Source organism: Vibrio sp. 10N.222.55.B11, from assembly GCF_041473705.1.
GTDB classification, from domain to species: Bacteria; Pseudomonadota; Gammaproteobacteria; order Enterobacterales; family Vibrionaceae; genus Vibrio; species Vibrio crassostreae_C.
This window is the reverse complement of record NZ_JBFRST010000062.1, coordinates 115,344-173,014: the sequence shown is the minus strand read 5'-3', so window position 1 is coordinate 173,014 and position 57,671 is coordinate 115,344. Positions and strand designations below refer to the sequence as shown.

Genomic DNA, 57,671 nt, shown 5'->3' with positions numbered 1-57,671 from the left:
CGCCGCTACGTTGCTCTCTAGGAACATCGAGGCCTAAGAAAGAGGCAAGCTCTTCAATCGCTTCAACAAAATCGAGACGTTCGAACTCCATAATGAAGTCGATAGCATTACCGTGTACGCCACAACCAAAGCAGTGATAAAACTGTTTTTCTTGGCTTACGCTAAAAGAAGGGGTCTTTTCGTTGTGGAATGGGCAACAAGCACCATAGTTTTTGCCTTTTTTCTTAAGTTTCACGCGTGCGTCCACTATGTCGACAATGTCGAGACGCGCTAGGAGATCATCAATGAAACTACGCGGGATGTGTCCTGCCATAAAACCTTAGAAAAATGCACTAACTGAGAGTGTGGATAATAATAGTTTGAATAGGTTACAGATACAAACAAGCCGTGCGTTCCGAAGGATTGCACGGCTTGTTGCAATTTGATTTGGGATTAAGCGAGTTTAGAACGAACTAAACCACTAACTTTACCCATATCTGCACGCCCTTGAATTTGTGGTTTCAAGATAGCCATTACTTTACCCATGTCTTGCATGCCCGCTGGTTGAGCTTCGGCGATTGCGCTATCAAGTAGTGCAATAACTTCTTCATCACTTAGCGGTTGAGGCATAAAGCCTTCAAGTACCGTAATTTCTGCTTTTTCCACGTCAGCAAGATCTTGACGATTTGCTGATTCATATTGAGCAACAGAATCGCGACGTTGCTTAACCATTTTAACTAATACAGCAAGAATGTCGTCGTCGTTCTGAGTGATCCGTTCGTCAACTTCACGTTGCTTAATTGCTGAAAGAGCTAAGCGGATAGTGCCAAGGCGCGGTTTGTCCTTGGCTTTCATCGCTAATTTTTGCTCTTCTTTGAGTTGTTCAATAAGAGCCATAACTCAGTCCTTATGGATTAAGTTATTAGTACAGGCGAACGCGACGTGCGTTTTCGCGAGCTAGCTTCTTAGCGTGACGCTTTTGAGCTGCTGCTTTAGCGCGTTTGCGAACTGTAGTTGGCTTTTCGTAGTGCTCGCGACGGCGAACTTCAGAAAGGATACCTGCTTTTTCACAAGAGCGCTTGAAACGACGTAGTGCAACGTCGAACGGTTCGTTTTCACGTACTTTAACTATTGGCATATGCCTTTCACCTCAGGGGTTATTCATTATCGCTGGCTACTCAGTACCAAATCAGAGAAGTTACCCATCGAGCTAACTCTCTATTCGCGTTTGGCCATTAACCAGCTTGATCAAAAATGGTGCGGAATTTTAATCCGATCACAGTGGCTTTGTAAAGCACTTTGTCGATTATAGTCTGTACAATATTTGTTTGAAGAGCTTAGGCAGGGTAATATTGCGCTAATTTCCCATTTTAGACGAAAGCGTGCCGAGAAAATTATGCGCATTATTGGTATTGAAACCTCTTGTGATGAAACAGGAATCGCGATTTATGATGATGAGCAAGGGCTGCTTTCTCATCAATTATATAGCCAAGTAAAGCTGCACGCCGATTACGGTGGTGTGGTACCTGAGCTAGCTTCACGTGACCACGTGAAAAAAACAATTCCTCTTATTAAAGCGGCATTAGCTGAAGCGAACCTAACGTCGAAAGACATTGATGGTGTGGCTTACACGGCTGGCCCTGGTTTAGTGGGTGCACTGCTGGTTGGTGCAACGATTGGTCGCAGTATTGCTTATGCGTGGGGAGTGCCTGCAGTGCCTGTTCACCATATGGAAGGTCACCTTCTTGCGCCAATGCTAGAAGATAACCCACCACCATTCCCATTTGTGGCTCTGCTGGTTTCTGGCGGCCATACCATGATGGTAGAAGTGAAAGGTATTGGTGAATACCGAATCCTTGGTGAATCGATTGATGATGCAGCGGGTGAAGCGTTTGATAAAACCGCGAAACTGATGGGCTTAGATTACCCTGGTGGTCCACTGTTATCTCGTTTGGCGGAAAAAGGCACTCCGGGTCGTTTTAAGTTCCCGCGTCCAATGACCGATCGTCCGGGTCTAGATATGAGCTTTTCTGGTTTGAAGACGTTCGCAGCGAATACCATTCGCGATAACGATAATGATGACCAAACTCGCGCTGATATCGCTTATGCATTCCAAGAAGCTGTTTGTGCAACCTTAGTAATCAAGTGTAAGCGAGCCTTGGTTGAAACGGGCATGAAACGTATAGTGATTGCTGGCGGTGTAAGTGCCAACAAACAACTGCGTGTTGAGCTTGAGGCGCTTGCTAAGAAAGTCGGTGGTGAGGTGTACTACCCACGCACTGAGTTCTGTACAGATAATGGTGCGATGATCGCTTATGCGGGCATGCAGCGCCTAAAGAATGGCGAAACGGCTGATTTGTCTGTTCATGCCACACCGCGTTGGCCTATTGACCAGCTAGAGCCAATTGCGTAATTGACTATAGTGTTTCGATAAACGGTCGCCTTGTGCGGCCGTTTTTATATCCTAGCTTACCGACTGTATGTCGATAAATAATTGCTGATAGAGATTAGGGAAGAAAATGAACAAGTTCACAGTAGACAATCAATCGATGGCGTACCTAGATGAAGGTCAAGGCCCTGTTGTTGTACTCGGCCACAGCTACCTTTGGGATAGTGCAATGTGGAAGCCGCAGATCGAAGCGTTAAAAACTCAGTATCGCTGTATTGTTCCAGAGCTTTGGTCTCATGGTGAATCTCAAGCAGCACCCACTTCGATGCGTAACTTGAAAGATTACGCTCAGCACGTTTTGGCTCTGCTTGATCATTTAGAGATCGAAGAATTCTCAGTGGTTGGCTTATCGGTTGGCGGTATGTGGGGAACGGAGCTTGCCGAATTAGCACCTGCGCGAATTCAGTCATTGGTATTAATGGATACCTTTGTGGGTTTAGAGCCAGAAGTTGCGCACGCAAAGTACTTCAGCATGTTAGATACCATCACTCAAACTAAGATGGTTCCTCAACCAATTGTTGAAGCGGTTGTTCCACTGTTCTTTGCTAATGATGCTCAAACCAACACGCCAGCTTTAGTGGAAGGGTTTACTCAGCAGTTGTCTGCTCTTGAGGGTGACAACGCTGAAGAAGTGGCACGAATTGGTCGAATGGTGTTTGGACGTCGCGATATGATTGAATCGGTAGAGAACTTTGCTCTGCCTGTTTTGATTGCTGTAGGACAAGAAGATAAACCACGTCCGGTACTTGAGTCATACTTAATGCACGATTGCATTACGGGCAGTGAATTAGTGGTGATTCCTGGCGCAGGTCATATTAGCTCGTTAGAGCAACCAGAGTTTGTGAACACAATGCTGAAGACGTTTTTAGATAAACATCTGCTATAAGCTTTAAATACTGAATATTATGGTTCGGCTTAGACGTGACAGTTTAAGCCGATTTTTTTTGTCCGAGTTTTGGTTCGCTGCCATCGAGTAGGCGGCGGATATTCTGGTGGTGACGTAACACGATCAAACAGCACAGCATGGCTACTGGCAATGTGTATTGAGGTTTGACTAACCAAGCGTAGAAAGGGGCAAGTAGCACAGTAACCAGTGCCGCTAAAGAAGAGTAACGAAACAAAAACGCGACCACTAACCAAGTCGCCATGATCATTCCGGTTAGATCGAATCCTATTGGGGCGATAGCGCCAAGTGCGGTTGCCACGCCTTTACCACCTTTGAAGTGGAAGAAGATCGGATACATATGGCCAAGACACGCCGCAATTGCCACAACCCCAAGAATGATTGGGTCGATCTTGAGGTAGTAGCCAAGCCAGACAGGGATAGTGCCTTTCAGCATGTCACACAAAAGGACGGCAGCTGCTGCGCCTTTACCGCCAACACGCAGGACATTGGTTGCTCCTGGGTTGTTAGAACCTACTGTTCGAGGATCTGGGAGCCTCAAAACTCGGCATATCAAGACCGCACTAGAGATTGAACCTAGTAAGTAGGCAGCAATGATCATGATAAGTGCCAATGGGGTCATGTCTGTCCTTTAACGGTTATACGCCTAACGATGGGAAAATAATGCTCAATCCAAGAGTAATTGATATCATATCTCGAATTACGCAAATAATACGTTTTTTTCCCCAATTTGGGTATCCGACCTCTAAAAGGACAAGTCATGGCACTGGATAAAGTTTTCATTGAGCAGCTAGAAGTAATTACAACGATCGGTGTTTACGATTGGGAGCAAGAGATCAAACAGAAACTGGTGCTTGATATTGAAATGGCTCATGACAACCGCCCAGCAGGCAAGAGTGATGATGTGGTTGATGCTTTGGATTATTCGAAAGTGAGCACTGCAGTACTTGAGCACATTGCAAATGGCCGTTTTCTACTCGTAGAACGTGTTGCTGAAGAAGTCGCAGAGCTTATTATGACTCAGTTCTCTGTGCCGTGGATTAAAATCCGATTGGCTAAACCTGGCGCAGTGCCACAAGCAAAAGCCGTTGGTGTGATCATCGAACGAGGTCAAGCATGACAGTAGCCTATGTTGGTGTTGGCACGAACATAGACCGCGACAAGCATGCAAGGGTGGCATGGACAGAGCTTCAATCGTTAGGGACTAACCTTAAATGCTCTAAAATCTATCACTGTGAGCCCGTCGGTTTTAATAGCCATCCGTTTTATAACTTTGTGATAGAGCTCGACACGTCACTCTCATTGACTGAATTTTCACAGCAGCTGCGTAAAATTGAGTTTAAATGGGGTCGCTCTCAAGATGCGCACAAACTACAAGATCGAAAACTCGATCTTGATATTGTGCTGTTTGGAGAGGAGGTTTCTGAGTGTGAACCAGAATTACCACGCAGTGATATCTACAAATATCCTTTTGTAACACAGCCGCTTTATGATCTTTGTCCTGCGCGAGTGATCCCGCAAGACGGAAGAACCGTCAGTGAAATATGGCAGAAGATGCAGCAATTAGACTCGCTCTCTGTCGTAGATATAAAACTATAATTTTTAAGGTAAGTAATGAGTTATTTTGAAGCGTTTATATTGGCGTTGGTGCAAGGCTTTACAGAGTTTTTACCTATTTCCAGTTCTGCACACCTAATCCTTCCTTCAGCTGTTTTAGGCTGGGAAGATCAAGGTTTGGCTTTTGATGTCGCTGTCCACGTTGGTACTTTGGCAGCTGTTGTTATCTATTTCCGTAAAGAAGTGGTCTCTCTGTTGAGCGCATTCTTTGGTTCAGTGTTTAAAGGTGATCGTAGTAAAGAAGCGAAGTTAGCGTGGATGATCATTCTCGCGACGATTCCTGCGTGTATCTTTGGCTTGTTGATGAAAGATATTGTTGAGCTTTACTTACGCAGTGCGTGGGTGATCGCGACGACAACGATTATCTTTGGTCTATTGCTATGGTGGGTGGACAAGAACTCAAGCCTGCGCGATGACGAATACCAAGCGGGTTGGAAAAAGGCGCTGTTTATTGGTCTTGCTCAAGCAATGGCGATCATTCCGGGCACGTCTCGTTCTGGCGCAACCATTACCGCGGCGCTTTACCTTGGTTTCACACGTGAAGCGGCGGCTCGATTCTCTTTCTTGATGTCTATCCCAATCATCACTCTGGCTGGTGGTTATTTAGGTCTTAAGTTGGTGACAAGCGGTGATCCAATCCATGTTGGCACTTTGCTAACGGGCGTTGCGGTGTCTTTCATCAGTGCTTACATCTGTATCCACTTCTTCTTGAAGCTTATCTCTCGTATGGGCATGACACCGTTCGTTATCTACCGCCTGATTCTAGGTTGTGGTCTGTTTGCTTTCTTAATGATGCAGTAACAGACACAGGCAACGGTCTCGCTGTAAGAATTGAAACAAAAGGCCCGCTTAACTGCGGGCTTTTTATACGTTTTAGGTAGAGCGGCGACGATTAACTGCTAGCGAGTTCTGATAGGGCGTTTTCAATTGCGATGGCTCTGCGTTTCTCTTGTTCTTCTCGAATATCTTTGCCTTTAAAACCATCGGTAATGATCGCTTTTACTTCGACTTGAAGCGCCGCTTGGTAGGCGACTTCAAAGCGCGCTTTTTGAGGATAAGGCTGATCTTCTAATCCTTTTCGGCCTGCGTGGTCGGCCTGGCAGCAAAGTAGTATATCGTCGAGCCTATCTGGCTTACGCCAAACATCGAACTTGTTGAGAACCTTGAGAAAGGTGGTTGGTTTGAGCTCGCCTGCGCGGTGGATATTAGAATGTTGCTCGCACACTAACAACGCAAGGTCTCTGAATTCATTGGGCACTCTGACTCTTTCACACAGCTTCTTAATGATTTTTAAGCCTGTATGGCAATGCATTTTGTGGCTTGGCCACTCGCTTTCTGGCGTGACGCCTTTACCTAAATCATGTACTTGAGCGGCAAAACGCACGGGTAACGATGAGCTTAATCGCGCAGCTTGCTGAGCAACCATCAGAGTGTGAATGCCCGTGTCGATCTCAGGGTGCCACTTTTCCGGTTGAGGTACACCAAACAGCGCGTCAATTTCAGGCAACACAACAGCCAATGCACCACACTCTTTAAGTATCGAAAGGAATACTTCAGGGTGCGGAGTACTAAGGGATTTATGCCACTCTTGCCAAACTCGTTCGGCAGTGAGATGTGCCAGTTCACCGGATTGAACTATCTCGCTCATCATCACCATGGTTTCTGGTGCAACCGTAAAGTTGAGGTGATGGAGTTTGGCGGCGAAGCGAGCCACACGCAGCACACGAAGAGGATCTTCAACAAAAGCGTCCGAGACGTGCCTTAGAATACGATCCGAGAGATCTTTCTGGCCATGATAAGGATCGTGAAGTTGGCCTTTATCATCTTGAGCTATAGCGTTGATGGTCAGATCTCGACGCATCAGGTCTTCTTCCAAACTTACGTCTGGCGCGAAGTAACATTCGAAGCCTGTGTAACCAGAGCCTGATTTTCTCTCAGTGCGAGCCAGTGCGTGCTCTTCTTTGGTTTTTGGGTGCAAGAATACCGGGAAATCTTTTCCCACAGCAGTAAAGCCAAGGTTTTCCATCTCTTGAGGGGTACTCCCTACCACGACCCAATCTCTATCATAACTATCAATATTGAGCAGCTTATCGCGCACTGCTCCACCGACTAGATAGCGTTGTAGCCCGTTGTCTTTTGGTAGGCTATCGTAAATTTGCAACTTATCACCTCGAAATGTTTTATCACTGCTGGACTTTACTGCAAGCAATGGTACTTTCCATTAATCGTAATTATAGGGCAGCACATGTATAAGGAATATTTTGGCTTCGTTGAGATGCCATTTTCGATTGTACCAAATTCTCGCTACTTGTTTTTGAGTCAGCGCCATCAAGAAGCGATGCAGAACCTACAAGCCGGTTTAGGCGAGGGTGGGGGCTTTGCGATGCTTACTGGTGAGGTTGGTACAGGGAAAACAACGGTCGCTAAGGCGATGTTGTCTTCATTGGATAGTCATACTCAGGCTGGCCTTATACTTAACCCTACGTTTTCAAATACGGATTTACTAGAAGCTATCTGCGATGAGTTTGAGGTCGAGTACCCAGAACAAGCATCGTTGAAACAGCTCAGTCAGGCTATTCATTATTTTCTACTTGATAGCCATGCCGAAGGCATTCAAACCCTATTGGTGATCGATGAAGCCCAACACCTCGCTGCCGATGTGTTGGAGCAGTTACGCCTTCTAACAAACTTGGAAACCGACAATCGTAAGCTGTTAAAAGTACTGTTGGTCGGCCAGCCGGAATTACAACAGCACTTACAAACCACGCAGCTACGTCAGCTAGCACAGCGCATTACAGGTCGCTATCACCTACTGCCTCTTAATACCGAAGAAACGGGCAAGTACATCGCGTTTCGTTTGGAGACGGCGGGTGGCGAGCAGATGTTGTTTTCGAACCGTTCTATCAAGCTGATTGCTCAATATACGCATGGTATTCCAAGGCTCATTAACTTGGTGTGTGATAAAGCACTGCAGTTGGCTTTTCATGACGGTGAGCAGCTACCGAGCAATGAAACGGTTAACCGAGCGTGTCAGCAGGTTATGTCCTTTCAGGCCGATGTGTATCACGTCGAGAAAGCTCTAACTTCTCGTGTCGCGCCTAAGTTATTCCAATACGCAGGGATTGCGACGTTAAGCGTTGGTCTTGCAATAGCGACCTTTAACTTCGCTCCAAGCTATATCAATGCTTGGTTGCCTACGGATGCATCAAATGAAGCAAAGACGGAAGTGTTAGCACGTACTCAGCGTTCTTTGGTATCAGATGTTCCTAAGTTGGTTGCTGAGCCAAAACCTGCCAAGTTTGAATTGCCACAACACATTCAACAACATTTGATGCAGGGGACCAATCGTTCTCTCGCTATCAAAGACTTGTATACGCTGTGGGGATATCAATCTTCACTGCGTGATGGATTGTGCTTAAGTGAGCCACAAAGTGTTTTTGTGTGTGAGCAGCAGCAGGCCAGTTTGGATACCTTGTTAGAACTTGGTGTTCCTGTGGTACTTAATCTCGACATAGACCAAAAACCAGTGTTTGCTGTGCTGTATGGCGTGTCTAAGGATTCTGTCGAGTTGCTGGTTAATGAAAAGCTGTTGGTGATGCCGAAGCAATCCTTAGAGCAAATCTGGCAAGGCGATTACGTCGCTATTTGGAAGCAGCCGCTGCGAGAGACCCTTAAAGAGGGCTATCAAGGTGAAGCGGTTGCTTTGCTTGATCTACTGCTTTCTGAAGTATTAGGAGAGGTTGTTTCCGGTAGTGATGTATTTGATTATGAGTTAAAAATGAAAATCGAAGCATTTCAAACGTGGCAAGGTATGTCTGTTGATGGCATTGCAGGTAAGCGCACCTTAGCAAGATTGCAGAGATTAGCTCAACTCGATTCGCCTAAGCTGATGTCACTAGAAGGGGGCGAAAGCTAATGTCACGTATTATGCACGAACTTAAACAGCCGTCTCACAAGCCATCTTCTATTAATCAGCACTCTCTTAGCAAACCAAGCTTCAAAGGCTACCAGAATCATCATGTTCCTAATTCTGCAAAAGGGATGAGCAACAAGCGAGGTTCATCGTTAGCGATGGGGCTACTCTTAATCTTGGTTCCTTCTTTGTTGGTGGGTGGCGTCTTGGCTTATCAATCGTATATCCAACAACAAGAAGCCGTGAACCAAGCTGCCAATGTCGCTCTGCCAGAATTTAAAACTGAATCAGACATTGAGCCTGAAATTGCGGATGCTGATATAGCAAGCATGGATGCCGTGTCTGAGGAAGAAGATGCCTTGTTCACCGTTCGCCCTGCACCGGCGAGCCAACCGTTGAAAGCATTGCCACGCCAAGAGATGTATGCACAGATTGATTCTGGCGCTAATCGTGCAAACACCGCTGGTGGCTCAGCAGTGATCTTCGCTAATGCTGATAACAACACTCAAATGACAGCCAGTTCTGAATCGTCATCCGTTCAGCCAGGCGCGAGTGATGAAACGACTGCTCTGCAATCAAGCACTGATCAGCAATCAAATAGTGACTTACAATCGGACAGTGATCTGCTGCAAGGGCTAGACCTCAGTGAGTTGCCACCTGATTTGGCATTGAAGCTTGAATCCATTATGGGGGAGCAACAAAGCGCTCCTGAGCCGATGGATTCTAGACCCTCAGGGCAAAGGGGTTCTCAGGTCATTGAGTTGGAAACGCACACCAATAGCTTATCAGGAGTCCTTCCTAAGTTAGACCTACAAACTCATATGTACTCGAGCAGCGAGACCAAACGTTGGGTAAAAGTGAACGGCCAAGAAGTGGCGCAAGGAGATTGGATTGGACAAGACATTCAATTACTAGAGATTAAGCCACAATCAGTGATCATAGAGTTCAATCAGCAGAAGATAGAAATCCCGGCTCTGTACGAGTGGAAAGGTTAGCGATTTCTATACGTATTTAGATAACAGACAAATAAAAAGGAGCACCTCGGTGCTCCTTTTTGATATTCGATACTGAATTTACTGTACCTGATACAAGCGTTAAGTCTACGCCCAACCGTTTGGTGATTTTCTGCGACGAGGCATGATGTGTGGCAGAACAAGGCCTAGAAGTAGACCAATACCCGCAACACCACCACCGTACATGAAGTACTTCAATAGTAGGTCGTCTTTTTGAGTGTCTAGCTTAGCGCGCAGTTCACGGTTCTCTGTTTGAGAACTCGTTAGCTGTTGGCTAATTTCACTGTAGTTCTGTTCTAGTTCAGCAATCTGCTTGTTACGAGAATCTAGAGAGCTTGCTAGGCCAGCTTTTTCGCTGTCAGCACTCTGACGAGCATTCGCTAGCTTGCCTTTAACTTCCGTCAGCTCTTTCTCTAGCTTAGGCATACGCAGTGCCATGCTTTCTTGAGTGCTTACAAACTTGCTTTCAACCCAACCTTTACGGCCACGGTTGTCTTGAATTTGGGTGTAACCCGTACTCTTGTTAGTTTGTAGGAATGTAATCTTTTCACCAGCATCAACACTACCGATGATACGGAATGTGTTGTTTGGGCCAGAATGCATATAAGTAAATAGTTTGTCAGCAATATAACGGTCTTGTGCAAAGGCAGCTGGAGCCGCAAGCATTGCGAACAAAACTAAGCTAATCAGTTTTTTCACAGTAAATCCCTTAACGATTCAAATTGGGTAGGCGTATGAGTCAGCCTCAATCAGCAAATAATATTTAGTTTCTTTATGCGGTGCAACAAAGAAGGGAGGCAAAGCCTCCCTTTCTGTGCGTTTGAGTCAATAATGACATGGCATTTACATATCGTTACTGAAGCTCACACTGTTCTGACGCTAGTATTCACTAACGCAGTCGCGATTACATAGTAAACGCAGCTTGAATTCCGTAGAAGAACACAACAGCAAGTAGAGCACCTGCAGGTAGTGTCACAATCCAAGAAGCCACGATATTACGTACAACGCCTAAGTTTAGTGCTGCGATACCACGAGCAAAACCAACACCTAAAACAGCACCAACGAGTGTTTGTGTAGTAGAGATTGGAAGGCCAGTACCTGAAGCTAGTACAACCGTACATGCAGTTGCAAGTTGTGCAGCAAAGCCACGGCTTGGTGTTAGTTCTGTAATACCAGTACCAACGGTTGCCATTACTTTATGACCCATTGTTGCAAGACCAACAACGATACCGAATCCACCTAGAGGAAGAATCCACCATGCGATAGTACTCTTACCTGTGATTTCACCCATGTGCTCAACGGTTGATACAACAGCAGACAGTGGACCAATCGCGTTCGCAACGTCGTTTGAACCGTGTGCAAATGCCATCGCACAAGCTGTGATAACCATGAGTACAGAGAAGATGCCTTCAACACCTGCAAAGCCGTGGTCTTCTTCGCGGTTAGCGAATTTCTTCTGGATGTATAGGTAACCGCCGATCATTACAAGCGCAGAAACGCCAGCAGCCCAAACCCATGCTTCAGTGTTGCTTAGGTGAAGACCAACGTGCTTAAGGCCTTTCTTGATGGTTACAAGTGCAATTACCATTGTTGTAATGAACATGTATACCGGTACAAAGCGTTTCGCGTTAAATAGCGGGTTCTCTGTATCAAAAATCAGTCGTTGAGCACTTACAAATATGACGTAAGCGAAGAAACCGGAAATAACCGGTGTGATAATCCAACTGCCCACAATACCTTGAACACTGTTCCAGTCTACCGCTTCAGTACCTACAGACACACAAGCGAAGCCGATGATTGCACCGATGATTGAGTGAGTCGTAGAAACCGGCCAGCCCATGTAAGAAGCGAGAAGTAGCCATGTACCCGCAGCAAGAAGTGCTGACATCATGCCGTACACAAGTACATCTGGTTGATGAGCGAATAGAGACGTTTCGATAACACCTTTACGGATCGTGTCTGTTACTTCGCCGCCCGCAAGGTAAGCACCTGCGAATTCAAAGATCATTGCGATAATGATCGCTTGTTTAACGGTTAAAGCTTTAGAGCCTACTGAGGTGCCCATTGCGTTCGCAACGTCATTTGCACCAATACCAATAGCCATCAAGAAACCGAAAGCTGCTGCAACAATAATCAGGACAGTGCCGTAGTTAGCAAGGATATCCATCGTAATACCTAGTTGTTTGATAACAAGCGGAACAAATTTAGACGCAAAAAACCGCTCAGCGAGAGGAATACTCAGCGCATAAGTGGTTTGTTCAAAAAATGCTCTTCGTTATATGGTTAACGTATGATTTAAGATCGAGAAAGCATTACTTCAAGACGAGCGCCTACACGCTGTGCTTGATCTGCAATACCACCAACCCATTCAAGAATTTTGTATAAGAACATGATATCAACTGGATTCAGATCGCCTTCAATTGCCATTAGTTGTTGGCGTAGTTCGATCTGCATCGCATCCGTGTCATCTTCAATTACATCTAATTGATGAATCATTTCGGCAACGAGTGTTACTTCACGGCCTTTAAAGCCAGTCTCAAGTAATTCGTCTAATTCATTGATTACGTTTTGTGCTTGGTTCGCTGCATCTAGACAACGTTTAACGTAAGCGATGAAGTTTTCTTGCATAGGAGCAGGAATGACAAGTTGACGACCATATACACGGCCAGCAATGTCTTTCGCTAGGTTTGCGAGTTTGTCTTGTTGCGTTAATAGCTCCAACATATCGGTGCGATCAACTGGCATAAACAAACCACGAGGAAGTTTAAGGCGAATTTCACGTTTTAGTACGTCAGCTTCTTTCTCAAGGTGAGAAATTTGAGCTCGAATTTCTGATGCTTTTTCCCAGTCACCTTTTGAAGAAACTTCAAAGAAATTAACTAGGTGAGAACAACATTCGTTCACGCATACTACGTGACGCTGCAAAGGTTTAATTGGGGACTTTGCAAATAACCCCATAATTGTATTTACTGGCATGGTCATCCAACCTAATAAATAATAACCTTAAAACAACATACACCATATTCATGGTGAAATGTTAAGCGATGGCTACAAAGTCGCGCATGTTAACCTAATCAATCTCTCATTAAAACTGTTTTAGATCATCATAAGGGCGATATTTCTGACTTGCCGACTTTTCAAATTGGCAATATCCTGTCCCTATCTTCACAGAAAGGTATAACTATGGAAACCGAGATAGAACTGAAGTTTTTTGTTTCTCCTGAATTTTCAGAGACTTTACGCAATAAAATTGCTGAAACTAAAGTACTTCAGCACAGTTGTCGTGAGCTAGGTAACATCTACTTTGACACCGCTGACAACTGGCTACGTAAGCACGATACAGGCTTACGCATTCGACGCTTTGATGACGTATTTGTACAAACCGTAAAGACTGCTGGTCGTGTGGTTGCTGGCCTGCATCAAAGGCCTGAATACAATGCAGAACACGACAGCAACGAACCTAAGTTAGCCCTGCACCCAGAGGATATCTGGCCAGCAGGTAAAGACATCGAAACGTTGCAAGCTGAGCTGACTCCTCTGTTCTCTACCAACTTCACGCGTGAGCAGTGGTTGATTGGTATGCCTGATGGTAGCCAAGTCGAGGTCGCATTCGATCAAGGCTTTGTTGAATCAGGCGACCTGCAAGAACCGATTTGCGAAGTCGAATTGGAACTTAAATCCGGTCAAACGGATGCGCTATTTACATTGTCTCGCCAATTCTGCGAACAAGGTGGCATGCGTTTGGGTAACCTAAGTAAAGCAGCTAAGGGTTACCGTCTTGCTCAAGGTTATCAAGGAGATGAAGTTACTCCTTTGACCTTAGTTGATACTGACAAAAGTGATACCGTTGAATCGTGTTTTATTCAATCTTTAGAGCATGCTCTCGCTCATTGGCACTATCACGAGCAGATTTTCACAGAGCGTCAATCGATTGAAGCTTTGCATGAGATCAGTCACTCGCTGAGTTTTATTCGCCAAACTTTCACTATCTATGGCGGCATTGTTCCAAGACGAGCAAGTGCGATTTTACGTCAAGAGTTAAAGTGGCTTGAGCAAGAGCTTGAGTGGCTAAAAAGCTATGACCACTTCGAAGATTTGCTGGAAGATAAAGGCCATGTGCTGCGTAAACTCGATGCGCGTAAGTTCTTAGTGGCTGAGCTGAAAGAGATGCAAGAGCAACTTCCAGATCGTGAAGAGCTGCTTACCTTGCTGAGTTCGGCTCGTTACACAGGTTTATTGCTAGACCTGAGCCGTTGGATTCTGTCTCGTGGTTGGCAGCCTTTCCTAGATGAAAAAGCACGTGAGCAAATGGCTAGTGGTATCGAATGGTTTTCGGTGAAGCAGCTTGATCGCACATGGGCGGACTTGATGGAAGCTTTCCCACCTGAACGTGTGATGACTAGCCAAGCGTATATTGATCAGCAATACCGTTTGATGCGCAATCTATACTCTGGTGTGGGTTTTGCGAGCTTGTATGACGATGAAGAGCGTAACAGCTTCCGTTTGCCATGGGCTGACATGGTACAAGGTATTGATGATTTGCTGGCACTTAAAACATTAGAGCCGTTAACTGAGAAGTTAGAAGGCGATGAGAAGGTTCAGCTAGAGCGCTGGTTGGCTCGTCAAGAAGTGTCCATTCTGCATGCGATGGAACAGACACGCCAAATCAGTGTTGAGGTTGAGCCATACTGGCAAGACTAAACTCGATACCTGTATCAATAGAAGTATGAATTTGAAAATAGGGCTCCGGCCCTATTTTTTTGTTTGTTGCTCAAGTTTTTCGAGTCGCTCTAAGATTTTCTGTTGCTGCTCGATGATCTTCTCAAGGTGTTTCTCTTTGTTTTCCGCTCGTAGATTCTCATGATGAGTTGGGGAGGTGATCAAAGAAGTAATCAAGCCTGAAATCATACCAAACACACCGACACCACAGATGATCACCATTGAAGCCACTAACTGACCGGAAGTTGTCACTGGGTAATGGTCGCCATAACCCACAGTACTGATGGTCACAAACGCCCACCATAAAGCATCATGACCTGTAGTGATGTTGGCGTTCGGATCTTTGTGTTCCAATAGCAGGATCGTGCCAGCACCGATAGTCAGTAAGATCACCAAAAGCAGAATGATGGAAGCGAAAGTGGTCTCTTTCCTATTACGAAATAACTCTCTGAAAATACGTTTACTTGAACGCAGAACTAAGATGACTCGCAGAATTTGAAAAATACGGGCGAAACGAAGAGGCTCGATCATTGGGATACTTGCTAAGAAATCGATCCAGTGTACTTTTAGAAATTCTTTTTTGTTTTGTGATCTAAATAGATCAATTGTGAGCTGAAAAAGAAAAACACTACAGATTATAAAATCGAGGCCGATAAGGACTTGTTTCGATTCTTTATCGATCGGTACGAACAATAAGCCTGAGATCACAAATAACGCTAAGAAAGAGAGAATCAGTGACAATAAGCTCATCGGCTTGGTGGCGTCTTTGGTATTATTCAACATTCATACGAGGCTCAAAATAAATCGCGAACTTTGGCTGACATAGCCACCTCGCGGATATAGAAGCCATCAATATATAAGAATTAATGGAGAACTGACAATGACTAAACTGTCATTCAAGCCGTGGGAAAGGATAATCTCTGACGTTCGTCTCGTTCCAAAAATGGTCATGCTGATGATATTCAGCACTATCTTGATCATTTCGAAGCAGCTTTGGGACGCAAGTACGTTTTACGATTCATTGCTTGCTGTAACCAACAATGCGCAAGTGGCACAGCAGCATTACGAGACTTACCTAGTTCAAGTGGCTTGGCAAACAGCCTTGATGATCATTGTGTTTGTGGTTCTTCTATTAGCAGCGGCGCGCGTTATGCTGCGTCAGACTCAATACCTTAATGACGCCATTAAAACCATGGCCGACAAGAACTTATCAGTGCCGATTCAAATGGACTGTAAAGATGAATACGGCGATGTGGCACGTGAACTCGAAAAAACTCGCGTTCAACTGAACGATATGATCAAAACTCAGGTGGCCTCTTCTGATGAGCTGTTTGCTCTGACGGAAGTGATGACCATCAGCATGTCTGAAACCAAAGAGTCAGCTCAAGAAGAGTTCAACGAGATCGATCAGTTGGCAACAGCAATGAGTGAGATGACGTCGACGGTGCAAACTGTCGCTGAGCATGCACAAAGCGCTTCGTCATTGACTGAACAGGCATCAGGCCAAGCTCTTACTGGTCAGAAGTTCGTTCAAGGATCAGTGTCTAAGATGAGTGAGCTATCTTCAGATATCGCAGCATCTGCAGCAGCGGTAAACCAAGTAGAAGAACGCGTTGACTCAATTGGCAGTGTGGTTGGTACTATCCAAGGCATTTCAGAACAGACAAACCTACTAGCATTGAACGCTGCAATTGAAGCGGCACGTGCCGGTGAAGCGGGTCGTGGTTTTGCGGTTGTTGCTGATGAGGTTCGTAACCTTGCACAGCGCACTCAGCAAGCGACGGTAGAGATTCAAGACATGATCAGTCATCTACAAAGCAGCGCTAACTCTGCGGTAGAACTGATGGAGAAGAGTGTTGTTGAAGCGGCTGAAGGTGTTGATCTGGTGACTAACGCGGGAAGTGAGCTTGACGGCATTGTAAGCCAAGTCAATCAAATCAATGATATGAACTTCCAGATCGCGACCGCTGCAGGCCAACAGAGCAGTGTTGCTGAAGAGATGAGCGTCAACCTGACCAATGTACGCGAGCTTGTTGAAGCTTCAGTTGTGGTGGTTGGTGAACTGCTCGAGACCTCTCAGCTTATGGAAAGTAACGCGCAAGAACTCGACGGTAAGATTAAGCAATTTAAGGTTTAGTCCTCAGCACCCAATCTTCATCCGTCAAAGGCTAATTCCCAGAGACTGTTTCTCGGTTGTAAGCTCAACCAGATAAGTTAATCGATAAAACGCCCACATTGCTAATGTGGGCGTTTTTTATTGGCGTAACTTTGGTATAACTTATCTTTAGTTATGAAAACTCGTTATTGAAGAACTGAATCGATAAACCGATTGTTCGGCGCGCAGCTTATACAAGGAAGAAACATGCCATTGCCTTCTCAACTCATCACTCACTCCCAGTCTGCTTTTGAGCAATTATTAGAGCATCAAAGTGAAGCCATCAATACTTGGTCTGAGCCACTGACTGAAGATCTTAAACGTGTACTCGGTTTAAGCTGTTTTATTGGTGATTGCCTGCAGCGTGATACGGTTTTATGTGGTGACTTACCTAATATGTTGGCATGCGAAGAACGCGCTGAAGGATACCGAGAACGCTTGGCTGAATTACTTTCTAGTTGCACCGATGAAATGAGCGGTCAGCGCGTGCTGCGTCAATTCCGAAATCGAGAAATGACCTACATTGCTTGGCGTGATTTTATGGGTTCGTGGGAGCTAGAGCAGAGCCTAAATCATCTATCGATGTTGGCTGAGGCGATGATCTTCGAAACCTACCAATGGCAGTACGATATTTGTTGTAAAGAGTGGGGCACACCTTGTAATGAACAAGGCGAAGCACAGCCGATGTTGATCATTGGTATGGGCAAGCTAGGGGGCGGTGAGCTTAACTTCTCTTCCGATATCGATCTGATCTTCACCTACCCAGAGAATGGTGAAACCCAAGGTGCAAGACGCAGCATTGCCAATGCGCAGTTCTTTACACGTCTCGGGCAACGTATTATTAAGGCGCTTGATCAGCAAACCTTCGATGGATTCTGTTATCGAGTAGACATGCGCCTGCGTCCATTCGGTGAGAGTGGTCCACTGGTCATGAGTTACGCTGCGCTAGAAGATTACTATCAAGAACAAGGTCGCGATTGGGAACGCTACGCTATGGTCAAAGCGCGTGTGATGGGCAGTGAGATGTACCCTGAGTATCAAGAGCTTCGCCAAATGCTACGCCCGTTTGTGTTCCGCCGTTATATTGATTTTAGTGCGATTCAATCTCTGCGCCGAATGAAGTCTATGATCAGCAGCGAAGTGCGTCGTCGTGGTCTCTCGAACAACATCAAGCTTGGCTCTGGTGGTATTCGTGAAGTTGAGTTTATCGCACAAGTCTTCCAATTGATTCGTGGTGGACGCGAGCCTAGCTTACGTGGTCGAGGGTTACTCGAAACCTTAAGTGCGATTGAATCCCTTCATCTGCTAGAGTCTGAAGAGGTGGGGCACCTACGTGAAGCTTATCTGTTTTTGCGTCGCCTTGAGAACCTGTTACAAGCCATGGCTGATAAGCAAACTCAAACCTTACCTGACGGTGAATTCGAACAACTGCAGCTTGCGGTTGCCATGCAATTTTCCGATTGGGATAGCTTGATTGTGGCAACTCGCGCCCATATGGCGAATGTACATACCGTGTTCGAAGACCTAATTGGCGTTGATGAAGATGACGCTAATCCGATCGCGAGCCACTTTAGCGAGTTGTGGGATATGGCCCATAAACCCGATGTAATTGAGCACGTGTTGGAACACGACATTGCGGTCGCGAGCCCGCCTGATGCGGCGAAAACGATCATTCAGTTTAAAGCTGATTTGGCTAAAAAGACTCTTGGCCCTCGTGGGCGGGAAGTCCTCAATCGACTGATGCCGAAAGTGTTTCAAGCGCTGTACACCGCTAAGGATGCCGAGTTTGGTTTGTCGCGAGTACTGCATCTGCTGCATAAAATCGTTACGCGTACCACTTACCTTGAACTACTAGATGAACACCCTGCCGCGTTGACTCAGCTAGTTCGCCTGTGTACGGCAAGCCCGATGATTTCGGAGCAGTTGGGTCGTTATCCAATTCTGTTAGATGAACTTATCGACCCTCAGCAACTCTACAATCCCGTGCCTTTAGAGTCTTACAAGACCGAGTTGCGTGATTATCTAGCCCGTATCCCTGAAGATGATATGGAGCAACAGATGGAAGGTCTGCGTCAGTTTAAGCAGACCTGTATATTGAGAATTGCAGCCGCGGATATTGCGGGTGCTCTACCTGTCATGAAGGTCAGTGATCACCTGACCTACTTAGCAGAAGCCATTGTGGAGGCGGGGGTCAATCAAGCTTGGTTACAAGTATCCGCCAAGTTTGGTGAACCGACCCATGTTAAAGATCGCGAAGGTCGCGGTTTTGCTGTCGTTGGTTATGGCAAAGTCGGTGGTTGGGAGCTTGGTTATAACTCCGATCTTGATATCGTGTTCATGCACGACTGCCCGGTACACATCTATACTGATGGAAAGAAAGAGATCGATGGACGCCAATTCTACTTAAGATTAGCGCAGCGTATTATTCATATTTTCTCGACCAGAACTGCTTCTGGCATTTTGTACGAAGTCGATACTCGCCTACGCCCTTCTGGTGCATCTGGTCTATTGGTGAGTCCAACCGATGCCTTTGACGAGTATCAGCACAATGACGCGTGGACATGGGAGCACCAGGCCCTCACTCGTGCTCGTATGATTTACGGTGATGACTTATTGGTATCTGCGTTTAACAAAACTAGGCATGAGGTTTTGTGCTTGCCACGAGATGAGGCAACACTCAAAAAGTCAGTTGTGGATATGCGTGAAAAAATGCGCGGCCATTTAGGCGGTAAAAAAGTCGATAGATTCATGCTTAAACAAGATGCGGGTGGTATTACCGATATTGAATTCTTAGCGCAATATTTAGTGCTTAGATACAGTAATGAGAAGCCAAAGCTTACTCGTTGGTGTGACAATGTGAGAATCTTTGAAAGCTTGTTGTCGCAAGGAATAATGGACGAGCAACAAGGTATGGCATTGACCAATGCGTACACCACATTAAGGGATGAAATCCACCACCGTAATCTACTTAACCTTGATGCGGATGTGGCGATCGATAAGTTTGAAATGGAAAGAGAGCATGTCGTGCAAGCATGGAAGCAGTGGATGGAAGCGTAACCCAGCCATTGCGTAGTGGCTGCTGTGTCTATCTTGATAAGCTTTTACCCATTTATCTATAGTTTAGCCACTGTAATCAGTGTGCTAGACTCTAGCCAGATTCGATTTTTGGAGCTCAACAATGAAACCAATTCTACCTGACTACAGCCAATCAGGTGTTCTTATTGTCGGTGACGTAATGCTTGACCGTTACTGGTATGGCCCAACTGGCCGTATTTCACCAGAAGCACCAGTCCCCGTTGTGAAAGTAGAAAATAACGAAGAGCGTCCTGGTGGTGCTGCCAACGTAGCAATGAACATTGCCTCTCTTGGTGGGCATGCTCATGTTGTTGGTTTGACTGGTAAAGATGAGCCTGCTGAGGTGTTGAAAAGCACTTTAGGTGCTCTGAAGGTTAAGTGTGATTTCGTTGAGTTAGAAGATTACCCAACCATTACTAAATTGCGTGTAATGAGCCGTGGTCAGCAGCTGATCCGTCTTGATTTTGAAGACAAGTTTGAGAATACAGACCCTGAGCTTATTTTGTCTCGCATGGAGCAAGCGCTTCCAAATGTACGTTCGGTCATTCTTTCTGATTACGCGAAAGGTGCGTTAGAGCATGTGCAAAGTTTTATTCAAAAAGCTCGTGCGGCAAAGGTTCCGGTATTTATCGACCCGAAAGGTGCGGATTTAGAGCGCTACCGTGGTGCGACATTACTTACACCAAACATGGCAGAGTTTGAGCTGGTTGCAGGTAAAGTGAAATCAGAAGAAGATCTTATTGAGAAGGGGATTGCCTTGATCGAGAAGTATGACTTTGAAGCTCTATTGGTGACTCGCAGTGAAAATGGTATGACTTTATTACGTAAAGGTCAGGCACCATTCCACTTGCCAACCCAAGCGAAAGAAGTGTACGACGTAACTGGTGCTGGTGATACGGTTATCTCGGTACTGGCAGCTTCCGTTGCTGCTGGTAAGCCACTGGATGAGGCGTGTGCACTGGCGAACGCTGCTGCGGGTGTGGTAGTAGGTAAGCTTGGTACATCTACACTGTCTACGATTGAGTTAGCGGAAGCGATTCACGGTAGTCAAGACACAGACTACGGTGTTATCTCTGAAGCGGCACTGGTTGAAGCGGTGAAGCGTGCTCGTGCGAAAGGCGAGAAAGTGGTGATGACCAATGGCTGCTTTGATATTCTGCATGCTGGTCATGTTTCTTACATGAACCATGCGGCTGAGTTGGGCGATCGTTTGATCGTTGCGGTGAATACTGACGAATCAGTGAAACGCTTGAAAGGCCCTGGTCGCCCAGTGAACCCAACCGATCGTCGTATGGCGGTATTGGCTGGTTTAGGTGCGGTTGATTGGGTTGTTCCGTTTTCTGAAGATACGCCTCAACGTTTGATCTCTGAAGTATTGCCAAGCATTTTGGTGAAAGGTGGGGATTATAAACCTGAAGATATTGCTGGCGGTGCGGAAGTGATTGCGGCTGGTGGCGAAGTTAAAGTACTTAACTTTGAAGATGGTTGCTCTACCACTGAAATTATCAAAGCGATTAAAGGTGGTCGAGGTTAACCCTTCGCCTTCGAGTATAAAACCTTTAGCCTCAAGCTCATAGTCAGATTGTAAATCTAACTTTTGATAGATAATAAAAATGCCGCTCAATGAGCGGCATTTTTGTAACGGTAATCTAGTCGCTTTATTAAAGACTTTGATTAGAGTCTTTAACTAGGATTTAAGAATTACTTGCTTGCTACTTTTAGACCTGCGTTTACATCAATGATGTCTTGTTCGCTTAGTGTACCAACCGCTTGACGAAGCTGAAGAACACTTAGGATGTAGTTGTAACGAGCATCTGAAAGGTTTTTGTTCGCATCATATAGACGGCGAGTCGAATCTAGTACGTCAACGATAGTACGAGTACCCACATCAAAACCAGCTTCTGTTGCTTCTAGAGCAGACTGAGCTGAAACAACAGACTGTTCGTAAGCGCGTAGAGCACCAATAGAAGCTGTGATGTTGTTGTTGAAGGCACGTACGTCTTTTACAACGCTACGGTAAGTTGCTTCTAGATCTTCACTTGCTGCAACGTAGTTGTATTCAGCCTGTTTAGTCAAAGAAGTTGTGCTACCACCCGTATATAGAGGTACCACTAAGTTCAAGCCTAGGTTTAGGTTATCTTGATCATAATCAGTTGAGCTGTTTGATTGATCTGTAAGAGCGTAACTACCATCAAGAGTTAGGCTAGGTAGATGACCAGAGCTTGCTAGAGAGATGTTATCTTTTGCTACGTCTTGAGAGATACGAGCAGCAAGTAGACTAAGGTTCTTTTGCTCTGCTTGTTCAACCAGTGCAATCGCAGACTCAGAAGATTTGCTTGCTGAGAAACGGTCAGTGTCTAGGATGCTTAGGTTAGAGTGTTCTTGACCTGTAATCTCACGTAGACCTTCGTAGTTATTAATCAGAGTGTTCTCTGCTAAAACTTCATCAGCTAAAACAGCATCGTATTGAGCTTGCGCATCATGTACATCGGTGATTGCTGAAAGACCTACTTCAAAGCGCTGTTTTGTTTGCTCTAGTTGGCGAGCAACCGCTGCTTTTTCTGCACGAACGAACTCTAGGTTATCTTGAGCACGCAGTACTTCGAAGTATGCTGTTGCTACACGCAGGATCAAAGCTTGTTGCTCTGCTGCATACGCTGAATCAGCCTGACGAGCGGTTTTCTCTGCTGTATCTAACGAGATCCATGAAGAGCGTTGATAAAGTTCTTGAGTGAAGCCGATCGCTGCTCCCCAAGTGTTATTATCAATACTTGAGCTACCTGAACCAGAAGTATCTCTGTCACCACGGTTAATGTCGTAGTTCGCTGTTAGGTTAATTTGTGGTAGCAAATCACTACGGCTTGACGTTACTGCTTCAAAAGCGGCATCGCGCTGCGCTGCTGAACGAAGAAGTTGTGGATCGTTCTGTTTTGCTTGGTCGTAAACTTCAGCTAGCGTATCAGCGAAAGCTGACGAACTCAGGCTGCCAATTGCTGCACTGATAAATAGTGGAAGCAGTTTTTTCATTTTCCTATTCCTGCCTTTAATAGAATTTTCTCTGAAAGAGTTTAACCCAGTTTGATGGTAATTTACTCGAAACTTTGCACTTTTTTACATTTAACTGTCCACTTGTGCAATATTTATTTTTTAAAACTTAACTTTAATTATAAAATTTATACAAAAAGTTGAACCTTATCCTTGGTAGTTAACTCGGACAATGAGTAAACTATAAAGATCACTTAGTGAGGTACCAAATGCAACAGTATGATAATCAACGACACGAGTTTACTCCTCAAGATGTGGAAATAGTCTCAAAAGAGACGCTGTTTCGTGGTTTTTTCAAAATGGTCAAGTACACATTTAAACATAGACTATTTGAGGGAGGCTGGAGCCAACCAATAGAGCGTGAGATGTTTGAGCGTGGACATGCTGCCGCTTTGCTACCTTATGATCCTGTGCGTGATGAAGTGGTGATCGTCGAACAGATCCGTGTCGGAGCCCTAGAGCATGAGAACCCATGGCAATACGAAATTGTTGCTGGGATCATTGATACGGACGAATCGCCACAAGACGTCGCTCGTCGTGAAGCAATGGAAGAAGCCGGAGTCGAAGTCGGATCTGTATTGCCTATTACTTCGTATTATCCTTCATCTGGTGGTTGCTCTGAAAAGCTCGACGTCTTTGTTGGCTGTGTTGATGCAACGACAGCCAAAGGGGTACACGGATTGGACTACGAAGGTGAAGACATTCGTGTACAAGTGATGAGTCGTGAAGCGGCTTATCAGTTGGTAAAAGACGGTGTGTTTGAAAATGGCGCCACGATCATTGCGCTACAGTGGCTACAATTGAACTACCAAGAATTACAGTCAGAGTGGATAGATTAACGTCATGCCAAATATAGCAGTCAAAAAACCGTATCATGTTGATCTTGCTGAATTGATGCGAGTTTATGAGACTAACTATGCCAAACTTAACGCTCTGTTACCGGTTGGGCATGAGGTTGGTGACGTTCGCTGTTACCAAGCCGTTAATATGGTGTATCAATTGACAGTGAATGAGGTCACAAAATACACCACTTTAATAGATATATGTCAGAGTGACGCGATGCCAGTGTTTCCTTTGCCAAAAATGTCTGTCAGGCTATATCACGACGCTCGAGTTGCAGAAGTGTGCGCTAGCGGGGATTTTTCGCGAGTTAAAGCGAAATATGACTACCCCAACACTAAGCTTCTGCAAAAGGACGAGAAATTTCAATTGAATAAATTTCTTGGGGAATGGTTAACGTTTTGTTTAAAAACGGGTATCAGCCGAACCCCAATTGCCTTTTAATTGAGCCTATTTATCAACACTTTTAAAGTCTAAACAGTAACGTATCTGGATTTGTTATTTTGGGATTATCACACACTTCAAAATTTGATGAGAGCACTATTAAGCTTGTGCAGCTAACGGACACGCATTTATTTGCGCCGAGCAATGGCAGCTTATTAAGCATCAACACTCAAGATAGCTTTCGTGCTGTAGTCGATGGCATTGTTAGTCAGGGCTTTGACTATCAAGCGATTTTAGCAACCGGTGATATATCTCAAGATCACAGTGCTGAGTCGTACCAGAAATTTGAGTCAGGGATCCAGCCTTTGGAAAAGCCATGCTATTGGCTGCCAGGGAACCATGACTTTAAGCCTAATATGGGCAGTGTTTTACCATCACCACAAATACAGTGTGTTGAGCATGTCTTGCTAGGCGATAACTGGCAGATGGTGATGCTAGACTCGCAGGTGGTTGGTGTGCCTCATGGTCGCCTCAGCGATCAACAGCTTGACCTATTAGAACAGAAGCTGACGGAGTTCCCTGAACGTAATACCTTGGTTCTATTGCACCACCATCCATTGTTGGTTGGCAGCGCATGGTTAGATCAACATAACCTAAAAGACGCCGATCAATTTTGGGATGTGGTTCAACAGCACACCAATGTTAAAGCCGTACTGTGTGGTCACGTTCATCAAGACATGAACCGAGATCATCATGGTGTACAAGTCATGGCAACACCGTCGACTTGTGTGCAATTCAAACCTAACTCAGATGACTTCGCGGTTGATACTTTGTCTCCGGGCTGGAGAGAGATTGAATTACATCAAGACGGTACCGTTAGCACGCAAGTTCGTCGTCTGCCTCATGGGCAGTTCTTGCCTGATTTTAAGGCTGCTGGTTACTAATGAAGGCGGTTATTGATGCCAGGCTCTAATCAACAAGCTAATAAGCCATCGCTGCTTCTCTATATTCACGGATTTAACAGCTCATCACGTTCTCATAAAGCGAATGTGATGGCAGATTACTGTGCGGAGCATCGCGCTGATATTAAAGTCGTAACCCCTCAACTGCCGAGTTTCCCTCAACAAGCGGCACTTCATTTACAGCAGCTGGTGGAGCAATACAAAGAGCAATATCAAATAGCGTTGGTCGGTAGCTCGCTGGGTGGCTATCTTTCAACATGGCTGAATAGCCACTATGGTTTTAAAGCGGTGGTTGTAAACCCAGCAGTGAAGCCGTATGAGCTTCTTGCTGACTATTTAGGTGAACAAGTAAACCCATACACAGATGAACGATATGTACTGGAAACAAAACATATTGATGAACTGAAGGCGTTAGAGGTTTCGGCTATCGCTAAGCCGAGCGACTTCTGGTTACTTCAGCAAACGGAAGACGAAGTTCTGGATTACCGACAAGCGGTAGAGAAGTACCAAGGTGCAACACAGACAGTAGAAGAGGGCGGGGATCATAGCTTTGTTGATTTTGAACGCTACCCACAACAAATCATCACCTTTCTAAATCTTTAATCTGTTCCACCAACCAAGTGATTTTCTCTTGTTTGCCTGTTATTTCATCTATCAATGGTGAAATATCATAGTTTGATGTCTTAGTTTTTGAACTAGCTTGACATCATTACTCAGCTTCCAGACTATATTCCCCAATACTTCGCTCGTTCGCTCTACTATGACGGTTCATAGTAATGATTCTGCTTTAGTGAAACTGGAGCCAGCGAACTGACGCAAACTTTTTGAGTAAACTCCGTATTATGACTGAACAATATAATGCAAAAGACCTCGAGGTACTTGAAGGTCTCGACCCTGTGCGACACCGCCCGGGAATGTATACCGAGACAGAAAGACCTAACCACCTTGCCCAAGAAGTCATTGATAACTCGGTCGATGAAGCACTAGCGGGACACGCTAAGAAGATCAAAGTGGTACTTCATGCAGACCAATCGTTAGAAGTTACCGATGACGGCCGTGGTATGCCTGTCGATATCCACCCTGAAAAAGGGATCTCAGGTGTTGAGCTGATTTTAACTAAGCTCCACTCTGGCGGTAAATTCTCGAATAACAACTATAAGTTCTCTGGTGGTCTGCACGGTGTAGGTATCTCGGTTGTAAACGCGCTGTCAAAACGTGTTGAAGTGACCGTACGCCGAGAAGGTCAGGTTCACGAGATCGCACTTGAAGGCGGTCATGCAGTAACAGAGCTTACTGTGACGGGCACTTGTGGTCATCGTAACAGTGGTACATCAGTACATTTCTGGCCTGATCCTAAGTACTTCGATAGCCCTAAATTCTCGACACTTCGTCTGATTAACAACCTACGTGCAAAAGCAGTGCTTTGCCCAGGTTTAGAAATTACCTTTATCGACAAAGTCGGTGGTGAAGAGCATAAATGGTTCTATGAAGATGGTCTAAAAGACTACCTTGCCGAAGGCGTGAAAGGTTACACCTTGCTGCCTGAAGAACCGTATGTTGGCGAATTCGTTGCTGAAACAGAAATGGCAAACTGGGCGATCATCTGGCAGCCAGAAGGCGGCGACATGATCACCGAAAGTTACGTGAACTTAGTACCGACTAAACAAGGTGGTACACACGTAAACGGTCTTCGGCAAGGTCTTCTTGATGCAATGCGTGAGTTCTGTGAATTCCGTAATTTGCTGCCGCGTGGCGTTAAGCTAACGGGCGACGATATCTTCGATCGCTGTTCGTACGTACTGTCGGTGAAGATGCAAGATCCGCAGTTTGCTGGTCAAACAAAAGAGCGCTTGTCTTCACGTCAAACTGCTGCGTTTGTGTCTGGTGTGGTAAAAGATGCGTTTAGCCTGTGGTTGAACGAAAAGCCACAACTGGCAGAACAGCTAGCAGAAGCTTGTATTGCGAATGCCCACCGCCGTATGCGCGCAAGCAAAAAGGTTGTGCGTAAGAAAATCGCTTCAGGCCCAGCACTGCCGGGTAAGCTAACTGACTGTTCAGTTCAAGACTTAAGCCGTACCGAAATCTTCTTCGTGGAAGGGGACTCGGCGGGTGGTTCTGCTAAACAAGCACGTGATCGTGAGTTCCAAGCAGTTATGCCACTTCGCGGTAAGATCCTAAATACATGGGAAGTGTCAGCAGACCAAGTATTGGCTTCGCAAGAAGTGCACGACATCTCGGTGGCTCTAGGCATCGACCCGGACAACGATGATTTATCCGGCCTGCGTTACGGTAAGATCTGTATCCTTGCCGATGCGGACTCGGATGGTCTTCATATCGCGACACTGCTGTGTGCTTTGTTTACTCGCCATTTCCATGCATTAGTTGAAGCGGGTCATATCTATGTGGCAATGCCTCCTCTGTATCGTATCGATTGCGGTAAAGAAGTGTTCTACGCACTTGATGACGCAGAGAAAGACGGTGTGCTTGAGCGACTATCGCAGAAGAAAGCCAAGATCAACGTGCAACGATTCAAAGGTCTGGGTGAAATGAACCCACTTCAGTTGCGTGAAACCACCATGGATCCAAACACTCGTCGCCTTGTGCAGTTAACGATTGATGACAGCGAAGCAACCAACGAGATGATGGACATGCTGCTTGGTAAGAAACGTGCAGATGATCGCCGTACATGGCTACAGACTAACGGTGATATGGCCGAGGTATAATGGATGTCTAACGAAATTACATATGATGGCGTTGAACAGCTGCCAATGCGCAAGTTCACCGAAGATGCCTACTTAAATTACTCAATGTACGTGATCATGGATCGTGCATTGCCGTATATCGGTGATGGCTTGAAGCCAGTACAGCGTCGTATTATCTACGCGATGTCTGAGCTAGGCTTATCGGCTGCATCGAAATACAAAAAATCAGCACGTACCGTTGGTGACGTATTAGGTAAGTATCACCCACATGGTGACTCTGCTTGTTACGAAGCGATGGTATTGATGGCGCAGCCTTTCTCTTACCGCTACCCATTGGTAGATGGTCAAGGTAACTGGGGTGCTCCTGATGATCCGAAATCGTTCGCTGCGATGCGTTATACCGAAGCCAAATTATCTAAGTTTGCTGAGGTTCTTCTAGGTGAACTAGGTCAAGGCACTGTTGACTGGCAACCAAACTTTGATGGCACGATGAAAGAGCCTCAAATGTTGCCTGCTCGCCTACCTCACATCCTACTTAACGGTATTACAGGTATCGCGGTAGGTATGGCGACCGATATTCCACCACACAACGTGCGTGAAGTCGCTAATGCAGCCATTCACCTAATTGATACGCCTAAGTCTGAGCTTTCAGACGTGATGGGTTTCATTCAAGGTCCAGATTACCCGACTGAAGCTGAGATTATCTCCCCGAAATCGGACATCGAAAAGATCTACCGTACTGGACGTGGCAGCATCAAGATGCGCGCGGTTTGGCACAAGGAAGGCTCTGATATTGTTATCACGGCTTTACCTCATCAAGTGTCAGGTGCGAAGTTACTTGAGCAAATCGCTAACCAGATGCGCGCTAAGAAGCTGCCAATGGTTGACGACTTGCGAGATGAATCGGATCACGAGAACCCAACGCGTATCGTTGTCGTTCCTCGTTCGAATCGTATCGACTGTGACCAATTGATGAGTCACCTGTTCGCGTCGACGGATCTAGAGAAAAACTTCCGCGTTAACTTGAACATGATTGGTTTAGATAATCGTCCTCAAGTTAAAGGCTTAGTTCAAATCCTGAAAGAGTGGATCGAGTTCCGTCGCACAACGGTTCGCCGTCGTTTGCAGTACCGTTTAGATAAAGTACTGGCACGCTTGCACATCTTAGAAGGTTTGCTTGCTGCTTATCTTAATATCGATGAAGTGATTGAGATCATTCGTACAGAAGACGAACCATGTCCTGTCCTAATGAGCCGTTTCAACATTTCTGAAATTCAAGCCAATGCGATTCTTGATATTAAACTTCGTAACTTAGCTAAGTTAGAAGAGTTTAAAATCCGAGCGGAACAAGAAGAGCTTGAAGCTGAACGTGAGAAGCTTGAAAAGCTACTCGGTTCAGAGCGTCGCTTGAATACGCTGATCAAGAAAGAAATCCAAGCAGATGCGGATAAATACGGCGATGATCGTCGTTCACCTCTGATTGAGCGCGCTGAAGCGAAAGCGCTAACAGAGCGCGACTTAGTACCAAGCGAACCAATCACGGTTGTGTTGTCTGAGAAAGGTTGGATTCGTCATGCCAAGGGGCATGAAGTTGACGCTGAAGGTTTGAACTACAAATCGGGTGATAAATTCTTAGCGAGTGCTAAGGGTAAGAGTAACCAGCAAGCGGTGTTCCTCGGCAGTGATGGTCGAAGCTACTCCCTTGAGTCACATTCATTACCGTCGGCGCGAAGCCAAGGTGAGCCAATTACAGGCCGCTTGAACGTCAGCCCAGGTACTTCTATTCGCCAAGTGGTGATGGGAGAGAATGAACAATTATGGTTAGTCGGTTCTGATGCAGGTTATGGTTTTGTTTGTAAGGGTAGCGATCTGCTGTCCAAGAACAAGAGCGGTAAAGCCTTGGTTAACTTGCCACAAGCTTCTGAAGTGATGATGCCAAGCCCTATTGCTGACTTGGACAGTAATCAGATTCTGGCGATTACTAACCAAGGTCGTATGTTGTTGTTCCCGATTAAAGATCTCCCTCAGCTGAGCAAAGGTAAAGGCAACAAGATCATCAACATCCCTTCTGCGAAAGCAAAAGAGCGTGAAGAGTTTGTCTCACATCTTATGGCTATCCCAGAGAATGCGACGCTGACTATCTACGCCGGTAAACGTAAGCTTGGTTTGAAACCTGCGGATCTTGAAAACTTCCGTGGTGAACGTGGTCGTCGTGGTGGTCTACTGCCTAGAGGACTACAGCGAGTGACTCGCATCGATATCGAAGAGCAAAGTGAATCGTAGAGATACTTGAAACAATCTTTAGATAAAAGAAAACCCAGCCTATGAGCTGGGTTTTTTGTACTTGTGTATTAGCAGCTTGAATCATTGCTTACAGAGTTTGCTCTACAGGCGAGTATCTTCGGCGATGGTCACCTTTAAGGTTTTGCTTTCACCTTGGCGCAATATACCCACATCGATAACTGTACCAGGTCGCAGGTCGGTAACGATGTCCATTACACTCTGGCGACCATTTACTTGGTTATCGTTGATACTGACAATAATGTCTTGAGCTTCAAAACCCGCATCGGCAGCCGGACCATTAGGGTCTATCCCCAACACAACGATCCCGCCGATATTCTTAGTACCCAACATGCGTGAGGTGACTGAGTTGATGTCTTGTCCATCGATACCAATATAGCCACGAATCACACGACCATCGGCGATGATCTTTTCCATGATTTTATTAGCAAGCGGATAGGGGATAGCGAATGAGATCCCATAGGTTTCCATGTCGGTAGCTTGCTGGAAAGAGGCGGTATTGATACCGACTAGCTCACCTTGTGAGTTCACCAGTGCGCCACCTGAGTTACCTTCATTGATTGCCGCATCGGTCTGGATAAAGGCTTGATGGCCATCGGCACTGATCGAAGAACGGCCGGTTGCAGAGATGATACCAAAGGTTGTTGTTTGACCTAGGTTGTATGGGTTACCGATAGCCAGTACAACATCACCGACATTGGCTTTGTAATTAGGATTGAGTGGGATCACCGGTAGATTATCACCGCTGACTCTAAGTATCGCGATATCGGTGCGTTTGTCTGAACCGACAAGTTGCGCAGCTGCTACTCGGCCATCTTGAAGTGCCACAACTATTTGGTCTGCTTGAGCCACCACATGGAAGTTGGTAATGATGTAGCCTTTCTCGCTAACAATCACCCCAGAGCCCAAACCTTGTGTGAGCAGTTTGTTTCGATCGCTTTCAGCGTATTTACGGCTATAAATGTTAACCACTGCAGGCGCCGCGCGGCGAACTGCTTGGTTAAATGAAATCTGAAGAGAGCCAATATTATCGACTTTAGGGCTAGTGACGTCAGCGACAATCGCTGGTCTTAAGCTCGGGAAGGCGAGAAGAATAAGCGCCGCTGAAACGAGTCCAAGGGAAATAGAACGAAATAGAAAGGACAGCATGTTTCCCTCTTCAACAAGTAAGGTGTGAAGCCTCCATCAATGGATGACTGATTTGATTACAAGTGAAGCATAGCATTTTGATTGATCTAAAGAAAAGGGAGACTGAGTAAGTTTAAAGCAAACTTACTGAGCCTCCCTGTAATTGCGCTGACGTAAGACTATCGAATCACAAGATAGATAGTTCGGTCGCCTCGCTGGATATTAAGCGCCAGTACACCAGGTTGTTTTTCAAGAATCTCTCTAAACTCAGCAAGGTTCTTAACGGGCTGGCGGTTTACTCCGATGATGATGTCATCTTTCAGGAGTTGATAGGCTTCGGCTGGTGAACCTTGAGCAACATTCGATACCTTGACGCCCGTTGCAGAGTCACTCTCTGTTGTGTTGGTTAACTCAGCACCAGCTAGTCCTTCATGGAGCTTCTCAGCTTGTGTTTTATTATTGGTGGATTCACCAAGCGTCACATCAAAGGTTTTGCTCTTACCGTCACGAACCACACCCAGTTCAATCTGCTTACCAGCGCCGAGTGTTGCGACCTTAGCTCTTAACTCGCTGAAGGTATCAATGCGTTTGCCATTAATAGAGACAATAATATCGCCCGCTTTCAGTCCTGCTTTATCGGCTGCGCTGTCAGGGACGATTTGGCTAACAAAGGCGCCCTTGCTTGATTCATAACCGAGTGCTTCTGCCAATTCAGAGGTCACTTCTCCGCCTTGAACGCCAAGCATGCCGCGTTTTACTTCACCGAAGTCGAGAATTTGTTCTGTCAGGTTTGTCATCATATTAGAAGGGATTGCAAAGCCGATACCGACATTACCTCCGTTAGGGCCAAGAATGGCGGTGTTGATACCAATTAGCTCACCGTTAAGGTTCACTAGCGCACCACCAGAGTTGCCGCTGTTGATTGCTGCATCGGTTTGAATGAAGTTTTCAAAGTTTTCTAGATTCAGGCCGCTACGGCCGAGTGCAGAAACAATACCGGATGTCACGGTTTGCCCAAGTCCGAATGGGTTACCGATCGCGACACTAAAATCACCAACTCTTAGTTTGTCTGAGTCTGCGACTTTTATCTGGGTCAGGTTTTTGGCTTCTTCTAATTTTAGCAGTGCGATATCAGACATCTGGTCGCCGCCGATTAGCTCAGCATCGTACTCTCGACCATCATGCAGTTTTACTTTGATATCGTCCGCACCATTAATGACATGGTAATTGGTCACGATATGACCTTTCTCGGCGTCAATGATGACACCAGAGCCTAATCCGCGGAAGGGACGCTCTCGTGTTTGTTCTGGACCAAAAAAGAATTGAAATTGTTCAGGGATTTGCTGACGTTGTACCTGTTTGCCTTCTACGGCAATACTAACCACAGCGGGGGTCACTTGTTCAAGCATAGGAGCAAGGCTCGGTAATTGTTCATTACCCACACTTAATGGCAGTGCGGCTGTTGCTTTAATGGGGGTGATGATTGAACTTAAGCTTAAAGTTAGCACTGATAAAGCAAGCAAAGGTTTTTTCATCATAAACTCCTCTCTAGTTAAGGTCTTAACCCTCTTATACGTTTAATAAGTATGATAAGTTTCAAATGACCTGAGTGAAAGTTATGACTCAAAAACCTTTGTAAAGTTCACAGAAGTGTTAAATGTTTACGATGCTTTTGCTGTAACAACATCGGGAGCATTAATGATTTCTTTCTTCTGCTCTGTAAATAAACCGGTTGCGCCATTAGCGTAATCTTTCGGTTGTTCCTCAAGTGTCGCCTCTTTTACTGAAGGCTTCTCTTGTGGCTTGTCCGAATGGGCAGCGGCTGTTTTCACAAACGGGTTATCTTGCTCTGGCAGGTTAGGAATCAGCTCTGAGCTTGTTTTTTCCATGTGTTGGTACAGTTTTGTGTAGTCTTTACCTAATGTGTCCAACATTTCTGCTGATTTCGCAAAGTGATCAGCTAGCTCTTGTCGCTGCTGCTCAAGGGCAAACTTTGCGCTATCCAATTCTTTCTGTACGTTCTTTTGTTTTTTGTATTCAGGTGTCATGAGACGAGAAATAGCGACCCCTAAAATAACTCCGACTAGTAAACCGGCAACGGCATACATCCAAGGCATAACAGCTCCTTATTATTGTTTTTTAACATGTTTGTTACTGCTTAGTTACACGTGATACGGCTCCATGGTACTATGAGAAAGCCGCAGTATAAAGAGAAATGCGTGTGCGCTAGTTAGCAGTTTGATGCTGCATTATTCACCACATCACGTTATTCCTCGTACTGTTTGGGCTCATTTTTAGTTGTTGTCTGATATTGCTTTCATTGTGGAAATGTCGTCATGAATCCCATTAAAAAATACGAACAAGATATAAAAGAACATGGATTTCAAAGAGATCCAGCACAAGAGCAAGCCGTAAAATCTTTAGATGAACTCTTTCATCAATTTCAAGATTACATGAATACGCCCATTCCTCAACTGACTCGCTTCCAGAAATTACTAGGCAAAAAGCCAGAACTGCCACAACCACCGAAAGGTCTCTATTTTTGGGGTGGCGTAGGGCGAGGAAAAACGTACCTAATGGATACGTTCTATGATGCCTTACCGACCACTAAAAAAATGCGTGTTCACTTTCACCGCTTTATGTATCGAGTTCATGATGAGCTAAAGGCGCTAGGTAATGTGAGTGATCCATTGCCTTTAGTCGCAGACAAGTTGAAGGAAGAAGCGGACATTATCTGTTTCGACGAATTCTTTGTTTCAGACATCACCGATGCGATGATCCTAGGAACCTTGTTCCAAGAGTTATTCGCTCGAAACGCTATCTTGGTTGCGACCTCTAATATTCCACCTGCGGATCTGTATCGCAACGGGTTACAGCGAGCGCGTTTCTTACCTGCCATCAAGCTCATTCAAGACAACTGTCATATCCTTAATGTCGATAGTGGTATTGACTATCGTCTACGTACCTTAGAACAGGCTGAGATTTACCATTACCCGCTAGATAGCCAAGCGAATATTAATCTCGAAAAGTATTACGCTCAGCTCGTTGGTGAAGATAAAGAGAAGCTTAAGCAGATAGAGGTTAACCACCGTCAATTAGATGTAGTCGAAGCGAGTGATGGCGTACTGCATGGTACCTTTGCTCAGCTTTGTCAGTCGGCTCGTAGCCAGAACGACTATATTGAGTTGTCTCGGGTTTATCACACAGTTCTATTGGCGGATGTATTGCAAATGGGCGCGACTTCAGATGACGCTGCGAGGCGCTTCATTGCATTAGTTGATGAGTTCTACGAGCGCAATGTGAAGCTGATTATTTCAGCGGAAGTGGAGCTAGAAAAGCTATACACCCATGGTCAGCTAGAGTTTGAATTTAAACGTTGTCAGTCGCGTTTAATTGAAATGCAGAGCCATGAATATTTGGCAAAAGAACACTTAAGTTAGCTTTGATTATCTCGAATAAGAAATAGAATTAAAAAAATCGTGATTTTGTTCAAAAAGAGGTGATTTTTTCTTCGCTCTTCTCTATAATCCTGCGACCTACCGTTACTGCGGGCCTCTAGCGATGAGTAAAATCACGTTATGCCAAGAGTTTTCCAACACTCGAAGGGGTGATGAATGGTAACTCTTAGACAGTGGGAATACGCGAGTATTCCTTAAGTGTAAATTTTTTAAATAGGTAATTATTAGCATGAAAACTTTCGTTGCTAAACCAGAAACTGTAAAACGCGACTGGTATGTTGTAGACGCTGAAGGCAAAACTCTTGGCCGTCTAGCAAGTGAAATCGCTTCTCGCCTACGCGGCAAGCACAAAGCAGAATACACTCCTCACGTAGACACTGGTGATTACATCATCGTTGTTAACGCTGAGAAAGTTGCTGTAACTGGTAACAAAGCTAAGGGTAAGGTTTACTACCGTCACTCAGAGTTCCCAGGTGGTCTTAAAACTATCACTTTTGAAAAGCTAATTGCTAAGAAACCAGAAATGGTTCTAGAACTAGCAGTTAAAGGTATGCTTCCACGTGGTCCTCTAGGCCGCGCGATGTACCGTAAGCTTAAAGTGTACGCTGGTACTGAGCACAACCATGTTGCTCAACAGCCACAAGTACTAGACATCTAAGGGGATTATGAAAATGGCAGAGAATCAATACTACGGCACTGGTCGTCGCAAAAGCTCAGCAGCTCGTGTTTTCATCAAACCAGGCTCTGGTGAGATCGTAATCAACAAGCGTAGCCTTGATGTTTACTTCGGTCGTCCAACTTCTCGTATGGTTGTTAAGCAACCTCTTGAGCTAGTTGAACTAACTGAGAAACTTGACCTTTACATCACTGTTTCTGGTGGTGGTATTTCTGGTCAAGCTGGCGCAATCCGCCACGGTATCACTCGCGCTCTTATGGAGTACGATGAAACTCTACGTCCTGCTCTACGTGCAGCTGGCTACGTTACTCGTGACGCTCGTTGCGTTGAACGTAAGAAAGTTGGTCTACGTAAAGCACGTCGTAAACCTCAATTCTCTAAGCGTTAATTTTTCTTTACGAAAAAGTACACGCCCCCAGTTTTACGACTGGAATTGTGGTTCAAAGCTCGGCTATATGCCGGGCTTTTTGTTTTTATACCCCCTCTAAACGCTTTCCCTTCCTCGTTTTATTTCCAAATTCTTATATTTTGAAAGCTTTTGTAACCCAATGTGCGCTTTGCCTCATGATTGTTACAAAAAGGTAGCTTTATCTTGTCAAAAAGTAGGGTTTTATTTATCATTTGCCGTCAATAAATAGAACTAAATACATATTTTGTTAGCCATGCTCTTTAATCGGAATTATTTCAATCCACAAGGAGCAAATGGGAGAATGTTTGGATGAGCAACGCGCCTTTAAATAACGGTCGCAGGCGTTTCTTAACCGCAACAACAGCCGTTGTTGGTGGTTTAGGAGCAGCTGCTGTAGCCGTGCCTTTTATTAAATCATGGAATCCGAGTGCCAAGGCGAAAGCTGCGGGCGCGCCGGTGGAAGTGGAAGTCAGTAAGTTAGAACCGGGACAAATGGTTCGTGTCGAGTGGCAAGGTAAACCTGTATGGGTTGTACGCCGTGCTGAGTCGGTACTAGAAAACCTAAAATCGATCGGTGGTCAACTTCGTGACCCTCAATCTGAAGCTGAACAACAACCAGAATACGCACAGAACGAGTTCCGTTCAATTAAGCCGGAATTCTTCGTTGCTGTTGGTTTCTGTACGCACTTAGGTTGTTCTCCAACTTACCTGCCGGATTCTTTTGCAGAACAAGTTCAGGGTGTTAAGTCTGGTTTCTTCTGTCCTTGTCATGGTTCAAAGTTTGATATGGCAGGTCGAGTATTCCAAGGCGTACCAGCTCCATTGAATCTTGTTGTACCAAAGCATATGTATTTGAGTGACACTAAGATCATGATCGGTGTGGACGAGGGAGACGCGTAATGCAAGGATTGCTTGATTGGGTAGAGAAACGTCTACCCGCGATGAATGCGTATAAAAAGCATTTATCTGAATACCCAATGCCTAAGAACTTTAACTTTTGGTACCTTTTCGGTTCTTTGGCAATGTTGGTATTGGTTAACCAAATCCTTACGGGTATTTGGCTAACAATGAACTACGTACCGTCAGGTGAGGGTGCATTTGCTTCTGTTGAATACATCATGCGTGATGTGGAATACGGTTGGCTACTACGTTACATGCACTCAACAGGTGCTTCGGCATTCTTCGTTGTTATCTACCTGCACATGTTCCGTGGCCTAATCTATGGTTCTTACCAAAAGCCTCGTGAGCTACTTTGGATCTTCGGTATGTTGATCTTCTTAGTGCTTATGGCTGAGGCTTTCATGGGTTACCTACTACCATGGGGTCAAATGTCTTACTGGGGTGCTCAGGTAATCATTTCTCTGTTTGGTGCGATCCCTGTTATCGGTGATGACTTAACGCTTTGGATCCGTGGTGACTACATCATCTCTGGTGCAACGCTGAACCGTTTCTTCGCACTGCACGTTATCGCTCTACCAATTGTACTTCTGCTGCTTATCGTACTTCACGTACTAGCACTGCACGAAGTGGGTTCGAACAACCCAGACGGTATTGAGACGAAACTTCCTAAAGGCACAATGGGCGACGACTACAAAACGCAGTTCCCATTCCACAAGGATTACACTAAGAAATACGACATCATTGACTCTATTCCTTTCCACCCATACGGGACCGTGAAAGATATGGTTGGTGTGGCCGGTTTCCTATTCTTCTTCTGTTATGTGCTGTTCTTTAACCCAGAGATGGGTGGATTCTTCCTTGAGCCGCCAAACTTTGAAGCTGCTAACCCACTGAAAACACCAGAGCACATCGCTCCGGTATGGTACTTCACGCCGTTTTACGCAATTCTGCGTGCTGTTCCTGATAAGTTGCTAGGTGTTGTAGCAATGGGCGCATCTATTGTTGTGCTATTCCTACTACCATGGTTCGACCGTTGTAAAGTGCGTTCTTACCGTTACCGTAGCAAACTGCATTTGATTAACATCATCCAATTCACAATAAGCTTTATTGCGCTTGGTGTACTTGGTGCGCTTCCAGCAACGCCAACATACACGCTACTGGCTCAAATCTTTAGCTTAGGTTACTTCATGTTCTTCGTTCTACTGTGGTTCTACAGTAAAAATGAAGCGACGAAACCATTACCAGAAAGGGTGACATTCAAATGAAAAAGTGGATTGTAATTTTATTTGCTATGTTGCCGTCACTGGTGATGGCAGCGGGTGCAAACGTACCATTAGACAAAGCGAACAATGATTTAACAGACAAAGCTTCATTGCAAAATGGCGCTAAGATGTTCATGAACTACTGTTTCGCTTGTCACTCAACGCAGTACCAGCGCTATGAACGTGTTGCGAATGATTTAGAGATCCCCGTTGATCTTATGAAGGAAAATCTGATTTTCGACCCTGAAGCGAAAATCGGTGACTTGATGGTTAATGCTATGCCTTCTGATCAAGCGGCAAGTTGGTTTGGTGCTCCGCCACCAGACCTAACATTGGTTGCTCGTGTTCGTGGCGCAGACTGGCTGTACACTTACCTTCGTACTTTCTATGAAGATCCGTCTCGTCCATTTGGCGTGAACAACATTGTTTTCCCAAGCGTTGGTATGCCGCACGTTCTTGAAGAACTGCAAGGTATCCCAACACCAATCTACGATACTCATATGGTAGATGGCGAGGAAGTGACGGTTGTTGTTGGCACTGAGACTGACGGCTCTGGCGAATTAAGTGCTGGTGAATACGACGAAGCAGTTCGTGACCTTGTTAACTTTTTGGTTTACTCGGGCGACCCAGTTCAACTTGAGCGTCACGCTATGGGTTGGTGGGTAATGGCCTTCTTAGTAATCTTCACTATCATCGTGATTTTGCTGAAGAAAGAGTATTGGCGTGATGTGCACTAATTGTGCTATAATACCGTGCTAATTCCCAAATTATGTTAATGTTCAATGGAGGCTTTAGGCCTCCATTGTTTTTATTTAAAGTGTACTGGAGGGCTCCATGGCTGTAGCTGCCAATAAACGTTCTGTAATGACTCTTTTCTCAAGTGCTTCTGATATGTATAGCCATCAGGTGCGCATCGTTCTTGCTGAAAAAGGCGTAAGTGTTGAAGTTGAGTTGGTTGATGAAAAAAATCTACCAGCAGAGCTTGTTGAACTGAACCCGTACAAATCAGTACCTACTCTTGTTGATCGTGAGCTTGCTCTATATGACTCGAAGATCATCATGGAATACCTAGATGAGCGTTTCCCTCATCCACCGTTGATGCCTGTATACCCGGTTGCTCGTGGTAACAGCCGTCTAATGATGTACCGCATTGAGCGTAACTGGTATTCAGTTGCAGAGAAGATCGTTAAAGGCAACGCTGAAGAATCTGAAGCAGCTCGCGTTAAACTGCGCAACGACCTACTGACTCTTGCTCCTATCTTCGCTGAGTATGAATACTTCATGAGCGAAGAGTTTAGCCTAATTGATTGTTACCTAGCTCCGCTATTATGGCGTTTACCTGAGCTTGGTATCGAACTAATTGGTCCTGGTTCTAAAGAGCTTAAGATTTACATGAACCGCGTATTCGAACGTGATTCATTCCTAGCTTCTCTAACTGAAGCTGAGCGTGAGATGCGACTCGTTCGCTAAGCGTTTATGGATATTTCTAATATGACTCCACGCCGACCATACATGCTTCGTGCATTTTATGAGTGGCTGGTTGATAACGAACTAACTCCACACCTTGTTGTTGAAGCAACATTACCGGGTGTGCGAGTTCCAGAAGAGTTTGTTCAAGATGGTCAGATCATTCTGAACATCGCGCCTCGTGCGGTTGGACAACTTGAACTGGGTAACGAAGCTGTGACGTTTAGTGCTCGCTTTAGTGGTCGTCCACACTCTGTGATCGTTCCGCTTTACGCAGTACAAGCGATTTATGCTCGTGAAAATGGTGCTGGTACCATGTTTGAACCTGAAGAGGCTTACATGGAAGCGTTTGAAGAAGGGATTGAAGAAAGTCCTTTTGAAGAACCAGAAAAAGGCCCATCTTTGAGCGTTGCAACGGCAGACGTAGATGCTGAAGAGCCTGACTCAGATCCTGAGCCACCTCGTCCAGCGAAAGGTCGCCCAAGCCTTCGTGTTATCAAATAACGTTAGTTATACCAATCACAGTAAGTAAGTGATCAGAAATAGCGCAGGAAAAAAGCTTGAGAGCAAGGCGGAATTTTTTGATAAGTAGTTATTCTACAATCAAAAATTCTAACGCAGTTATCGAGATTTTTAACAAGCTAGAATGATAGATTATTTACTACGATTGGTATTAGATAACGAACCAAATAAAAAAGCAGCGACTCGTCGCTGCTTTTTCTTTTCTGCTATATAGCATTCAATTGACTGGCTTAAGGCTAGTTAACAGCCGTCTCTTCTTCACCATATTCAAACGCTCGAATGACCTGTTTTACGCCAGAGATGTTACGAGCAACTTCTGTTGCGATATCGGCATGCTCTCGAGTCACGAGTCCAAGCAGGAATACTTCTGAATCCTCAGTAATCACTTTTACTTTGATGCCGTTAAGCTCAGCATTCGCAAGCAGAGCTGATTTCACTTTAGTGGTAATCCAGCTGTCTTTACTAATAGCACTTACAGACAAAGGTTCTTTCACTCGAACCTGATTGTGGATGCTCTCAACGCCAGCCACTTCTTTGGCTTGGTTTTCAAAAGCGCGACGTTCTGAATCTGTGGTTGCTTGTCCCATCAATACCACCGAACCTCGGTACGAGCTTGCGGTGACACGTACGTTGCCACGGAATGGTTGTTTATTGGTAATCGCTGCGACTTCAAATTCGATGTTGTTGTCGTTCCAAATCTCTTTGGTTGTTCGCGTATCCGTGACTAGGTTTGCAGTGGTTGCAGCACCAGCAATGAAAATGCCAGCACAACCAGACAGAGACAGTGTAAGTAGCGAAACACTAATCAGCTTAAACAGCCTCATAGAGGTTAATGATTTCATTGTGATGCTCCGTATATCACTCTTCGTGAGCAGGGAAGAGTACTTGATCGATTAGGTCACATAGGCAGTGTAGTGTCACCATGTGTACTTCATGAATGCGCGCTGTACGGTGTGAAGGGATACGAATCTCTACATCGTGTTCACCAAGCAAACCTGCCATCTCACCACCATCTTTACCGGTAAAGGCGATAATTGTCATGTCGCGAGTTACCGCCGCTTCCATTGCCTTGATGATGTTCTTGCTGTTACCACTAGTCGAGATAGCCAACAGGATATCGCCAGTTTGACCAAACGCACGTACCTGCTTAGAGAAGATCTCTTCATAGTGGTAGTCGTTAGCCACAGCCGTTAGCGTGGTGTTATCTGCTGTGAGTGCCATCGCTGGAAGGCTAGGGCGCTCTGTTTCAAATCGGTTGAGTAGGCACGATACAAATTGCTGAGCATTCGACGCCGAACCACCATTACCACAACAAAGAATTTTGTTTCCGTTAAGCAAGGTCGCAACCATTGCTTGAGCGGCATGCGTGATTGCGTCAGGCAGAGCTTCTGCAGCCGCAATTTGGATTTGAATACTTTCTGTGAAACTTTCTTTAATGCTGTCTAGCATGTTTATCCTTGGGTAATCGCGTTTTGAATCCAGTCGATAGTGTCATTCGGCCCTTCAATGGCAACAATATCAAACCTGAAATCTGTAGAGTGCACCGACAAGCCTTGCTGCATAAGCCAAACATTGGCTGTTTTGAGCAGTTTCTGTGACTTCTTGGCAGTCACCATTTCAGCGGCATGTCCGTAGCGGGTTTGCTTGCGGTATTTTACCTCAGCAAACACAACCGTATTGTTATGGCGCATTATAAGATCAATCTCGCCACATTTTGCTATGAAGTTTTCTTCTATTAACGATAAACCGTGGTTAATCAGATAAGATTTTGCCACGGCCTCGTATTTATCACCCACTTGTTTGTGGGTGATGGTTGGTTTGGATAGGAACTTTCGGCTAAAAAGCCCCATGCTCTGCCCAGCTGATTTCACGTTGAACCACACAGTTGTTATCGATGGTTAGCACACCCGTTTCACCTGGAATGCTGTAACCTTGCACGGCTTTCATCTGTGGCAGTGCATCCATTAGATAGTATGCATCCATTCCTAGTGCTTGCAGACGCTTTTGGCCGTTTGAGTGCGCAGGCCATAGGTCGTTGAGCTCTTTATTAAGCTCGTTTTTATTCTCAACTAATAGTGGGATATCGCTGTAGAACACACCGGTTAGGTCTTCATACTGCTTATCACCGCTGTTGCTGCGTGAGTTTGAGAACAGAGCGGGTTGGCTCGCATCTGGGTTAATTGCAACTTCAATGAAGGGTTTGATTAGTGTTAGCTCTGAGTTCTTAGCCACAATGTAGACAGAATCGATATCACGACGGCTGCGTGGCTCGGTTTCTAGGTCTAGGTTCAGTAATCCGTCCATTTGAGCGATACGCTGTTGGCTCTCTTGCAAGCCGAATACCTGATTCACATTACGTTGCAGTTGGCGTTTGTCAGAGAACAAGCTGATAGCAACATCGTTGCTGCTGTATTTTTTCCACTCTTCTTTAAACGCTTGCTCAACTCGCTCACCTAAACGTCCTCTTGGCGCAAGGATAAGCGGGTACTTGTAGCCTTGAGCAAATAGGTGCTTCGCTGCCTGAGCGACTTCTTGCTCTGGCGATAGAGCGAGATAACAAATGTTAGTATCTGGTTCTAGTTGCGTTGGAATGTTCAGAGCTAAAGCTGGAATCGAGTTCTCGTGGTTTTTCTGCGCTTGCTGAAGTTTAGTTATGTTGCTCTTAATCAGCGGGCCAACGATGAAATCAACGTTGTTCTCTTCCAGTGTCGCTTTAATCTCAGCGGCACTTTGCACGTTGGTATCCATTACCGTAAGCGTTGCATCTTCTTCGCGCTCTTTGTCATTCATCATCGCAAAGATGAAACCGTCACGCACAAGTTGTGCTTGCTTGCCGTACTTACCGGTTAGAGGCAGTAATAGTGCAGTGCTGGTTGGCTTGCTGATCTCTAGTGCCAAGACGTCAGTGATCGCCTGAGGTGTGTATGTCGCTGCTGGGTGCTGAGGATTCTCTGCTAGCCAATCCGACAAGGTTTCCTGCAGGTTTGGAAGATTTGAGTTCAGCGTCTTCATGTAGATTGCCAGTTGTAACCAACCTGAAAGCACATCTTCTGTCGGTGATGTTTTCAGTTCTAGAATCTCGTATTGAGAGTAACTATTCAGGTTTTGCCAAATACGGTCGGCAGTTTGCTGTTGAAGCTCGTCGTCAGCCTCTAGGTACTCTGAATAGAGCACTAACTCACGGCTTGCCTCGAAATACTCACTCTTCATCTCTGAGATGTTCGCGCGTAGCTCGTGATAATCTTTCCACTGCTCGTTCGGAAGCTTCCACCAAGGCTGGAAGTTTAGTTGGCTATAAGCTTGATCTGGCTGCGAGTTATTCACCAACAGTTGAGCGCGAGCTAATTGCCATTCCGCTTGTTGCGTTTCGCTCAGCTCTTGTTTTGCTAAGCGTTTAATAACCAGAGTTGCTTGATCGGTTTTTCCAGCTTGCACAGAAGCCTTAAGCGCCATGATTAACCAGTCGTTTTGTAGACTTCCTTTGCTACTATCCGCTTGCATCATGTAACTTTCAGTTGATTGCGCTGGATCTAGTGTAATATCAACGCTCGTTGGTGCTTGAGGACCTGAAGAACAAGCCGCCAATGTAATTGCTAATGCAATTGGAGTTAGTAAGCGTGGTACACTGAGTCTCTTATGGTTCATCGTTGCCATGAGTTCTTTAAATTCCGTATAAATTTGTATCTATATTAATCGTTGAAGTGATGGTAAACAAATGACAGATAACAAAACCTTGCTCACAGAGAGCCCAACTCTCTACATTGTGCCAACCCCAATCGGAAATTTGGGAGATATCACTCAAAGAGCAATTGAAATTTTATCAAGTGTCGATGTTATTGCAGCCGAAGACACACGCCACACGGGTAAGCTGCTTGCTCACTTCAATATATCAACCAGAACGTTCGCTTTACATGATCATAATGAACAAACTAAAGCGCAAGTTCTAGTCGAAAGGTTATTAGAAGGTCAGTCTATCGCATTAGTCTCTGATGCGGGTACACCTTTAATCAGTGACCCAGGTTACCATCTTGTCTCACAATGTCGTCAAGCGGGTGTGAGAGTTGTGCCACTTCCTGGTGCTTGTGCAGTGATTACGGCATTGAGTGCGTCTGGTTTACCGTCTGATCGTTTCAGCTTTGAAGGCTTTTTGCCGCCAAAGAGCAAAGGTCGTAAAGATAAGTTCCTAGAGATCGCGAAAGCAGAGCGCACGTGTATCTTCTACGAATCACCACATCGAATCTCAGATTCTCTACAAGATATGCTTGAGATCTTAGGCCCAGACCGTGAAGTTGTCTTGGCACGTGAGCTGACTAAGACATTCGAAACAATTCAAGGATTGCCACTGGGTGAGTTGATTGAGTGGATTGAAGAAGATTCGAACCGTAAGCGCGGTGAGATGGTGTTACTGATTCATGGTCATCGTGAAGAAGCGAGCACAGAACTGCCAGACGAAGCGACTCGTACTCTGGGTATCCTAACTAAAGAGTTACCTCTTAAAAAAGCGGCGGCAATGACAGCTGAAATCTACAACCTGAAAAAGAACGCGCTGTACAAGTGGGGCCTTGAGCACCTAGATGGTTAACGCTGAATAGATAAATAGCTGCTCAGTGTATAAGTCGCTAGAGTGCTATTTTAAAGCTTGTGAGGAATGAAGGTCGTCCCTTCATTCCTCTTTTTTTGTCTGGATTGTGTGAAATTCATGCGTTTACTTAGCGGTTTGCAGCATATTTGTGATCTCGCTAGACACTGCACTCTAATCTCTATACAATCCGCCCTCGGAGTTGAACGGGTAATCGCTGCTTTGCTGATGTCCTTCGGGAGACTGACGTTGAGGTCCTTCGGGAAACTGACGTTGAAGTCCTTCGGGAGACTGGCAGAGGGGAGGAACGTCCGGGCTCCATAGAGCAGGGTGCCAGATAACGTCTGGGGGGCGCGAGCCCACGACAAGTGCAGCAGAGAGAAGACCGCCGATGGCCTCATTTCTTCGGAAGGGGCACAGGTAAGGCTGAAAGGGTGCGGTAAGAGCGCACCGTGCGACTGGCAACAGTTCGTAGCAAGGTAAACTCCACCCGGAGCAAGATCAAATAGGCCCTCGCATTGCGCTGCTCGCGTATGGGGGCGGGTAGATTGCTTGAGCCTGTGAGCGATTGCAGGCCTAGACGAATGGTTACCACCGCGCAAGCGGAACAGAACCCGGCGTATGTGTCAACTCCACCTATATAAAGAACCCATCATTACTTAACCGTAGTGATGGGTTTTTTGCTTTATATTGACGTAAATTATTTAGATTTCCTTAAAATCTTTCACCCTGATATAAGCTTGGGTCAAAAATTCCAAATGCCTATACACAATATGGTGGAGATACAGCGTGAAATCAGTACACTAAAACGTTAATAGAACAAATTATTGCCGAACTAATGGCTCAATCCACTCACTGAGAAGACTATGACAGAAGCATTCAAACATATTTCAGTATTGCTTAACGAATCTATTGACGGACTTGCGATCAAACCTGACGGTACCTACATCGATGGTACTTTTGGCCGTGGTGGTCACAGCCGTACAATCCTGTCTAAACTGGGCGAGAATGGACGACTCTTTAGTATTGACCGCGATCCACAAGCGATTGCAGAAGCGCAAAAGATTGATGACCCTCGTTTTACGATTATTCACGGCCCGTTCTCAGGTATGGCTGAATATGCGGAGCGTTATGACTTAGTCGGTCAAGTGGATGGTGTGTTACTGGATCTAGGTGTTTCTTCACCACAGCTAGATGACGCTGAGCGTGGCTTTAGCTTCATGAAAGACGGTCCGCTAGACATGCGTATGGATCCAACGACGGGTATTCCGGTTTCTCAGTGGCTAGTTGATGCGGATCTTGATGACATCACATGGGTTATCCGTGAGTTCGGTGAAGATAAACACGCTCGTCGTATCGCGAAGGGCATCATTGCTTATCAAGAGAACGAAGAGAACGAACCGTTAACACGTACTGGCCAATTGGCTAAGCTTATCTCTGATGTCGCTCCAAAGAACTTTAAAGAGAAAAAGCACCCAGCGACACGTGCTTTCCAAGCATTTCGTATCTACATTAATAGTGAACTTGAAGAGATCGATACCGCACTGAAAGGCGCTGCAAGTATTCTTGCTCCCCAAGGTCGTATCTCTGTTATCAGTTTTCACTCTCTTGAAGACCGTATGGTGAAGCGCTTCATCCGTAAAGAGAGTCAAGGCCCTCAGGTACCTCATGGTTTACCATTAACAGAAGATCAAATTAAAGCTTTAGGCAGTGCCGATCTAAAACCAATTGGTAAAGCGATCAAGCCTTCTAAAGGTGAAGTGGATGAAAATACTCGTTCACGCAGCTCAGTACTACGAATCGCAGAAAAGCTGTAGTTAATGAAGACCTCCAAGCCTAACTTAGCCAAGATAATATTTTTTGATTTGATCTCCGTGGGTAAGGTCCCATTGGTGATTCTTATCTGTATCTTTGCGAGTGCGATGGGGGTCGTTCTTACGACACATATGTCACGTCAGGCGATTACGCAAAAAGACATGGCATTAGTCGAACGAGAGCAGCTAGATGATGAGTGGCGAAATTTAATGCTTGAAGAGACAGCTTTGGCTGAACACAGTCGCGTTCAAGCATCGGCAAAACGAGAGTTAGACATGAAACGTCCAGACTCTGATAAAGAAGTTGTGATCACACTGAAATGACCGGTAAAAAGGAAAAATCACCCGCGAAAACCGTTAATAAATCAACGAAAAAGCGTGTGAAGAGCGAAAAGGATTCGGATCCAGTTCTGATAAAATGGCGTTTTAACGTCGTTATTGCTTTCGTGTTTCTTGCCTTTGCTGCACTTGTTGGTCGTGTGGCTTATATACAAATCATTGAACCAGATAACTTAATTCGTCAGGGCGACCTTCGTTCGGTGCGTGTTAAGGCTATTCCTTCTGCTCGTGGCATTATTTCTGATCGCAATGGTGAGCCACTTGCTGTCAGTGTTCCTGTTGAAGCGGTATGGGCTGACCCGAAAACCATTTTCGATAAAAATGGTATGGCTCAAATTGATCGTTGGTATGCGTTAGCTGATGTACTTGGCCTAGAACGACAACCGATGATCGATAAGATCTCTAGTAACAAATCCCGCCGATTTATTTATCTTCAGAGACAAGTTAGCCCTGCGATGGCTAAATATATCCGCGATCTTAAACTCGTGGGTGTGGGGCTTAAAGCTGAATCTCGTCGTTACTACCCTGCAGGTGAAATCAGTGCGCACCTTATCGGTGTTACCGGCATTGATGGACACGGCCTAGAAGGCGTTGAGCGCAGCTATGACAAATGGCTCACAGGCGAGGCCGGTAAGCGAACGATTCGTAAAGACCGCTACGGACGTGTTGTTGAAAACATTGCTTTAGAAGAGCGTGAAGAAGGCAAACCACTCGAGCTAACGATCGATCAACGATTACAAGCGATCGCCTACCGAGCGATTAAACAGGCGGTAGCCGATCACAAGGCGACGTCTGGATCTGCCATCTTATTAGACGTAAAAACGGGTGCGGTTTTGGCGATGGTTAATGCGCCTTCTTATAACCCAAACAATCGTGCTGACTTACAAAGCTTTAAGATGCGTAACCGCGTACTTACCGATGCGATGGAGCCCGGTTCTACCGTGAAACCTTTTGTGGTTTTAGCAGCGCTAGAGAACGGTACAGCTGATCCAGATATCGTTATTGATACTGGCAACGGCATCATGCAGATCGGTGGCAGTCGTGTGCGAGACTCGTCTAAAGTCGGTAAGGCTGATTTAGCGCTGATCCTCAAGAAGTCGAGTAACATAGGTGTTGCGAAATTAGCGCTTAATATGCCACTCGAAGCCTTGCTTGGTATGTACAGCTCGGTTGGTCTAGGTGAGATGTCTGGGCTGAATTTGGTTGGTGAAACGAGCGGTATTTTCCCGAATCGCCGTCGCTGGTCAAAGTTTGAGATTGCGACCTTAGCGTTTGGTTATGGTTTGTCTGTTACACCGATGCAGTTAGCACATGCTTATGCGACGCTAGCCAACAAAGGCTTATATGAGCCAATTCATATTATTAAGAGCAACGACCAAGATTTTTCTAAGCAGATTATCAAGCGAGAAAACGCTGAACTGGTTTTGAACATGCTCGAAGGGGTGACTCAAAAAGGTGGAACGGCGACAAGAGCCGCCGTTCCGGGTTACCGCGTTGCAGCCAAAACGGGTACATCTCGTAAGGCAGAGGCTGGCGGATACAGTGATGAATACATTGCGATCACTGCAGGCTTTGCTCCAGTCAGTGACCCAAGAGTTGCGTTGGTTGTTGTAGTCAATGAGCCTCAAGGTGACCTTTACTATGGTGGCTCAGTCGCAGCCCCTGTATTTTCTGAGATCATGAAGGGTGCACTACAAATCATGAATGTCCCGGCTGATGAAAATAAGTTTCAAGAATAGAGTTAATCAGGATTCAATATGAGTAATAGCCTCACGCTGTCATCTTTACTTTCTCCCTGGGGGGACTTTAATTCAACAGAACTAGAGTCGATTGCTGTTGAGCAATTGGAGTTGGATAGTCGTGCCATCAAGAAAGGTGATATTTTCGTCGCCATTGTTGGACATGCCGTTGATGGTCGCCGTTTTATCGACAAAGCGGTCGCTCAAGGAGCTAAAGCCGTCATTGCACAGGCTGGTGATGACAAAGCTCATGGCTTGGTTGAGTGGTTAAATGCAGTTCCTGTTGTTTATGTAGCGGAGCTAAATTCAATTCTCTCTGAACTGGCTGGTCGAGTTTATTCTTCTCAAGCGACCAAACTGATTGGTGTTACTGGCACCAATGGCAAAACCACCATCACCCAATTGATTGCTCAGTGGCTAGATTTAGTCGGCCAACGCTCTGCGGTAATGGGCACCACGGGTAACGGTTTTCTAGACAACCTTAAAACGGCGGCGAATACGACCGGTAGTGCGATTGAAATACAACGTACGCTGAGTGAGTTGGCTGAAGAAAACGCTGTTTATACCGCGATGGAAATCTCGTCTCATGGTTTGGTTCAAGGCCGAGTTAAGGCATTGGATTTTGAGGCTGGTGTATTTACTAACTTGAGCCGTGACCACTTGGATTACCACGGCACGATGCAAGAGTACGCTCTGGCTAAGAAGAGCTTGTTTACTCAGCATAAGTGTAAGCACGCTGTGATTAATGTTGATGATGAAGTCGGTAAAGCTTGGATGGCTGATCTGTCCAATGCAGTAGCTGTGTCATTGCTTCCGTTATCGGGCTACCAGCAGTCAGTATGGGCATCGGATGTTGCTTATGCAGAGACGGGTATCAAACTCGCTTTTGATGGTAGCTGGGGGCAGGGACAACTGTCTGTTCCTTTAATTGGCCAGTTCAACGCATCAAATGTATTGGTTGCTTTCGCGACCCTACTTGTACTAGGCATCGACAAGCAAACCTTGATCGACACAGCACCTCAATTGCAACCTGTGATTGGCCGTATGGAATTGTTCCAAGTACCAAACAAAGCGAAAGTGGTTGTCGACTACGCGCATACACCTGACGCATTAGAGAAAGCATTGGCAGCACTACGTGTACATTGCTCTGGAAAGCTATGGGCAATCTTTGGCTGCGGTGGTGATCGAGATACAGGCAAGCGCCCTATGATGGCGGTTACCGCAGAGCAGTTCGCCGATAACATTATTATTTCAGATGACAACCCTCGCAGTGAAGACCCGGCATTGATTGTTAAAGACATGCTGGCAGGTTTAAGTGAGCCTGAAGTCGCCTTTGTTGAACACGATCGCTTTCAGGCGGTTAAGTTTGCTCTAGAGCAGGCGGGTAATAACGACATTATTCTTCTGGCAGGTAAAGGCCATGAGGATTACCAAGTATTGAAAGACAAAACGATCCACTATTCGGATCGAGAGTCAGCACTACAACTTTTAGGTATTTCATAATGATTGATGTATCACTCGAGCAGATCTGCTCAGCGGTGTACGGTCAGCTGATAGAGGCTGGCAAATCGAGCAATAGTTTGATCAATGCGGTTTCTACCGATACTCGCACCGTTGAAGAAGGTGCACTGTTTGTTGCTCTTGTAGGTGAACGTTTTGATGCGCATGATTTTTGTGGTCAGGCTGTTGAGGCCAATGCGAGTGCGTTATTAGTTCAACGAAAACTTGACCTAAATATTACTCAAGTTGTTGTTGAAGACACTAAACTTGCTTTAGGTCAGCTAAGTGCTTGGATCCACAAACAATGTAACGTGCCAACCATGGCGATAACAGGAAGCTGTGGCAAAACGACCGTCAAAGAGATGGTCGCGAGTATTCTACAACAACGTGGCAAAGTGCTGTTTACAGCGGGTAACTTCAATAATGATATCGGAGTACCACTAACCTTGCTGCGCAGTGAACCCAATGACGACTATGCCGTGATAGAACTGGGCGCGAACCACATTGGTGAAATTGCCTATACCACGCAGCTTGTGAAACCACAGGTGGCCTTAGTGAATAACGTTGCTGCCGCGCATCTAGAGGGCTTTGGCTCAATTGATGGTGTTAAACAAGCGAAAGGCGAAATTTTTCAGGGGCTTGCTGCTGGTGATACTGCTATTGTTAACCTAGAGAGCAATGGTGGTGACTTCTGGAAAGATGTGCTTGCAGACAAAAACGTACTGACCTTTTCTGAAAGTGATGACACGGCGGATTACTTTTCGACGAATATTCGCATCAACGAGCAGGGTGAAGCTTGCTTTGATATGCAGACCCCGCAAGGCGCTATCGATGTCGAACTTGGCATTATTGGTCAGCACAATGTAGCCAACGCATTAGCCGCAGCAGCACTGAGCATTCAATTCGGTGCCACGCTTGCAGAAATTAAAAGCGGTTTAGCGAATCTTATCTCAGTTAAAGGCCGAGTTGAGGTTCAACAATTAAGTCAGAATATCAAGCTGATAGATGACAGTTACAACGCCAGTGTACCGGCAATGAAGGCTGCAGCTAAATTGTTGTCGAGCTTCAAAGGTCAGCGTTGGTTGATTTTAGGCAATATGGCTGAGTTAGGCGATGAAAGCCTTGCACTTCACCGTCAAGTCGGTGAATATGCTGCCCCATTCGCTTTTGAGCATGTACTCACTTACGGTGATGATACCAAGGTGATTAGTGAAGTGTGTAACGGCACTCACTTTGCAACGCATGAAGCGATGATCGCGCACATAGAGCAGCACTTGAGCTTGCCAGAAAACGTGCCACATACCTTGTTGGTAAAAGGCGCCAATAGTGCAGGAATGAGTAAAATAGCCGCTGCTTTAAAGGAGAACTTTTCATGATAATTTGGCTTGCAGAGCTACTACAGCCACACTTTTCTTTTTTCCGTTTGTTCGAATACTTATCGTTTCGTGCAATCGCGAGCATTTTGACGGCTTTATGTCTGTCGCTGTGGATGGGACCTCGTTTAATTGAGCGTCTGCAAATGCTGCAAATTGGCCAAGTTGTTCGTAATGACGGCCCAGAATCTCACTTCAGTAAGCGTGGTACACCAACCATGGGTGGTGTGATGATCCTTGCTGCGATCATCATTACGGTCTTACTTTGGGCTGACTTATCAAACCCTTACGTTTGGGCCGTACTTGTCGTGCTAGGCGGTTACGGTGCAGTTGGTTTTGTTGATGATTATCGTAAAGTCGTTCGTAAGAACACTGATGGCTTGATTGCGCGTTGGAAGTACTTCTGGCAATCGGCTATTGCATTGGTTGTGGCGTTTGCTCTGTATGCTCATGGGCAAGACACTGCTGCGACACAATTAGTGGTGCCTTTCTTTAAAGATGTGATGCCACAACTTGGTTTACTGTACATTGTTCTAACTTACTTTGTTATTGTGGGTACCAGTAACGCGGTAAACCTAACTGATGGCCTAGATGGCTTGGCGATTATGCCAACGGTTATGGTTGCTGCGGGTTTTGCTGTTATCGCTTGGGCGACAGGTAACGTTAACTTTGCAGCATACCTACACATTCCATACATCCCATACACCTCTGAACTGGTGGTGGTATGTACTGCTATCGTTGGTGCAGGCCTTGGCTTCCTATGGTTTAACACTTACCCAGCACAAGTATTCATGGGCGATGTTGGCTCTCTAGCACTGGGTGGTGCGTTAGGTGTGATTGCGGTACTCGTTCGTCAAGAGTTGGTACTAGTGATCATGGGTGGTGTGTTTGTAATGGAGACTCTGTCAGTGATTCTGCAGGTGGGCTCTTACAAATTGCGTGGTCAGCGTATTTTCCGCATGGCACCGATTCACCACCACTATGAACTTAAAGGTTGGCCAGAGCCGCGTGTTATCGTGCGTTTTTGGATAATCTCAATGGTATTAGTACTGGTTGGCCTAGCGACACTGAAAGTTCGTTAATCCTGTATGAGCCTCTGAATAGGGGCTCTTTAAAACTATTAAGAGCATCTTGTTTAAATGGAACGTTGGCAAAATATTCAAAATGTAGTGGTTGTGGGGCTCGGTATTACCGGGCTCTCTGTCGTTAAACATCTCGTAAAATATCAGCCCCATACTTGCGTAAAGGTAATTGATACGCGAGAGCTACCACCAGGAAAGGAATCTTTGCCTGAGTCGGTTGAGCTGCATTCTGGAAGCTGGAATAGCCAATGGCTAGCTGAGGCTGATCTGGTGGTTGCTAACCCAGGCATTGCTTTAGCGACACCTGAAATTCAAGATGTGCTTCAAGCGGGTACGCCTGTCGTTGGCGACATCGAGCTGTTTGGTTGGGCTGTAGATAAGCCTGTTGTGGCGATTACTGGTTCAAACGGTAAGAGTACCGTGACTGATCTGACTGGTGTGCTTGCTAAGGCTGCTGGGCTTAATGTTGGCGTTGGCGGCAATATTGGCATTCCTGCCCTAGACCTTCTAGAACTTGATGCGGATTTATATGTCCTTGAACTTTCAAGTTTTCAGTTAGAAACTACATCGAATTTAAAACTTGCCGCTGCGGCATTCTTAAATCTGTCTGAAGATCATATGGATCGCTATCAAGGCATGGCTGATTACCGTGAGGCCAAGTTAAGAATCTTTAATAACGCGCAGTGTGCGACTGTTAATCGTGAAGACAAAGAGACTTACCCTGACCAGACAATGCCATTGTTGACTTTTGGCCTAGATAACCAAGAGTTTGGTGTATCAACGATTGATAGTACTGAGTGGTTGGTCGATCACGGTAAACCTGTCCTTGCTACCCAAGATTTAACATTGGTTGGACGTCACAATGTGGCGAATGCGTTAGTCTCACTTGCACTATTGAAGCAAGTTGGTATCGACTACAGCAAAAGTCTTGATGCTTTGAAGGCCTATAACGGTTTGACGCATCGTTGCCAAGTCGTGGCTGACAAGCGCGAAATCAAATGGGTTAATGACTCCAAAGCAACGAATGTAGCCAGCACATTGGCAGCCCTGTCTGGGTTGGAGTATCAAGGTACGTTATATCTTTTGGTTGGCGGCGTTGGTAAAGGTGCTGACTTTAGTGAGCTTGAACCAGTATTGGCGCAACTTGAGCGTGTTCAGCTGTGTTGTTTCGGTGAAGATGCAGATCAATTCATGCCTCTGCACCCATCGGCACAAAAGTTCGATACCATGCAGCAGATAATCGAATCTATCTCGCCACAGCTGGTGGCTGGAGATATGGTGATGCTGTCTCCGGCGTGCGCAAGCTTCGATCAATTTAATAATTTCATGGCAAGAGGTGATGCGTTCACTGAGCTTGCTCATGAGTATGCTTAACGTGTTGAAGGACTAACATTCGGTGCAAAGAGTCAAAGAGATTAATCAATCCATCTGGCAGTGGCTAAACCGTGCTACTCCCGAGGCGCTTTACGATCGTCAATTGGTGTGGATTGCTCTTGGGCTAATGCTGACAGGTTTGGTGATGGTGACGTCTGCTTCGTTCCCCATCAGTGCTCGTTTAACCGATCAGCCGTTTCACTTTATGTTCCGTCATGCCATCTTCCTTGTATTGGCGTTAGGTGTCTCTAGCGTCATATTGCAAATCCCGATGCAACGCTGGTTTCAATACAGTATGTATCTACTGGGCTTGTCCTTCTTCTTGCTGATTGTGGTATTAGCCGTCGGTAAGTCGGTTAACGGCGCATCGCGTTGGATCCCATTAGGGCTATTTAACTTACAACCCGCTGAAGTTGCCAAGTTATCGCTGTTTATCTTTATGGCGGGCTACTTGGTTCGGAAGCAAGATGAAGTGAGAAAAACCTTCTTCGGTGGTTTTGGTAAACCGATCATGGTATTCGGCGCTTTTGCCGTGCTGCTGCTAGGCCAGCCCGATTTAGGTACTGTGGTCGTAATGCTAGTGACCCTGTTCGGCATGCTATTCATTGCTGGTGCCAAGCTTTCACAGTTTATCGCCTTGATGGTGGCAGGTATTGCCGCGGTCGTCGGTTTGATTGTTATAGAACCTTATCGTGTTCGACGTGTTACCTCATTCTGGGAACCTTGGAACGACCCGTTCGGCAGTGGTTACCAGTTAACTCAGTCATTGATGGCGTTTGGCCGTGGTGATTGGATGGGGCAAGGGCTTGGTAACTCGATTCAAAAACTCGAATACTTACCAGAAGCGCATACCGATTTTGTATTTGCTGTGTTGGCTGAAGAGCTTGGCTTTGTCGGTGTTACCTTAGTATTAATGTTGATCTTCAGCTTGGTGTTAAAAGCCATTCTGATAGGTAAAAAAGCCTTTGAACACGATCAAGTGTTCAGCGGCTATCTGGCTTTTGGTATTGGTATTTGGTTTGCGTTTCAGACGCTTGTTAACGTAGGTGCTGCATCTGGCATCGTTCCGACCAAAGGTCTAACCCTACCGCTAATCAGTTATGGTGGTTCGAGTTTAATTGTTATGTCTGTGGCGGTATCAATGCTGCTGCGCATTGACCACGAATGCCGAATGCAAAAAAAAGAACAAGCTGATAGTCAAAACGAATTAGTAGAATAAGAATCTAACGTGATGAAACAAAACAAAAAACTTTTAGTGATGGCTGGTGGTACTGGCGGTCACGTTTTCCCAGGGTTAGCAGTAGCGAAAAAGCTTCAGCAACAAGGTTGGGAAATTCGCTGGTTAGGCACAGCAGACAGAATGGAAGCGGATTTAGTGCCAAAGCATGGCATTGAAATCGACTTCATCAAAGTGAAAGGCCTGCGTGGTCAAGGCATTAGCAAGTTAATTAAAGCGCCGTTCCAGATTATTAATGCCATACTTCAAGCAAGGCAACACATCAAAGCATGGCAGCCTGATGTGGTACTTGGTATGGGTGGCTACGTGAGTGGCCCGGGTGGTATCGCGGCATGGTTGTCTGGCATTCCAGTGGTTCTCCATGAACAAAATGCAGTGGCAGGTTTAACCAACCAATGGCTGTCTAAGATTGCTAAAAAGGTTTTCCAAGCTTTCCCTGGTGCTTTCCCTACCGCAGAAGTGGTGGGTAACCCAGTACGCGAAGATGTGGTTGCCTTAGCTGAACCCGAGCAACGCATGGCTGAGCGTGATGGTGACATCCGCATCTTGGTTATGGGCGGCAGTCAGGGCGCAAAAATCCTAAACGATACCTTGCCAGTAACGATGGCGCAGCTTGGTGAAGGCTTCACTGTGATGCACCAAGCGGGTAAGAACAATCAACAACAAGTTATTGAGCAATACAAATCACATTCTGTTGGTAATGTTCAAGTGACTGAATTTATTGATGATGTGGCGCAAGCTTATGAGTGGGCAGATCTATTAGTGTGTCGCTCAGGTGCATTAACCGTATCAGAAGTGTCTGCGGCAGGTGTCGGTTCTATCTTCGTTCCGTTTATGCACAAAGACAGACAACAAGCGTTGAATGCCGACCATTTAGTTGAATGTGGCGCAGCGTTAATGATTGAACAGCCTCAACTAACGGCTGATAAGCTAGCGAACACTATCGCGCAGCTTGATAGAAATGAATTAAAAATGATGGCAACAAAAGCTCGTCAAGCCGCCAAGCTTGATGCTGATGTGACCGTCGCTGAAGCGATTAAAGCTTTAGCAAAATAATGAGATTGAATTGATGACGATTGAACATACCCAAGACTTAGCGCAAATCCGTGCAATGGTGCCAGAGATGCGCCGTGTTAAATCTATCCACTTCATTGGTATTGGTGGTGCCGGAATGAGCGGGATTGCTGAAGTCTTGCTAAATGAAGGCTACCAGATCACGGGTTCTGATATTGCTCAAAACCCAGTGACTGATCGTTTAGTTAGCAAGGGTGCGACCGTTTATATCGGTCACCAAGCGAGTAACGTTGCCGACGCAAGTGTGGTGGTTGTTTCAACCGCTATCAACGAAGAAAACCCAGAAATTATTGCAGCTCGTGAAGCGCGCACACCGATCGTTCGTCGTGCAGAAATGCTGGCTGAGCTGATGCGTTTTCGTCACGGTATTGCTGTGGCAGGTACGCACGGTAAAACAACCACGACTGCGCTAGTGACACAGATTTACTCGGAAGCCGGCCTAGATCCAACCTTCGTAAACGGTGGTTTGGTTAAAAGTGCTGGCACTAACGCACGTTTAGGTTCAAGCCGTATTCTTATCGCTGAAGCCGATGAGAGTGATGCTTCATTTTTACATCTGCAACCTATGGTTAGTATCGTAACTAACATTGAAGCGGATCATATGGATACCTACGGCGGCGATTTCGAAACGCTAAAGCAGACATTTATCGATTTCCTACACAACCTGCCGTTCTACGGCCAGGCTGTAATGTGTGTAGATGATCCTGTTGTACGTGAACTTATCCCTCAGGTGAGCCGCCAAGTGATTACTTACGGCTTCTCTGAAGACGCTGATATCCGCATTGAAAACTATGTACAACAAGGTCAGCAAGGCAAGTTTACGGTTGTTCGTAAAGGTAAAGCCAATCTCGATATTACGTTGAACATTCCCGGTCGCCATAACGCACTGAACGCATCAGCGGCGATTGCGGTTGCGACGGAAGATGACATCAGCGATGAAGCGATTCTAAAAGCGATGGCTGGAACGGAAGGCACTGGCCGTCGTTTCGATCACCTTGGTGAATATGAAACGGGTAAGGGTGTTGCAATGCTGGTCGATGATTACGGCCATCACCCAACCGAAGTTGATGTCACCATTCAAGCTGCACGAAGTGGTTGGACTGATAAACGTCTTGTGATGATCTTCCAACCGCACCGTTATAGCCGCACTCGCGATCTGTATGATGACTTCGCGAACGTTCTTGAGCAGGTTGATGTGCTTATTCTGTTAGATGTTTATTCTGCAGGTGAGAAACCTATTGCAGGGGCTGACGGACGCTCGTTAAGTCGAACTATTCGTGGGCGTGGTAAGATTGATCCCATCTTTGTTGCTGATATCAACACGCTGCCATCGGCTTTAGCCAACGTAATTCAAGGCGGTGACCTTGTTTTAACGCAGGGTGCAGGCGATGTTGGTCGAGTGGCGAAGCAGTTGGAATCGTTACAGTTAGACATTAATAAAATGCAGAACGCGTAACAGAATAGCGTCTACATACTGTGGTCGATCGCTCGTTTCTTGCGATTGACCTAAAATTGACCAAAAATCTTATTATCAACGTTTGATAGTTTGATTTTGCTCAGTATAATTCATAGGTTAAAGTAAGTGCTTTTACCTCTATTACGAAGATAGGGAATAGAATTGCGAACCAACGACAGGGAATGCGGGCTTTGGTAGAAAGTACTTTTAGCGAAAACCGCCAC

Annotated in this window: 53 protein-coding genes and 1 other RNA gene (1 of these 54 only partly in view); 37 read left to right on the top strand and 17 right to left on the bottom strand. The window is 45.7% G+C overall.

The window, feature by feature from the left end; all coding sequences use genetic code 11:
- The 3 genes from dnaG to rpsU all read right to left on the bottom strand — a co-directional run.
- Window positions 1-313 carry the 5' portion of a DNA primase gene (gene dnaG, locus AB4503_RS21410; RefSeq protein ID WP_372054842.1) on the bottom strand. The gene continues 1,439 nt to the left of window position 1, outside the view, so the window shows 313 of its 1,752 coding nt (coding positions 1-313); it begins with the start codon at window positions 311-313; the stop codon falls past the left edge of the window.
- Window positions 314-432: 119 nt separating this feature from the next.
- Complete coding sequence (locus tag AB4503_RS21405; RefSeq protein WP_372115701.1) at window positions 433-876, bottom strand: GatB/YqeY domain-containing protein; 444 nt, start codon at window positions 874-876, stop codon at window positions 433-435.
- A 25-nt stretch (window positions 877-901) separates the two neighbouring features.
- Entirely contained in the window at window positions 902-1,117 is a 216-nt protein-coding gene (rpsU, locus tag AB4503_RS21400) for a 30S ribosomal protein S21 (RefSeq protein ID WP_004396009.1), read from the bottom strand.
- Window positions 1,118-1,375: 258 nt separating this feature from the next.
- Here rpsU and tsaD point away from each other — a divergent pair, with 258 nt between their 5' ends.
- Entirely contained in the window at window positions 1,376-2,392 is a 1,017-nt protein-coding gene (gene tsaD, locus AB4503_RS21395) for a tRNA (adenosine(37)-N6)-threonylcarbamoyltransferase complex transferase subunit TsaD (RefSeq protein ID WP_017061410.1), read from the top strand.
- A gap of 106 nt (window positions 2,393-2,498) precedes the next feature.
- A complete protein-coding gene (locus tag AB4503_RS21390) occupies window positions 2,499-3,314 on the top strand; it encodes an alpha/beta fold hydrolase (protein WP_372115700.1) in 816 nt (271 codons plus the stop codon).
- A 43-nt stretch (window positions 3,315-3,357) separates the two neighbouring features.
- On the opposite strand, the gene plsY is transcribed toward AB4503_RS21390, so the two are convergent.
- Window positions 3,358-3,954 (bottom strand): glycerol-3-phosphate 1-O-acyltransferase PlsY, encoded by a 597-nt coding sequence (gene plsY, locus AB4503_RS21385; RefSeq protein WP_009847793.1) that lies wholly within the window; start codon window positions 3,952-3,954, stop codon window positions 3,358-3,360.
- Between the two features lie 138 nt (window positions 3,955-4,092).
- Here plsY and folB point away from each other — a divergent pair, with 138 nt between their 5' ends.
- The 3 genes from folB to AB4503_RS21370 are packed head-to-tail and all read left to right on the top strand — an operon-like array spanning window position 4,093 to window position 5,750.
- The gene (gene folB / locus AB4503_RS21380; protein WP_017061412.1) at window positions 4,093-4,452 is read left to right on the top strand and encodes a dihydroneopterin aldolase; all 360 of its coding nucleotides are present in this window, start codon (window positions 4,093-4,095) and stop codon (window positions 4,450-4,452) included.
- A complete protein-coding gene (gene folK, locus AB4503_RS21375) occupies window positions 4,449-4,931 on the top strand; it encodes a 2-amino-4-hydroxy-6-hydroxymethyldihydropteridine diphosphokinase (RefSeq protein WP_017062921.1) in 483 nt (160 codons plus the stop codon). The genes folB and folK overlap by 4 nt, the downstream gene beginning before the upstream one ends.
- A gap of 15 nt (window positions 4,932-4,946) precedes the next feature.
- Entirely contained in the window at window positions 4,947-5,750 is an 804-nt protein-coding gene (locus AB4503_RS21370; RefSeq protein WP_010434624.1) for an undecaprenyl-diphosphate phosphatase, read from the top strand.
- A 91-nt stretch (window positions 5,751-5,841) separates the two neighbouring features.
- Here AB4503_RS21370 and AB4503_RS21365 read toward each other — a convergent pair whose 3' ends face one another.
- Window positions 5,842-7,158 carry a multifunctional CCA addition/repair protein gene (locus tag AB4503_RS21365; RefSeq protein WP_372102382.1) on the bottom strand — a complete coding sequence of 439 codons (1,317 nt, stop codon included), beginning with the start codon at window positions 7,156-7,158 and terminating at the stop codon, window positions 5,842-5,844.
- A 36-nt stretch (window positions 7,159-7,194) separates the two neighbouring features.
- On the opposite strand from AB4503_RS21365, the gene AB4503_RS21360 reads away from it, so the two are divergent.
- Entirely contained in the window at window positions 7,195-8,865 is a 1,671-nt protein-coding gene (locus AB4503_RS21360; protein WP_229647471.1) for an ExeA family protein, read from the top strand.
- On the top strand, window positions 8,865-9,857 hold the full coding sequence (locus AB4503_RS21355; RefSeq protein ID WP_017061416.1) for a general secretion pathway protein GspB: 993 nt from the start codon (window positions 8,865-8,867) through the stop codon (window positions 9,855-9,857). The genes AB4503_RS21360 and AB4503_RS21355 overlap by 1 nt, the downstream gene beginning before the upstream one ends.
- A gap of 105 nt (window positions 9,858-9,962) precedes the next feature.
- Here the strand turns inward: AB4503_RS21355 and AB4503_RS21350 are convergent, their stop codons facing one another.
- From AB4503_RS21350 to AB4503_RS21340, 3 genes are all read right to left on the bottom strand, one after another.
- Complete coding sequence (locus AB4503_RS21350; protein ID WP_017062917.1) at window positions 9,963-10,574, bottom strand: TIGR04211 family SH3 domain-containing protein; 612 nt, start codon at window positions 10,572-10,574, stop codon at window positions 9,963-9,965.
- A 205-nt stretch (window positions 10,575-10,779) separates the two neighbouring features.
- Complete coding sequence (locus tag AB4503_RS21345; RefSeq protein WP_017062916.1) at window positions 10,780-12,042, bottom strand: inorganic phosphate transporter; 1,263 nt, start codon at window positions 12,040-12,042, stop codon at window positions 10,780-10,782.
- Between the two features lie 128 nt (window positions 12,043-12,170).
- A complete protein-coding gene (locus AB4503_RS21340) occupies window positions 12,171-12,851 on the bottom strand; it encodes a TIGR00153 family protein (protein WP_010434644.1) in 681 nt (226 codons plus the stop codon).
- Window positions 12,852-13,058: 207 nt separating this feature from the next.
- Between AB4503_RS21340 and AB4503_RS21335 the strand changes: the two genes are divergently transcribed.
- On the top strand, window positions 13,059-14,576 hold the full coding sequence (locus AB4503_RS21335; RefSeq protein ID WP_017062915.1) for an inorganic triphosphatase: 1,518 nt from the start codon (window positions 13,059-13,061) through the stop codon (window positions 14,574-14,576).
- 51 nt (window positions 14,577-14,627) lie between these two features.
- On the opposite strand, the gene AB4503_RS21330 is transcribed toward AB4503_RS21335, so the two are convergent.
- Complete coding sequence (locus AB4503_RS21330; protein WP_017061420.1) at window positions 14,628-15,377, bottom strand: ion transporter; 750 nt, start codon at window positions 15,375-15,377, stop codon at window positions 14,628-14,630.
- A gap of 97 nt (window positions 15,378-15,474) precedes the next feature.
- On the opposite strand from AB4503_RS21330, the gene AB4503_RS21325 reads away from it, so the two are divergent.
- From AB4503_RS21325 to hldE, 3 genes are all read left to right on the top strand, one after another.
- Window positions 15,475-16,731, top strand: coding sequence for a methyl-accepting chemotaxis protein (locus AB4503_RS21325; RefSeq protein WP_048658011.1), 1,257 nt, complete (start codon window positions 15,475-15,477; stop codon window positions 16,729-16,731).
- A 225-nt stretch (window positions 16,732-16,956) separates the two neighbouring features.
- Complete coding sequence (glnE, locus tag AB4503_RS21320; RefSeq protein WP_372115699.1) at window positions 16,957-19,806, top strand: bifunctional [glutamate--ammonia ligase]-adenylyl-L-tyrosine phosphorylase/[glutamate--ammonia-ligase] adenylyltransferase; 2,850 nt, start codon at window positions 16,957-16,959, stop codon at window positions 19,804-19,806.
- 121 nt (window positions 19,807-19,927) lie between these two features.
- Window positions 19,928-21,358 (top strand): bifunctional D-glycero-beta-D-manno-heptose-7-phosphate kinase/D-glycero-beta-D-manno-heptose 1-phosphate adenylyltransferase HldE, encoded by a 1,431-nt coding sequence (hldE, locus tag AB4503_RS21315; RefSeq protein ID WP_372115698.1) that lies wholly within the window; start codon window positions 19,928-19,930, stop codon window positions 21,356-21,358.
- Window positions 21,359-21,525: 167 nt separating this feature from the next.
- Here the strand turns inward: hldE and tolC are convergent, their stop codons facing one another.
- On the bottom strand, window positions 21,526-22,851 hold the full coding sequence (gene tolC / locus AB4503_RS21310) for an outer membrane channel protein TolC (protein WP_372115697.1): 1,326 nt from the start codon (window positions 22,849-22,851) through the stop codon (window positions 21,526-21,528).
- A 227-nt stretch (window positions 22,852-23,078) separates the two neighbouring features.
- Here tolC and nudF point away from each other — a divergent pair, with 227 nt between their 5' ends.
- The 6 genes from nudF (at window position 23,079) to parC (ending at window position 30,040) form a co-directional block, all read left to right on the top strand.
- Window positions 23,079-23,708 (top strand): ADP-ribose diphosphatase, encoded by a 630-nt coding sequence (gene nudF, locus AB4503_RS21305; protein WP_017061425.1) that lies wholly within the window; start codon window positions 23,079-23,081, stop codon window positions 23,706-23,708.
- Between the two features lie 4 nt (window positions 23,709-23,712).
- Window positions 23,713-24,153 carry a DUF1249 family protein gene (locus AB4503_RS21300; RefSeq protein ID WP_008222561.1) on the top strand — a complete coding sequence of 147 codons (441 nt, stop codon included), beginning with the start codon at window positions 23,713-23,715 and terminating at the stop codon, window positions 24,151-24,153.
- 59 nt (window positions 24,154-24,212) lie between these two features.
- Window positions 24,213-25,037 carry a 3',5'-cyclic-AMP phosphodiesterase gene (cpdA, locus tag AB4503_RS21295; RefSeq protein ID WP_372115696.1) on the top strand — a complete coding sequence of 275 codons (825 nt, stop codon included), beginning with the start codon at window positions 24,213-24,215 and terminating at the stop codon, window positions 25,035-25,037.
- A 15-nt stretch (window positions 25,038-25,052) separates the two neighbouring features.
- Complete coding sequence (yqiA, locus tag AB4503_RS21290; RefSeq protein ID WP_017061427.1) at window positions 25,053-25,658, top strand: esterase YqiA; 606 nt, start codon at window positions 25,053-25,055, stop codon at window positions 25,656-25,658.
- A 239-nt stretch (window positions 25,659-25,897) separates the two neighbouring features.
- Window positions 25,898-27,778: a DNA topoisomerase IV subunit B gene (parE, locus tag AB4503_RS21285; RefSeq protein ID WP_017061428.1), complete on the top strand. Its 1,881-nt coding sequence runs from the start codon at window positions 25,898-25,900 to the stop codon at window positions 27,776-27,778.
- Between the two features lie 3 nt (window positions 27,779-27,781).
- Window positions 27,782-30,040 (top strand): DNA topoisomerase IV subunit A, encoded by a 2,259-nt coding sequence (gene parC, locus AB4503_RS21280; protein ID WP_017067236.1) that lies wholly within the window; start codon window positions 27,782-27,784, stop codon window positions 30,038-30,040.
- A gap of 102 nt (window positions 30,041-30,142) precedes the next feature.
- Here parC and degS read toward each other — a convergent pair whose 3' ends face one another.
- The 3 genes from degS to zapG form a co-directional block, all read right to left on the bottom strand.
- The gene (gene degS / locus AB4503_RS21275) at window positions 30,143-31,207 is read right to left on the bottom strand and encodes an outer membrane-stress sensor serine endopeptidase DegS (RefSeq protein WP_017061430.1); all 1,065 of its coding nucleotides are present in this window, start codon (window positions 31,205-31,207) and stop codon (window positions 30,143-30,145) included.
- 158 nt (window positions 31,208-31,365) lie between these two features.
- The gene (locus tag AB4503_RS21270) at window positions 31,366-32,721 is read right to left on the bottom strand and encodes a Do family serine endopeptidase (RefSeq protein ID WP_017061431.1); all 1,356 of its coding nucleotides are present in this window, start codon (window positions 32,719-32,721) and stop codon (window positions 31,366-31,368) included.
- Window positions 32,722-32,847: 126 nt separating this feature from the next.
- Window positions 32,848-33,303 (bottom strand): Z-ring associated protein ZapG, encoded by a 456-nt coding sequence (zapG, locus tag AB4503_RS21265; RefSeq protein WP_372115695.1) that lies wholly within the window; start codon window positions 33,301-33,303, stop codon window positions 32,848-32,850.
- Window positions 33,304-33,522: 219 nt separating this feature from the next.
- Here zapG and zapE point away from each other — a divergent pair, with 219 nt between their 5' ends.
- The 8 genes from zapE to sspB all read left to right on the top strand — a co-directional run bounded on the left by zapE (window position 33,523) and on the right by sspB (window position 39,862).
- Complete coding sequence (gene zapE, locus AB4503_RS21260) at window positions 33,523-34,626, top strand: cell division protein ZapE (protein ID WP_017061433.1); 1,104 nt, start codon at window positions 33,523-33,525, stop codon at window positions 34,624-34,626.
- Between the two features lie 247 nt (window positions 34,627-34,873).
- Window positions 34,874-35,302: a 50S ribosomal protein L13 gene (gene rplM, locus AB4503_RS21255; protein ID WP_010434689.1), complete on the top strand. Its 429-nt coding sequence runs from the start codon at window positions 34,874-34,876 to the stop codon at window positions 35,300-35,302.
- A gap of 13 nt (window positions 35,303-35,315) precedes the next feature.
- Window positions 35,316-35,708 (top strand): 30S ribosomal protein S9, encoded by a 393-nt coding sequence (gene rpsI, locus AB4503_RS21250; RefSeq protein ID WP_004740758.1) that lies wholly within the window; start codon window positions 35,316-35,318, stop codon window positions 35,706-35,708.
- Window positions 35,709-36,038: 330 nt separating this feature from the next.
- Complete coding sequence (gene petA, locus AB4503_RS21245; protein ID WP_017061434.1) at window positions 36,039-36,629, top strand: ubiquinol-cytochrome c reductase iron-sulfur subunit; 591 nt, start codon at window positions 36,039-36,041, stop codon at window positions 36,627-36,629.
- Window positions 36,629-37,894 carry a cytochrome bc complex cytochrome b subunit gene (locus tag AB4503_RS21240; protein WP_017061435.1) on the top strand — a complete coding sequence of 422 codons (1,266 nt, stop codon included), beginning with the start codon at window positions 36,629-36,631 and terminating at the stop codon, window positions 37,892-37,894. The genes petA and AB4503_RS21240 overlap by 1 nt, the downstream gene beginning before the upstream one ends.
- Window positions 37,891-38,628, top strand: a complete 738-nt coding sequence (locus AB4503_RS21235; RefSeq protein ID WP_017061436.1) for a cytochrome c1 — start codon at window positions 37,891-37,893, stop codon at window positions 38,626-38,628. The genes AB4503_RS21240 and AB4503_RS21235 overlap by 4 nt, the downstream gene beginning before the upstream one ends.
- 97 nt (window positions 38,629-38,725) lie before the next feature.
- Window positions 38,726-39,361: a stringent starvation protein SspA gene (gene sspA / locus AB4503_RS21230; RefSeq protein WP_009848943.1), complete on the top strand. Its 636-nt coding sequence runs from the start codon at window positions 38,726-38,728 to the stop codon at window positions 39,359-39,361.
- Between the two features lie 6 nt (window positions 39,362-39,367).
- Window positions 39,368-39,862, top strand: coding sequence for a ClpXP protease specificity-enhancing factor (gene sspB, locus AB4503_RS21225; protein WP_017072808.1), 495 nt, complete (start codon window positions 39,368-39,370; stop codon window positions 39,860-39,862).
- 254 nt (window positions 39,863-40,116) lie between these two features.
- On the opposite strand, the gene AB4503_RS21220 is transcribed toward sspB, so the two are convergent.
- The 4 genes from AB4503_RS21220 to AB4503_RS21205 are packed head-to-tail and all read right to left on the bottom strand — an operon-like array spanning window position 40,117 to window position 43,534.
- The gene (locus tag AB4503_RS21220; RefSeq protein ID WP_017059276.1) at window positions 40,117-40,722 is read right to left on the bottom strand and encodes a BON domain-containing protein; all 606 of its coding nucleotides are present in this window, start codon (window positions 40,720-40,722) and stop codon (window positions 40,117-40,119) included.
- A 16-nt stretch (window positions 40,723-40,738) separates the two neighbouring features.
- On the bottom strand, window positions 40,739-41,329 hold the full coding sequence (locus AB4503_RS21215; RefSeq protein ID WP_004729817.1) for a phosphoheptose isomerase: 591 nt from the start codon (window positions 41,327-41,329) through the stop codon (window positions 40,739-40,741).
- Between the two features lie 2 nt (window positions 41,330-41,331).
- Window positions 41,332-41,730, bottom strand: coding sequence for a YraN family protein (locus AB4503_RS21210; RefSeq protein ID WP_017059277.1), 399 nt, complete (start codon window positions 41,728-41,730; stop codon window positions 41,332-41,334).
- Window positions 41,717-43,534 carry a penicillin-binding protein activator gene (locus AB4503_RS21205; protein WP_372115694.1) on the bottom strand — a complete coding sequence of 606 codons (1,818 nt, stop codon included), beginning with the start codon at window positions 43,532-43,534 and terminating at the stop codon, window positions 41,717-41,719. The genes AB4503_RS21210 and AB4503_RS21205 overlap by 14 nt, the downstream gene beginning before the upstream one ends.
- A 61-nt stretch (window positions 43,535-43,595) precedes the next feature.
- Here AB4503_RS21205 and rsmI point away from each other — a divergent pair, with 61 nt between their 5' ends.
- From rsmI to murC, 12 genes are all read left to right on the top strand, one after another.
- Window positions 43,596-44,462: a 16S rRNA (cytidine(1402)-2'-O)-methyltransferase gene (gene rsmI, locus AB4503_RS21200; protein ID WP_017062903.1), complete on the top strand. Its 867-nt coding sequence runs from the start codon at window positions 43,596-43,598 to the stop codon at window positions 44,460-44,462.
- Between the two features lie 195 nt (window positions 44,463-44,657).
- Window positions 44,658-45,097, top strand: an RNA gene (rnpB, locus tag AB4503_RS21195) — RNase P RNA component class A.
- Between the two features lie 228 nt (window positions 45,098-45,325).
- Window positions 45,326-46,276 (top strand): 16S rRNA (cytosine(1402)-N(4))-methyltransferase RsmH, encoded by a 951-nt coding sequence (gene rsmH / locus AB4503_RS21190; protein WP_102421340.1) that lies wholly within the window; start codon window positions 45,326-45,328, stop codon window positions 46,274-46,276.
- Between the two features lie 3 nt (window positions 46,277-46,279).
- The gene (gene ftsL / locus AB4503_RS21185; RefSeq protein WP_010434716.1) at window positions 46,280-46,597 is read left to right on the top strand and encodes a cell division protein FtsL; all 318 of its coding nucleotides are present in this window, start codon (window positions 46,280-46,282) and stop codon (window positions 46,595-46,597) included.
- Window positions 46,594-48,351, top strand: coding sequence for a penicillin-binding transpeptidase domain-containing protein (locus AB4503_RS21180; protein ID WP_372115693.1), 1,758 nt, complete (start codon window positions 46,594-46,596; stop codon window positions 48,349-48,351). Before ftsL ends, AB4503_RS21180 begins: the two co-directional genes overlap by 4 nt.
- 18 nt (window positions 48,352-48,369) lie before the next feature.
- Entirely contained in the window at window positions 48,370-49,854 is a 1,485-nt protein-coding gene (gene murE / locus AB4503_RS21175) for a UDP-N-acetylmuramoyl-L-alanyl-D-glutamate--2,6-diaminopimelate ligase (RefSeq protein WP_372115692.1), read from the top strand.
- A complete protein-coding gene (gene murF, locus AB4503_RS21170; protein ID WP_372115691.1) occupies window positions 49,854-51,227 on the top strand; it encodes a UDP-N-acetylmuramoyl-tripeptide--D-alanyl-D-alanine ligase in 1,374 nt (457 codons plus the stop codon). The genes murE and murF overlap by 1 nt, the downstream gene beginning before the upstream one ends.
- On the top strand, window positions 51,224-52,306 hold the full coding sequence (mraY, locus tag AB4503_RS21165) for a phospho-N-acetylmuramoyl-pentapeptide-transferase (RefSeq protein ID WP_017059284.1): 1,083 nt from the start codon (window positions 51,224-51,226) through the stop codon (window positions 52,304-52,306). Before murF ends, mraY begins: the two co-directional genes overlap by 4 nt.
- A gap of 57 nt (window positions 52,307-52,363) precedes the next feature.
- Window positions 52,364-53,680, top strand: coding sequence for a UDP-N-acetylmuramoyl-L-alanine--D-glutamate ligase (murD, locus tag AB4503_RS21160; protein WP_065584710.1), 1,317 nt, complete (start codon window positions 52,364-52,366; stop codon window positions 53,678-53,680).
- 22 nt (window positions 53,681-53,702) lie between these two features.
- Window positions 53,703-54,899, top strand: a complete 1,197-nt coding sequence (gene ftsW / locus AB4503_RS21155) for a cell division protein FtsW (RefSeq protein ID WP_171732325.1) — start codon at window positions 53,703-53,705, stop codon at window positions 54,897-54,899.
- Window positions 54,900-54,911: 12 nt separating this feature from the next.
- The gene (murG, locus tag AB4503_RS21150) at window positions 54,912-55,973 is read left to right on the top strand and encodes an undecaprenyldiphospho-muramoylpentapeptide beta-N-acetylglucosaminyltransferase (RefSeq protein ID WP_017062898.1); all 1,062 of its coding nucleotides are present in this window, start codon (window positions 54,912-54,914) and stop codon (window positions 55,971-55,973) included.
- Between the two features lie 13 nt (window positions 55,974-55,986).
- A complete protein-coding gene (gene murC / locus AB4503_RS21145; protein ID WP_171732324.1) occupies window positions 55,987-57,447 on the top strand; it encodes a UDP-N-acetylmuramate--L-alanine ligase in 1,461 nt (486 codons plus the stop codon).
- Window positions 57,448-57,671 lie beyond the last annotated feature (224 nt).

Coding starts and splice junctions, on each gene's coding strand:
- AB4503_RS21205 (WP_372115694.1), bottom strand. CDS start 43,534: ATGGCAACGATGAACCATAAGAGACTCAGTGTACCACGCTTACTAACT.
- parC (WP_017067236.1), top strand. CDS start 27,782: ATGTCTAACGAAATTACATATGATGGCGTTGAACAGCTGCCAATGCGC.
- folK (WP_017062921.1), top strand. CDS start 4,449: ATGACAGTAGCCTATGTTGGTGTTGGCACGAACATAGACCGCGACAAG.
- nudF (WP_017061425.1), top strand. CDS start 23,079: ATGCAACAGTATGATAATCAACGACACGAGTTTACTCCTCAAGATGTG.
- AB4503_RS21180 (WP_372115693.1), top strand. CDS start 46,594: ATGACCGGTAAAAAGGAAAAATCACCCGCGAAAACCGTTAATAAATCA.
- sspA (WP_009848943.1), top strand. CDS start 38,726: ATGGCTGTAGCTGCCAATAAACGTTCTGTAATGACTCTTTTCTCAAGT.
- rplM (WP_010434689.1), top strand. CDS start 34,874: ATGAAAACTTTCGTTGCTAAACCAGAAACTGTAAAACGCGACTGGTAT.
- AB4503_RS21370 (WP_010434624.1), top strand. CDS start 4,947: ATGAGTTATTTTGAAGCGTTTATATTGGCGTTGGTGCAAGGCTTTACA.
- ftsL (WP_010434716.1), top strand. CDS start 46,280: ATGAAGACCTCCAAGCCTAACTTAGCCAAGATAATATTTTTTGATTTG.
- AB4503_RS21240 (WP_017061435.1), top strand. CDS start 36,629: ATGCAAGGATTGCTTGATTGGGTAGAGAAACGTCTACCCGCGATGAAT.
- plsY (WP_009847793.1), bottom strand. CDS start 3,954: ATGACCCCATTGGCACTTATCATGATCATTGCTGCCTACTTACTAGGT.
- zapG (WP_372115695.1), bottom strand. CDS start 33,303: ATGCCTTGGATGTATGCCGTTGCCGGTTTACTAGTCGGAGTTATTTTA.
- AB4503_RS21325 (WP_048658011.1), top strand. CDS start 15,475: ATGACTAAACTGTCATTCAAGCCGTGGGAAAGGATAATCTCTGACGTT.
- AB4503_RS21390 (WP_372115700.1), top strand. CDS start 2,499: ATGAACAAGTTCACAGTAGACAATCAATCGATGGCGTACCTAGATGAA.
- murG (WP_017062898.1), top strand. CDS start 54,912: ATGAAACAAAACAAAAAACTTTTAGTGATGGCTGGTGGTACTGGCGGT.
- folB (WP_017061412.1), top strand. CDS start 4,093: ATGGCACTGGATAAAGTTTTCATTGAGCAGCTAGAAGTAATTACAACG.
- AB4503_RS21340 (WP_010434644.1), bottom strand. CDS start 12,851: ATGCCAGTAAATACAATTATGGGGTTATTTGCAAAGTCCCCAATTAAA.
- AB4503_RS21270 (WP_017061431.1), bottom strand. CDS start 32,721: ATGAAAAAACCTTTGCTTGCTTTATCAGTGCTAACTTTAAGCTTAAGT.
- rsmI (WP_017062903.1), top strand. CDS start 43,596: ATGACAGATAACAAAACCTTGCTCACAGAGAGCCCAACTCTCTACATT.
- murC (WP_171732324.1), top strand. CDS start 55,987: ATGACGATTGAACATACCCAAGACTTAGCGCAAATCCGTGCAATGGTG.
- rpsI (WP_004740758.1), top strand. CDS start 35,316: ATGGCAGAGAATCAATACTACGGCACTGGTCGTCGCAAAAGCTCAGCA.
- murE (WP_372115692.1), top strand. CDS start 48,370: ATGAGTAATAGCCTCACGCTGTCATCTTTACTTTCTCCCTGGGGGGAC.
- rsmH (WP_102421340.1), top strand. CDS start 45,326: ATGACAGAAGCATTCAAACATATTTCAGTATTGCTTAACGAATCTATT.
- rpsU (WP_004396009.1), bottom strand. CDS start 1,117: ATGCCAATAGTTAAAGTACGTGAAAACGAACCGTTCGACGTTGCACTA.
- AB4503_RS21235 (WP_017061436.1), top strand. CDS start 37,891: ATGAAAAAGTGGATTGTAATTTTATTTGCTATGTTGCCGTCACTGGTG.
- AB4503_RS21360 (WP_229647471.1), top strand. CDS start 7,195: ATGTATAAGGAATATTTTGGCTTCGTTGAGATGCCATTTTCGATTGTA.
- AB4503_RS21210 (WP_017059277.1), bottom strand. CDS start 41,730: ATGGGGCTTTTTAGCCGAAAGTTCCTATCCAAACCAACCATCACCCAC.
- petA (WP_017061434.1), top strand. CDS start 36,039: ATGAGCAACGCGCCTTTAAATAACGGTCGCAGGCGTTTCTTAACCGCA.
- degS (WP_017061430.1), bottom strand. CDS start 31,207: ATGCTGTCCTTTCTATTTCGTTCTATTTCCCTTGGACTCGTTTCAGCG.
- yqiA (WP_017061427.1), top strand. CDS start 25,053: ATGCCAGGCTCTAATCAACAAGCTAATAAGCCATCGCTGCTTCTCTAT.
- AB4503_RS21345 (WP_017062916.1), bottom strand. CDS start 12,042: ATGGATATCCTTGCTAACTACGGCACTGTCCTGATTATTGTTGCAGCA.
- hldE (WP_372115698.1), top strand. CDS start 19,928: ATGAAACCAATTCTACCTGACTACAGCCAATCAGGTGTTCTTATTGTC.
- AB4503_RS21405 (WP_372115701.1), bottom strand. CDS start 876: ATGGCTCTTATTGAACAACTCAAAGAAGAGCAAAAATTAGCGATGAAA.
- mraY (WP_017059284.1), top strand. CDS start 51,224: ATGATAATTTGGCTTGCAGAGCTACTACAGCCACACTTTTCTTTTTTC.
- tsaD (WP_017061410.1), top strand. CDS start 1,376: ATGCGCATTATTGGTATTGAAACCTCTTGTGATGAAACAGGAATCGCG.
- tolC (WP_372115697.1), bottom strand. CDS start 22,851: ATGAAAAAACTGCTTCCACTATTTATCAGTGCAGCAATTGGCAGCCTG.
- AB4503_RS21330 (WP_017061420.1), bottom strand. CDS start 15,377: ATGTTGAATAATACCAAAGACGCCACCAAGCCGATGAGCTTATTGTCA.
- murF (WP_372115691.1), top strand. CDS start 49,854: ATGATTGATGTATCACTCGAGCAGATCTGCTCAGCGGTGTACGGTCAG.
- AB4503_RS21355 (WP_017061416.1), top strand. CDS start 8,865: ATGTCACGTATTATGCACGAACTTAAACAGCCGTCTCACAAGCCATCT.
- glnE (WP_372115699.1), top strand. CDS start 16,957: ATGCCATTGCCTTCTCAACTCATCACTCACTCCCAGTCTGCTTTTGAG.
- AB4503_RS21335 (WP_017062915.1), top strand. CDS start 13,059: ATGGAAACCGAGATAGAACTGAAGTTTTTTGTTTCTCCTGAATTTTCA.
- sspB (WP_017072808.1), top strand. CDS start 39,368: ATGGATATTTCTAATATGACTCCACGCCGACCATACATGCTTCGTGCA.
- murD (WP_065584710.1), top strand. CDS start 52,364: ATGGAACGTTGGCAAAATATTCAAAATGTAGTGGTTGTGGGGCTCGGT.
- AB4503_RS21215 (WP_004729817.1), bottom strand. CDS start 41,329: ATGCTAGACAGCATTAAAGAAAGTTTCACAGAAAGTATTCAAATCCAA.
- AB4503_RS21300 (WP_008222561.1), top strand. CDS start 23,713: ATGCCAAATATAGCAGTCAAAAAACCGTATCATGTTGATCTTGCTGAA.
- parE (WP_017061428.1), top strand. CDS start 25,898: ATGACTGAACAATATAATGCAAAAGACCTCGAGGTACTTGAAGGTCTC.
- zapE (WP_017061433.1), top strand. CDS start 33,523: ATGAATCCCATTAAAAAATACGAACAAGATATAAAAGAACATGGATTT.
- AB4503_RS21220 (WP_017059276.1), bottom strand. CDS start 40,722: ATGAAATCATTAACCTCTATGAGGCTGTTTAAGCTGATTAGTGTTTCG.